Annotated in this window: 45 protein-coding genes (1 of these 45 only partly in view); 23 read left to right on the forward strand and 22 right to left on the reverse strand. The window is 35.2% G+C overall.

Features of this window, described 5'->3' with window-relative positions:
* Positions 1–116 carry the 3' end of a YifB family Mg chelatase-like AAA ATPase gene (locus TD18_RS14295; RefSeq protein ID WP_040253888.1) on the forward strand. It extends 1,423 nt beyond the left edge of the window, so 116 of the gene's 1,539 nt are visible here — the last part of the coding sequence; its start codon lies off the left edge, out of view; the stop codon is at positions 114–116.
* Here the strand turns inward: TD18_RS14295 and TD18_RS14300 are convergent.
* Complete coding sequence (locus tag TD18_RS14300) at positions 113–2,272, reverse strand: tetratricopeptide repeat protein (RefSeq protein WP_040253889.1); 2,160 nt, start codon at positions 2,270–2,272, stop codon at positions 113–115. The two genes, TD18_RS14295 and TD18_RS14300, sit on opposite strands and share 4 nt — an antisense overlap.
* Before the next feature lie 123 nt (positions 2,273–2,395).
* On the opposite strand from TD18_RS14300, the gene TD18_RS14305 reads away from it, so the two are divergent.
* The 8 genes from TD18_RS14305 to TD18_RS14340 all read left to right on the forward strand — a co-directional run bounded on the left by TD18_RS14305 (position 2,396) and on the right by TD18_RS14340 (position 9,212).
* Positions 2,396–3,517, forward strand: coding sequence for a DUF2891 domain-containing protein (locus tag TD18_RS14305; protein WP_040253892.1), 1,122 nt, complete (start codon positions 2,396–2,398; stop codon positions 3,515–3,517).
* Complete coding sequence (locus tag TD18_RS14310; protein ID WP_040253894.1) at positions 3,510–4,736, forward strand: Nramp family divalent metal transporter; 1,227 nt, start codon at positions 3,510–3,512, stop codon at positions 4,734–4,736. Before TD18_RS14305 ends, TD18_RS14310 begins: the two co-directional genes overlap by 8 nt.
* A 73-nt stretch (positions 4,737–4,809) precedes the next feature.
* Entirely contained in the window at positions 4,810–5,547 is a 738-nt protein-coding gene (gene pxpA / locus TD18_RS14315; protein ID WP_040254054.1) for a 5-oxoprolinase subunit PxpA, read from the forward strand.
* Positions 5,548–5,550: 3 nt separating this feature from the next.
* Positions 5,551–6,285, forward strand: a complete 735-nt coding sequence (pxpB, locus tag TD18_RS14320) for a 5-oxoprolinase subunit PxpB (RefSeq protein WP_040253897.1) — start codon at positions 5,551–5,553, stop codon at positions 6,283–6,285.
* The gene (locus TD18_RS14325) at positions 6,278–7,126 is read left to right on the forward strand and encodes a 5-oxoprolinase subunit C family protein (RefSeq protein WP_040253899.1); all 849 of its coding nucleotides are present in this window, start codon (positions 6,278–6,280) and stop codon (positions 7,124–7,126) included. Before pxpB ends, TD18_RS14325 begins: the two co-directional genes overlap by 8 nt.
* Before the next feature lie 90 nt (positions 7,127–7,216).
* Entirely contained in the window at positions 7,217–7,723 is a 507-nt protein-coding gene (locus TD18_RS14330; RefSeq protein ID WP_040253902.1) for a hypothetical protein, read from the forward strand.
* Positions 7,724–7,734: 11 nt separating this feature from the next.
* Positions 7,735–8,445 (forward strand): hypothetical protein, encoded by a 711-nt coding sequence (locus TD18_RS14335; RefSeq protein ID WP_040253904.1) that lies wholly within the window; start codon positions 7,735–7,737, stop codon positions 8,443–8,445.
* Between the two features lie 59 nt (positions 8,446–8,504).
* Positions 8,505–9,212, forward strand: coding sequence for a sensor histidine kinase (locus TD18_RS14340; RefSeq protein ID WP_241480683.1), 708 nt, complete (start codon positions 8,505–8,507; stop codon positions 9,210–9,212).
* Here the strand turns inward: TD18_RS14340 and TD18_RS14345 are convergent.
* The 4 genes from TD18_RS14345 to TD18_RS14360 form a co-directional block, all read right to left on the reverse strand.
* Entirely contained in the window at positions 9,209–9,904 is a 696-nt protein-coding gene (locus tag TD18_RS14345; RefSeq protein ID WP_040253909.1) for an RluA family pseudouridine synthase, read from the reverse strand. The genes TD18_RS14340 and TD18_RS14345 overlap by 4 nt on opposite strands.
* 102 nt (positions 9,905–10,006) lie before the next feature.
* Entirely contained in the window at positions 10,007–10,825 is an 819-nt protein-coding gene (panB, locus tag TD18_RS14350) for a 3-methyl-2-oxobutanoate hydroxymethyltransferase (RefSeq protein WP_040253911.1), read from the reverse strand.
* Between the two features lie 69 nt (positions 10,826–10,894).
* A complete protein-coding gene (locus TD18_RS14355) occupies positions 10,895–12,319 on the reverse strand; it encodes an L-serine ammonia-lyase (protein WP_040253912.1) in 1,425 nt (474 codons plus the stop codon).
* Between the two features lie 72 nt (positions 12,320–12,391).
* The gene (locus TD18_RS14360) at positions 12,392–12,895 is read right to left on the reverse strand and encodes a hypothetical protein (protein ID WP_040253914.1); all 504 of its coding nucleotides are present in this window, start codon (positions 12,893–12,895) and stop codon (positions 12,392–12,394) included.
* A gap of 191 nt (positions 12,896–13,086) precedes the next feature.
* On the opposite strand from TD18_RS14360, the gene dnaK reads away from it, so the two are divergent.
* From dnaK to TD18_RS17405, 5 genes are all read left to right on the forward strand, one after another.
* A complete protein-coding gene (gene dnaK / locus TD18_RS14365) occupies positions 13,087–15,003 on the forward strand; it encodes a molecular chaperone DnaK (RefSeq protein ID WP_040253917.1) in 1,917 nt (638 codons plus the stop codon).
* Positions 15,004–15,253: 250 nt separating this feature from the next.
* Positions 15,254–15,439: a CsbD family protein gene (locus tag TD18_RS14370; RefSeq protein ID WP_040253919.1), complete on the forward strand. Its 186-nt coding sequence runs from the start codon at positions 15,254–15,256 to the stop codon at positions 15,437–15,439.
* Between the two features lie 123 nt (positions 15,440–15,562).
* Positions 15,563–16,792 carry a class I SAM-dependent rRNA methyltransferase gene (locus TD18_RS14375; RefSeq protein ID WP_040253921.1) on the forward strand — a complete coding sequence of 410 codons (1,230 nt, stop codon included), beginning with the start codon at positions 15,563–15,565 and terminating at the stop codon, positions 16,790–16,792.
* A 397-nt stretch (positions 16,793–17,189) separates the two neighbouring features.
* Positions 17,190–18,194: an NADPH-dependent aldehyde reductase Ahr gene (gene ahr, locus TD18_RS14380; RefSeq protein WP_040253923.1), complete on the forward strand. Its 1,005-nt coding sequence runs from the start codon at positions 17,190–17,192 to the stop codon at positions 18,192–18,194.
* 178 nt (positions 18,195–18,372) lie between these two features.
* On the forward strand, positions 18,373–18,519 hold the full coding sequence (locus tag TD18_RS17405; RefSeq protein WP_162835796.1) for a hypothetical protein: 147 nt from the start codon (positions 18,373–18,375) through the stop codon (positions 18,517–18,519).
* A 52-nt stretch (positions 18,520–18,571) separates the two neighbouring features.
* Here the strand turns inward: TD18_RS17405 and TD18_RS14385 are convergent, their stop codons facing one another.
* The 3 genes from TD18_RS14385 to TD18_RS14395 form a co-directional block, all read right to left on the reverse strand.
* On the reverse strand, positions 18,572–19,333 hold the full coding sequence (locus tag TD18_RS14385; protein WP_040253925.1) for an NYN domain-containing protein: 762 nt from the start codon (positions 19,331–19,333) through the stop codon (positions 18,572–18,574).
* Positions 19,334–19,513: 180 nt separating this feature from the next.
* The gene (locus TD18_RS17230; protein ID WP_160289471.1) at positions 19,514–19,681 is read right to left on the reverse strand and encodes a hypothetical protein; all 168 of its coding nucleotides are present in this window, start codon (positions 19,679–19,681) and stop codon (positions 19,514–19,516) included.
* Positions 19,682–20,489: 808 nt separating this feature from the next.
* On the reverse strand, positions 20,490–21,689 hold the full coding sequence (locus TD18_RS14395) for a multidrug effflux MFS transporter (protein ID WP_040253930.1): 1,200 nt from the start codon (positions 21,687–21,689) through the stop codon (positions 20,490–20,492).
* Between the two features lie 120 nt (positions 21,690–21,809).
* On the opposite strand from TD18_RS14395, the gene TD18_RS14400 reads away from it, so the two are divergent.
* From TD18_RS14400 to TD18_RS14420, 5 genes are all read left to right on the forward strand, one after another.
* The gene (locus TD18_RS14400) at positions 21,810–23,579 is read left to right on the forward strand and encodes an ABC transporter ATP-binding protein (RefSeq protein ID WP_040253932.1); all 1,770 of its coding nucleotides are present in this window, start codon (positions 21,810–21,812) and stop codon (positions 23,577–23,579) included.
* 39 nt (positions 23,580–23,618) lie between these two features.
* Positions 23,619–24,074 (forward strand): DinB family protein, encoded by a 456-nt coding sequence (locus tag TD18_RS14405; RefSeq protein ID WP_040253934.1) that lies wholly within the window; start codon positions 23,619–23,621, stop codon positions 24,072–24,074.
* Positions 24,075–24,210: 136 nt separating this feature from the next.
* Entirely contained in the window at positions 24,211–24,744 is a 534-nt protein-coding gene (locus TD18_RS14410; RefSeq protein ID WP_040253935.1) for a GNAT family N-acetyltransferase, read from the forward strand.
* Between the two features lie 101 nt (positions 24,745–24,845).
* Positions 24,846–27,755: a PEP/pyruvate-binding domain-containing protein gene (locus TD18_RS14415; protein WP_040253938.1), complete on the forward strand. Its 2,910-nt coding sequence runs from the start codon at positions 24,846–24,848 to the stop codon at positions 27,753–27,755.
* 3 nt (positions 27,756–27,758) lie between these two features.
* Entirely contained in the window at positions 27,759–29,018 is a 1,260-nt protein-coding gene (locus tag TD18_RS14420) for a serine hydrolase (protein ID WP_040253940.1), read from the forward strand.
* 1 nt (position 29,019) lies between these two features.
* Here the strand turns inward: TD18_RS14420 and TD18_RS14425 are convergent, their stop codons facing one another.
* The 9 genes from TD18_RS14425 to TD18_RS14465 all read right to left on the reverse strand — a co-directional run bounded on the left by TD18_RS14425 (position 29,020) and on the right by TD18_RS14465 (position 40,252).
* The gene (locus tag TD18_RS14425; protein WP_040253943.1) at positions 29,020–31,848 is read right to left on the reverse strand and encodes an Npt1/Npt2 family nucleotide transporter; all 2,829 of its coding nucleotides are present in this window, start codon (positions 31,846–31,848) and stop codon (positions 29,020–29,022) included.
* Positions 31,849–31,956: 108 nt separating this feature from the next.
* Positions 31,957–32,880 carry a serine hydrolase gene (locus TD18_RS14430; protein ID WP_040253945.1) on the reverse strand — a complete coding sequence of 308 codons (924 nt, stop codon included), beginning with the start codon at positions 32,878–32,880 and terminating at the stop codon, positions 31,957–31,959.
* A 169-nt stretch (positions 32,881–33,049) separates the two neighbouring features.
* Positions 33,050–34,591: an acyl-CoA carboxylase subunit beta gene (locus TD18_RS14435; RefSeq protein ID WP_040253948.1), complete on the reverse strand. Its 1,542-nt coding sequence runs from the start codon at positions 34,589–34,591 to the stop codon at positions 33,050–33,052.
* A gap of 6 nt (positions 34,592–34,597) precedes the next feature.
* A complete protein-coding gene (accC, locus tag TD18_RS14440; RefSeq protein ID WP_040253950.1) occupies positions 34,598–36,037 on the reverse strand; it encodes an acetyl-CoA carboxylase biotin carboxylase subunit in 1,440 nt (479 codons plus the stop codon).
* A 51-nt stretch (positions 36,038–36,088) separates the two neighbouring features.
* On the reverse strand, positions 36,089–36,565 hold the full coding sequence (locus TD18_RS14445; RefSeq protein ID WP_040253952.1) for an acetyl-CoA carboxylase biotin carboxyl carrier protein subunit: 477 nt from the start codon (positions 36,563–36,565) through the stop codon (positions 36,089–36,091).
* An 85-nt stretch (positions 36,566–36,650) separates the two neighbouring features.
* Complete coding sequence (locus tag TD18_RS14450) at positions 36,651–37,328, reverse strand: PrsW family intramembrane metalloprotease (protein WP_040253954.1); 678 nt, start codon at positions 37,326–37,328, stop codon at positions 36,651–36,653.
* A 19-nt stretch (positions 37,329–37,347) separates the two neighbouring features.
* Positions 37,348–37,902 carry an NUDIX hydrolase gene (locus TD18_RS14455; RefSeq protein WP_040253957.1) on the reverse strand — a complete coding sequence of 185 codons (555 nt, stop codon included), beginning with the start codon at positions 37,900–37,902 and terminating at the stop codon, positions 37,348–37,350.
* 9 nt (positions 37,903–37,911) lie between these two features.
* Complete coding sequence (locus TD18_RS14460) at positions 37,912–39,066, reverse strand: aminotransferase class V-fold PLP-dependent enzyme (RefSeq protein WP_040253959.1); 1,155 nt, start codon at positions 39,064–39,066, stop codon at positions 37,912–37,914.
* A gap of 97 nt (positions 39,067–39,163) precedes the next feature.
* Complete coding sequence (locus TD18_RS14465) at positions 39,164–40,252, reverse strand: M42 family metallopeptidase (RefSeq protein ID WP_040253961.1); 1,089 nt, start codon at positions 40,250–40,252, stop codon at positions 39,164–39,166.
* Between the two features lie 124 nt (positions 40,253–40,376).
* Here TD18_RS14465 and TD18_RS14470 point away from each other — a divergent pair, with 124 nt between their 5' ends.
* Entirely contained in the window at positions 40,377–41,063 is a 687-nt protein-coding gene (locus TD18_RS14470) for a DUF4294 domain-containing protein (protein ID WP_040253963.1), read from the forward strand.
* Positions 41,063–41,689, forward strand: a complete 627-nt coding sequence (gene trhA, locus TD18_RS14475) for a PAQR family membrane homeostasis protein TrhA (RefSeq protein WP_040253965.1) — start codon at positions 41,063–41,065, stop codon at positions 41,687–41,689. The genes TD18_RS14470 and trhA overlap by 1 nt, the downstream gene beginning before the upstream one ends.
* Here the strand turns inward: trhA and TD18_RS14480 are convergent.
* The 4 genes from TD18_RS14480 to thrA are packed head-to-tail and all read right to left on the reverse strand — an operon-like array spanning position 41,682 to position 46,622.
* The gene (locus TD18_RS14480; RefSeq protein WP_040253967.1) at positions 41,682–41,927 is read right to left on the reverse strand and encodes a CBU_0592 family membrane protein; all 246 of its coding nucleotides are present in this window, start codon (positions 41,925–41,927) and stop codon (positions 41,682–41,684) included. The genes trhA and TD18_RS14480 overlap by 8 nt on opposite strands.
* 7 nt (positions 41,928–41,934) lie before the next feature.
* On the reverse strand, positions 41,935–43,227 hold the full coding sequence (gene thrC, locus TD18_RS14485) for a threonine synthase (protein WP_040253969.1): 1,293 nt from the start codon (positions 43,225–43,227) through the stop codon (positions 41,935–41,937).
* Between the two features lie 2 nt (positions 43,228–43,229).
* Positions 43,230–44,165 carry a homoserine kinase gene (locus TD18_RS14490; RefSeq protein ID WP_040253971.1) on the reverse strand — a complete coding sequence of 312 codons (936 nt, stop codon included), beginning with the start codon at positions 44,163–44,165 and terminating at the stop codon, positions 43,230–43,232.
* Between the two features lie 9 nt (positions 44,166–44,174).
* Entirely contained in the window at positions 44,175–46,622 is a 2,448-nt protein-coding gene (gene thrA, locus TD18_RS14495; RefSeq protein WP_040253973.1) for a bifunctional aspartate kinase/homoserine dehydrogenase I, read from the reverse strand.
* A gap of 83 nt (positions 46,623–46,705) precedes the next feature.
* Here thrA and TD18_RS14500 point away from each other — a divergent pair, with 83 nt between their 5' ends.
* On the forward strand, positions 46,706–48,256 hold the full coding sequence (locus tag TD18_RS14500) for a bifunctional ADP-dependent NAD(P)H-hydrate dehydratase/NAD(P)H-hydrate epimerase (RefSeq protein ID WP_040253975.1): 1,551 nt from the start codon (positions 46,706–46,708) through the stop codon (positions 48,254–48,256).
* 87 nt (positions 48,257–48,343) lie between these two features.
* On the opposite strand, the gene TD18_RS14505 is transcribed toward TD18_RS14500, so the two are convergent.
* Entirely contained in the window at positions 48,344–49,381 is a 1,038-nt protein-coding gene (locus TD18_RS14505; RefSeq protein WP_040253977.1) for a TlpA family protein disulfide reductase, read from the reverse strand.
* 126 nt (positions 49,382–49,507) lie between these two features.
* Here TD18_RS14505 and hutH point away from each other — a divergent pair, with 126 nt between their 5' ends.
* Positions 49,508–51,019 (forward strand): histidine ammonia-lyase, encoded by a 1,512-nt coding sequence (gene hutH, locus TD18_RS14510; RefSeq protein ID WP_040253980.1) that lies wholly within the window; start codon positions 49,508–49,510, stop codon positions 51,017–51,019.
* The last annotated feature ends 174 nt before the right edge of the window (positions 51,020–51,193 follow it).

The raw sequence follows: 51,193 nt of genomic DNA on the forward strand, positions 1-51,193 counted from the left end.
TTCTTAAAGTTTCTAGAACTATTGCCGATTTAGAAGCTTCGAAAGTTATTACAGGAGCTCATATCTCTGAAGCCATTCAATACCGAAGTATGGATCGTGAAGGTTGGTTGGGTTAGTCGTCTTTTAAAAAATAATTGACGATTTTGTCATTACTTTCATTTTTCCACTCGGTACGTAAGTCTTTGTCAATAGTAAGGCTGTATGATTTTGAAGCCATTTTTCCAGAAGGATCATTTGTAAATTCCATAATGGTGCCTAATCGGGTTAAATCCATATAGCGATTCTCAGAAATTGGGAGTAATTCAACTTTCACCAACTCACCTTTATCATCTTTACGTTTGTAATAAAATTTATTGTTTTCTGACCAAAAGTTTCGTGGACCATAAGAGCCAGTAAATTTTTCATTCTGAAGCTGTATAGAGTCAGATGCTTTACTAGCAGTGTATTCTATATGTGCCAATATGTTTTTTAAGTACTCATGTTTTGGGTTATTTTCGATAGCTATTGTGTATAACGAGTCGGCAAGATTTAAATCTTGATTTTCAAAGGCTTTATTTGCTGCCAGAATGTCTTTGTCTAACTTCCAGTAAAAATTTTCACTTGTGCCATTCCAATAAAATTGATGGTTGTATAATCCAATGGTTTTGCCATTACTGTCTTTTAAAAGCTTATTGTAGTTGGTAGTGTTTTGTATAAACCCACCTCCAATGGCGTCTTTTCCGGCAGGAATAGAAATATCTAAACCTTGATTTTTTACATATCGTACTAATCTGTCGTTTTCAATCCAATACTTTAAAATCAATTCATTTTGTTGAGACCTATAGGTGCCAATAAATGGTTTAAAATCTTCAATTTTTGGTGTATTGTTTTTTAAATACGTAAAAATAGAATCATAAGCTCTATTTCTATTCGTGTTTTTTGGATTAGATAGTTTGTATTCTTCAAAAATAGCTTTGGCTTTGTTAATGTCGCCTTTCAATATCAAAGGCTCTATTTTTAAAGCACTAACTGCTGGTTGGATAATTTCATAAGTTTTTAGAGCTTCAATGATTCTGTCTTCCTCACCGTTGACCATTGCCGCTTCAATTAGATTTAAACCAGAATAAGCATTAGGATTTTTATTGAATAAATTTTCAGCTGCTTTTATAAAGCTGTCTTTATTATTAGTTTCACCATAAATAGCAAATAATATAGAATTATAGAATTCGTTGGTAGGATCAACTTCTAATTGTAACTTGACTTGTTTTTCGGCGTCATCATATTGCTCATATGCCAAGCTTCTCTGAATATAAACTTCTAATTGCTTTTGTAGAGGTAACTTATTTTTTAATGAAAACGCTTTGTCAATAATATCCTGAGTCTCTAGTTTTCCTCTATTGAATTTTGTATTTCGTTTAGCTTGCTCTAAATAGGCCAGAGCAAAATTCTTATCAATATCGTAAGCTTTTGTATAATCATAATTGGCATAGGCTTCCAGTGCTGGTAACGAATTGCTAATAAATTCATTTACAGGAAGATCTAAATAATTAAGGTTGTTATTGTTTTCGGTAATGCCAGCTTCAGAGGTAATAAATACACTAATATCATCGATTAACGTCATAAAGTTTGGACCGCTAAAAGTTTGTTTTTTTATTGACTTTCCATTGTTTGCTTTTCTTATATGAGTTGTTATTTCGTAATTTTCATCTACTTTTTGGTAGCTTCCATCTACATAAAAGTCGTAAAATAAAGATGCTTCTCTAATTTTTGTTGTTGTGTTGGTGAGGTGCTCAAACTCAGGACTAAGGCTTTTGTTTTGTAATAAGTCTTCGTATAATAACCTTCCAATACCATATCGCATCCAGTCAGTGGCACTATCTTTAACGACCTGTTTGAAGCCATAAATTGGAATTCCTGTTCTAAATTCTTCTTTAGTAATTACAGTGGTTTTTTGTTCGCCATCTTCAGTCGTGTAATCTATAGATTTTGTTGTAGCTCCTAAATCGGTGTTGCCAAAACCAAAGTAGAGTCCTAGAGATAAAAGGATAATGTTTAGTGGAAATATAATTTTTTCACGAAGTTTCAAAATACGCTTATTGATTCGTTCCTGGTTGTGCAGATAAATCATTAGAGAAGGAATGATACCAATGAAAAACCACAGTAAAACATCTACCCAATAAGGCGAAATATCATACCGATTGAGAATCCAGTCAACAAATTGTAAAAATGTCCAAGCTGCAACTAGATAAGCAGCAAGAAATTGTAAGGTTTTAAACCATTTTTTTTTATTCATAGCAACAAATAGTGCTTTAAAACTAATTCGAAGATAACAATATTTAATCAAAACTATTGAAAACAGCTCACGAACTCTTGAGCAAATGCATTATATTTAAAGACAATTCCATAACCAATTAATATGTACAGATATAAACTTGTCTTTTGTGTTTATTTATTGTTGTTTTTTGGCTGCTCTGATGTTAAAACGAATCAAGCTGAAACTTCAGAAAGCCAGATAGTTAAAGAGGTTGATATTCCAATTTTGAATCTCCTAGATGCTAACCGATTAGCGCAATTACCAATAGATTGTATTCAAACAGAATATCCTAACAAGCTTAATCAGGTGATTGGTGGTGATGCCGATTTACAATCTCCTCAAGCTTTGCATCCAGCGTTTTACGGTTGCTTCGACTGGCATTCTGCGGTACATGGTCACTGGAGTTTGGTTAGTCTATTAAAGCAGTTTCCTGAATTGAACAATAAGAATAAAATCATGGCCATGTTGCTTGAAAATATGTCTGAAGACAACATCAAAACTGAAGTGTCTTATTTCTTCGGAAAGCATAATTCATCTTACGAGCGCACTTATGGTTGGGCTTGGTTGTTGAAACTTGCTGAAGAATTACATACTTGGGATCACCCAAACGCAAAAATTTTAGAGGCTAATCTTCAACCTTTAACCGACTTGATTGTCGATAAATATTTAGAGTTTCTACCGAAGCTCAATTATCCAATTCGAGTTGGTGAGCATCCAAATACTGCGTTCGGACTCTCATTTGCGTATGACTACGCTAAAACGGTTGGTAATGCCGAGTTATTATCGCTTATAGAACAACGTGCAAAAGATTTTTATGGCAATGATGCTGACTGTCCAATATCTTGGGAACCTAGCGGATTTGATTTTTTGTCACCTTGTTTAGAAGAAGCTGCTTTGATGAAACGTGTATTGCCTTTGGAAGAATATAAAACATGGCTTTTAGATTTTCTTCCTCAGCTTAATGATAAAAACTTTACTATTGAAACTGGAAAAGTGAGTGACAGAACCGATGGAAAATTAGTGCATCTCGATGGTGTGAATTTTTCCAGAGCATGGAGTTTAAACGAAATAGCAAAAGATTTACCAGAATATAGTCATTTAAAAAACATTGCAAATCAGCATATCAATTACTCATTACCAGGTATCGTTGGTGATAGTTATGAAGGTGGTCACTGGCTTGGGAGTTTTGCTATTTATGCTTTAAATTCTGTTGAGCGTGATTAAAAATTGGTTTAAAAATATTGGTCCAGGACCTTTGGTTGCAGCTGCATTTATCGGACCAGGAACTGTGACTGTTTGTACGCTGGCTGGTGTTAACTTTGGCTTTGCACTGCTTTGGGCAATGGTATTGTCAATTGTAGCAACGATCGTTTTACAGGAAATGGCTGCGCGTTTGGGAATTATATCACAAAAGGGTTTGTCCGAAGTGATTCGCACGCAAATTTCAAATCCATTGGTGAGAACACTTGCTGTGATCTTAATCCTGTCTGCAATAGTTATTGGTAATGCGGCTTACGAAGCGGGAAATATAAGCGGAAGTGTACTGGGTTTAGAAAATTTATTTGGAAATCAGATGCTAACTTTTGGAAATTTCAACCTCAATTTATTTAGTGTTATAATTGGTATCATGGCGTTTATATTGCTTTATATAGGTAATTATAAAATATTGGAAAAGGCATTAATTTCTCTTGTGATTTTAATGAGTCTATCGTTTTTAATCACAGCAATAATGACCAAGCCTGACTTATCTGAAGTATTTAAAGGAGTATTCATTCCAAGGTTTTCAAATGATAGTGTTTTAACAGTTATGGCTTTAATAGGAACAACTGTCGTGCCTTATAATTTGTTTTTGCATGCATCTTTAGTCAAAGAAAAATGGAAACATGAATCTGATCTTCAATATGCGAGAAAAGATACAATTATTGCTGTGGTTTTAGGTGGAATTGTGTCTATGTGCATCATAGTATCTGCAGCAGCAATTAATTCTTCTGAAGTAAATAATGCTTCCGATTTAGCAAAAGGTCTAGAGCCTTTATTTGGAAGCTATGCTTCCGTGTTTTTGTCAGTTGGCTTATTTGCTGCTGGAATAACAAGTGCTATTACAGCACCTTTAGCTGCGTCTTATGTGGCTTCAGGATGCTTGGGTTGGAGTTCAAATATGAAATCAAAATCATTTAGATTGGTTTGGATGTTTATTTTAGTTTTAGGTGTTGTGTTCTCATCTATCGGATTTAAATCTATCGAAATCATCAAATTTGCCCAAGTAGCTAATGGATTGCTATTACCTGTTATCGCTGGATTTTTATTGTGGATTATGAACAAGTCTTCTGTTCTTGGAACTTATAAAAACTCAATGCTTCAAAATGTTTTTGGTTTTATAATTCTGGCTATAGCAGTTTTTTTAGGTGTAAAAAGTATTTTGAAAGTATTTAACGTCGTATGATAGTAGATTTAATGTCATTCAGAGGGTAGCGAAGAATCTACAAATGAATTATTAATTTTTGATGAAATCAGAGATGACTAAATATATAGATATCAATTGTGATTTGGGAGAAGGTCTTGATAATGAAGATTTACTGATGCCTTTCTTGTCGTCATGCAATATCGCTTGTGGTGGACATGCAGGAGATATTGAAACCATGAAGCGTGTTTCAAAATTAGCTGAAAAGCATAAGGTTAAAATTGGAGCACATCCTTCATTTCCTGATAGAGAAAACTTCGGAAGAAGAAGTATTGAAATGTCGTCATCTGATTTGTCTAATGTCATAGATGAGCAAATTAAGGCTCTAATTGCTGTTTTAAAGTCTATGAATTTGAAGTTACATCATGTCAAACCGCATGGAGCTTTGTATAATTTAGCAACCACAGACGAAAAAACTGCGCAAATTATTATTGATGTTGTTAAAAGATTAGATGACAATGTGATTCTTTATGCGCCTTTTCAGTCTATGATGTCTAAAATAGGAATTGCAAATGGATTACAAGTAATGTTTGAAGGTTTTGCAGATAGAAATTATAATGAGGATTTGACTTTGATTTCAAGGCAAAATCGAGATGCTGTAATTCACAAAAAGGAAGCTGTTTTTGAACATGTCTTTAGGATGGTTTCTCAAGGAAATGTGAGAACAAAAAATGGAGTAGAAGTAGCGCTAAAAGTGGATACGATTTGTGTGCATGGTGATCATGAAAATGTAGTTGAAAATTTAAAATATTTAACTCAAAAATTAGAGCAAAATTCAATTAAAATTTTGTAGCTTTTGACAGATTATAAACTTACATATCATCACTATTCTGAACGTTCAATTTTAGTGCAGTGGCCACAAAAAATTGATGAAAATATCCTTGACGATGTGTTGATTTTTAAAAATCACATCATAAATTCAGAAATTAAATCAATACTTCAGGTAAATAATGCATATAACTCGATATTAATTATTTATGTATATACTATTGATAATATCAATGATGAATTTTTAGTGTTAAAATCGCTCTATTCCACAAGAGTAAGACTAATCAATTCAACTTGTAAGCTGTGGAAAATTCCGGTGTGTTACGATGATGCATTTGGTATTGATTTAGATGAAATATCTAAGGCAAAACAACTCTCAAAATCTGAAATTATTAAGCTTCATTCCGAAGTGATTTATACCGTTTTTTTTATTGGCTTTTTGCCTGGTTTTTTATACTTAGGTGGATTAGATAAAAGACTCTTTTTTCCACGTAAAGAAAGTCCGAGATTAGAGGTAAAAAAAGGGTCTGTTGCTATAGGAAATGAACAGACAGGAATCTATCCAAATTTTAGTCCTGCTGGTTGGAATATTATTGGTAATTCACCCTTGGATTTTTTTAATGCTAAAGTAAATGATCCTTGTTTTGCACAAGCAGGAGATAAAATTCAATTTATTCCTATTGATATCAATACATATTATAACATTAAAGAAGATATTCAAAGTGAAATGTTTAGTATAGAAAACAAGGTTATTGATGGTTGAAGTACTTAAAAACGGTTTATATGATAGTATTCAGGATTTAGGACGTTTTGATGTTCAAGAGTATGGTGTGCCTTTTTCTGGAGCGATGGATTTACATTCAGCTAAAGTTGCAAACCTTATATTGGATAACGCTTTGTCTAGTGCTGTATTAGAAATTACTATACATGGACCAAAGCTATTGTTTCATTGTGATACTGAAATTGCTTTGTCTGGAGCAGATTTATGTCCGATGATAAACTCCAAACGAGTAAGGATGAATTCGCGTATTCAAATTCTTAAAAATGATGTCTTGTCATTTGGAAATCGAAATTATGGTTGTAGAGCTTATGTAGCTGTTAAAGGAGGTTTTCAAACAGAATTTATTATGAACAGTTGTAGCATGTATTATCCTATCACAATGAGTTCACAACTAAAAAAAGGAGATTTAATTTCTATTTCTGAACAGCATAGTGCTATTGAAAAGCCGTTTGCTTTAATGAAAATGACTAAAAGTCATTTTGAAGTGACAAGCATTGAAGTTACAAAGGGAATAGAATATAGTAACTTGTCGGAAAGAGAGGAAGAAATGCTGTTTTCAACAGAATTTACAGTTTCAAATGATAGTAACAGAATGGCTTATCAAGTAAAAGAATCCATTAACAACACTATGGAATCAATTATAACCTCTTTAGTTTTGCCAGGAACAGTGCAGTTAACGCCTTCTGGGAAGTTGTTGTTTTTAATGAGAGATTGTCAGACTACAGGTGGATATCCTAGAATTTTGCAAGTTTCAGAGTCATCTATAAATCAATTGTCACAAAAGATTTTTGGCGATAAATTTAGGTTGAAATGCATTGATTAGTAAGAAAAAACCTAGAAAATTTGATATTTTTTGGTTTTATGTTTAGATTTTCAATACTTTAGGCAAGCAATTAATTCAAACTAACCAATTATGAAAAAATTAATATTACTTATTTTAGGATTTATCTTAGGAGCTTTAGCCATGTATTTTTACTGTCATAAACAAGAGCCTATCGAAATGTTACCCTCTCAACCAAATGGATTAATCAAACCTGACGAAATAAAAACTTTAACGCAAGCATATAATCCCAGGTATGAAGCTATTAATGATAGCTTGTTCAATGGTGTTGATGGAGGAGACAATAGGTCTTCATGGTATGCTTTAGAAGATGTAAAAAACTACTTGGTTCTAGCTAAAAATCAAGCCGATTCATTAGGATATACAATGGATGGCATAAGAATTTATCCTGGAGCACATCCTGGTGATGGAAAAAACCCTGGCTACTCAACCTATATATTCGTTCCAACAGGATATTTGAAAACATCTCAAGGTAATATGTTTATGATGCAAAAAGGAGGAGGCGATGATATCGATGGAGGTGATGGTTTAAATCATGGAGATGAAGGTCGTCCACCAAGTGCAAATTATCCACAATAATAATTTAAATTTTGAATGAATTTCTCTACGAAAATAATTCTTTTATAACGAAATTCTTCGAGATTTTAGCTGCTGTTTTTGGTTCTGTGTATTTGCATAGAACCAAAAATAAGAAGTTAAAATTATTTATTGTTTTTTTATGGATTACAGTAGTTGTTGAGGTTTTAGGCTATTACAAAACCATGTTGCAAAATAACTACGATTATGGTTGGTTTGTTTCTTGGAAGAATAGTGTGTTTTGCCAAAACACTTGGCTTTATAATATCTATTCATTTTTAACCATTGGGTTTTTAGGTGTCTTTTATACCGAATTAATTTCTAATACTGCGTCTAAGCTTTTTATCAGATTTATAGTTATTATATATAGTATTTTTGCTATTATTTATTATACAGATAAGGATAATTTTTTTGGATTTGGATTGCCTCATGATAATATTCTGGCATCAGTTATTATATCAATTTTTGTAATTCTTTATTTTGTAGAATTGATGAATAGTGATTTTATCCTTCAATATTATAAGTTGCCTTCATTTTATATTAGCGTAGCACTATTATTGTGGCACTTATGCGCTACACCACTTTTTATTTACAATAGCTATTTTCTGCCTTTTAATACAGAATTTGTAAATTTCAGATCGTTATTATTGTTGTATATTAACATTTTCACATATTCATGTATTACATTCGGTTTTTGGTACTCGCTCAAGAAGAGCACACATTAAATAAGGAGGAAATTGCTTTAATAGGCTATGTCATTTTTGCACTGTTGTTATTGTCAACTATGATTATCCTTTTTTTTGTAACCTTTCAGAAGCGCAAAAACAAGCTTTTATTAGAACAAATAGAGCAACAGAAAAGGTTTGATGAAGAAATCTCAAGAACTCAATCTGAAATCCAAGAACAAACGTTAAAACATGTCGGTTGGGAGCTTCATGATAATGTAGGTCAGTTATTAGCTTATGCCAATATGCAGCTCAAAATGGTGACATCTAAAGCTCCTGAAGATTTAAAAGCTAAACTGGAAGATGCTTCTTTAAGCGTAAAAGAAAGTCTCAAGGAAGTGCGTTCATTATCTAAATCTCTTAACAATGATGTTTTGCTAAATATGGGTTTTGAGGAGTCTATATCTAATGAATTGAGTCGATTGAAACGAATGAAGTTTTCATCTGCAGAACTTAGTGTTAAAGGGAATACGAAAACTATTGAAGATAAAAAGCATGAAATTATACTATTTAGAATTTTGCAGGAATTCTTTTCTAATTCTGTTAAGTACTCTGAAGCTGAGGTGATTAATGTAACTTTAGATTATCATGAAAATCAGTTGGTGATTACGGCATCAGACAATGGAAAAGGGTTTGATATAAATACTTCAGAAAAAGGTTCTGGATTGATTAATATGAAAAGTAGAGCTGAGTTAATTAATGCTACTTATGATTTGCAAACAGAACCAAACGACGGTGTAACTTTAACAATCAAGTATCCACTTTAATCTTTACAGGCATTCCAAATAGGGTCATCTGGTAAAGGCGCAATGACGTCAATAGGTTCGTTCGAAACAGGATGCGTAAATTGTAAGCGTCTGGCGTGCAAGCTGATACTGGCATCTTTATTACTTCTGTCAAAGCCGTACTTTAAATCGCCTTTTATAGGAGAGCCAATACTCGATAATTGTACTCTGATTTGATGGTGCCTTCCAGTTTCTAATTCTATTTCTAAAAGCGTATAATTATCTAAAATCTTCAATGTTTTGTAATGTAGAATGGCTTTTTTACTACCTTCAATTTCTTTATGGTATGCTGTAGATTTGTTGTTTTTCGGATTTTTCTTCAGCCAGTTAATTAGAGTGTCTTTGGGTATTTCAGGAGTTTGTTTTACTATGGCCCAATAGGTTTTATTCGCTTTTTTATCAGAAAACAATTTATTTAACCGAGGTAAAGCTTTGCTTGTTTTTGCAAACATGACAATCCCAGTCGTTGGCCTGTCCAAACGATGTACAACGCCTAAATACACATTGCCAGGTTTATTGTATTTGTCTTTCAAATAGTCTTTTACTACGTCGCTTAATGGTGTGTCGCCAGTTTTGTCACCTTGAACAATATCACCAGCACGCTTATTAACGATAATAATATGATTATCCTCGTAAAGCACTTGTAAATTAGATTTGTTAGAGAGTAATTTCAAATAAAAGTTGTTTAGATGTTGATAGGTTTAGTTATTCAGTTGCATAATTTTCAATTGGAAAAGTCCTTTTTTTAACAGCAAACAACTAACAACCAACAGTAATTAATACTGTTCCTTGTCATTCGGAAAGTCAACAGCCTTAACGTCTTTTACATATTGACCAATAGCAGTAGTCATGTCTTCATATAAGTTCATATAGCGACGTAAAAAACGCGGATTAAATTCATGGGTCATTCCGATCATATCATGAAGTACTAAAACTTGTCCGTCAACACCAGCACCAGCACCAATTCCAATCACAGGAATGGAAACACTTTCAGCAACTTCTTGAGCTAATTTTGCTGGAATTTTTTCTAAAACAATTCCGAAACATCCTGCTTTTTCTAGCATAAGTGCGTCTTCTTTAAGTCGATCAGCTTCTTCTTCCTCTTTAGCTCTTACTGTATACGTTCCAAATTTATAGATTGATTGTGGTGTTAAACCTAAATGTCCCATGACAGGAATTCCTGCGTTTAAAATACGTTTAATGGATTCTTTCACTTCTTTTCCGCCTTCCATTTTTACAGCATGTCCTCCTGATTCTTTCATGATTCTAATGGCTGAACGTAAAGCTTCTTTTGGATCACTTTGATAGCTTCCGAAAGGAAGATCAACAACAACTAATGCTCTCTCAATTGCTCTAACAACAGAGGACGCATGATAAATCATTTGATCTAATGTAATTGGAAGTGTTGTTTCGTGTCCTGCCATAACATTACTAGCTGAATCACCAACTAAAATCACATCAATTCCTGCTTCATCAACTATTTTTGCCATAGTATAGTCGTAGGCTGTAAGCATTGATATTTTTTCGCCTTTAGACTTCATATCGACTAAGGTCTTTACAGTAATTCGCTTGTATTCTTTTTTTGCGGTTGACATATGGTGATTTTTAATTATTCGTAAAAATACAGAGATTTCTTAAATTTAATTTATTATGAAGAGGAAAAACTAACAATCACTCAAATGAACACCAACAGCTAATCCGCCTTCAGAGGTTTCTTTATATTTGGTATTCATATCTTTTGCGGTTTCCCACATGGTTTGTACGACTTTGTCTAATGGTACTTTTACATTGTTAGGATCCGTATCTAATGCTAATTCGCAAGCGTTAATAGCTTTTATGGCTCCCATGGCATTACGTTCTATACACGGAATTTGAACCAATCCGCCTATAGGGTCGCAGGTCATACCCAAGTGATGCTCCATGGCAATTTCTGCAGCTACTAAGACTTGCTCAGGAGTTCCACCAGAGAGCTCACATAAAGCTCCAGCTGCCATTGCAGAAGATACACCTATTTCAGCTTGGCATCCTCCCATGGCTGCACTAATGGTTGCGCCTTTTTTAAAGATGCTTCCAATTTCTCCTGCTACCAACAAAAAGCGTTTGATGTCTTCAAAGTTTCCATCGTGATTTTCAATGACTAGGTAATACATTAAAACTGCAGGAATTACACCAGCACTACCATTCGTTGGAGCCGTTACAACACGACCTAGTGAGGCATTAACCTCATTAACAGCTAGTGCAAAACAGCTTACCCATTTTAAAATTTGACGGAATTTAACTTCAGTGTTTCTAATGGAATTCAGCCATTCAACGGGTGTCTCATAAGGTTTTTCACCTTTAAGACTTTGATACATATCATAGGCACGTCGCCTCACGTGTAAACCACCTGGAAGATGTCCTTCAGTATGGCAACCAACATACATGCATTCTAGCATGGTGTCCCAAATACGCTGTATTTCTGAATTGATAACGGCCTCATCTCTAATAGATCTTTCGTTTTCTAAAACCACACCAGAAATAGGGAGTTTTAAATCATTACAAAATTTCAGAAGTTCATTTCCAGTTGAAATTGGATACGGAAATGTACAATAGAAAATGATTTTATTGGCTTTAGAATTTTTACGTTCTTCCTGGACTACAAACCCACCACCAATAGAATAGTAGGTTGCACGATGACGTCTACCGTTGATATGAGCCGAAAAGACTAAGGCATTGGAATGAAATGGTAGAAACTTCTTATTAAAAATAATATCTGATTTAGCGTCAAAAGGAATGCTGCGTTCATTGTTAAAAGATAAAACGTTGGTGTTCTTAATCGAAGCTATGATAACATCAATAGATTCTACAGGAATGTACTCAGGATCAGCTCCACTTAAACCTAAGAGAATTGCGTAATCAGTGGCATGTCCTTTTCCGGTAAGGGATAAAGAACCGTAAAGATCGACCGTTATTTTTTCTACTTTATCAAATTTATTGGAATCCTTTAATTCTTTAATCCAGCGTTCAGCAGCTCTCCACGGACCTAAGGTATGGGAACTTGAAGGTCCGACACCAATTTTAAGCATATCAAAAACAGAAATACATTCCATTCACTAAATCGTTATAGTTGCAACGCAAATATACGCTTTGTTGACTAGGTGTAACACGAGGGTTAAAAGATTTTAGTCGTGTCTAATATCGAAGCTGTCTATGTTTGTCATTTGCATAACAGTGTCTAGATTGGTAACATCTAAACCATCAACATTATCAGCAGGTACAACTACAACTCTGAACACTTGATCTTGAGTCCATTCAGGTCCTAAAGCAGTAAAATCTGTTGTGCCATCTAAAAAGAAACTCACATCAGTTTGAGTAAAGTCATAATTGTAAACTAAGGTCCCGTCTTCAAAAGTAACCGTTTGAGGTAATAATCTCCAGATATCTTGTCCGTTCACTGTATCCCATAATATATAAACTAAGGTTACATCTGAAGGAAATACATCAAATCCGTAGCCTTCAATAAAAGAGTAGTCGTTGGCGTCATTAAAATCAATAACAATTTCAAAGGCTGAAGAGACTAACAAGCCTCCAGCTGGACCTTGAGGTCCTTGTGGTCCAGGATCACCTTCACAAGACATTAAAAAGAAAGAAGCAAAAGCTAAAACGAAGTAAGAGATATGTTTCATAAGTATATATTTTATTTTAAAGTATCAAATGCTGTACCAAAATTAAGCTTTTTCAAGACAACTTTGAGAAAGTATTCTGACATCATGTCATATTTATTGTAATGGCATAATGATTGTCATAATCAAACCGTAATTAAAATGAACACAACGTTTCCGTGAAAAGCGGAAATCTATAAAACAAATATAATATTATGAGTAAAATTATTGGAATCGATTTAGGAACAACAAACTCTTGCGTTTCTGTAATGGAAGGTAACGAACCCGTTGTTATCCCAAACGCTGAAGGTAAAAGAACAACGCCTTCGGTTATCGCCTTTGTAGAAGGAGGAGAAATTAAAGTTGGTGATCCAGCTAAAAGACAAGCAGTAACTAACCCAACAAAAACGGTATATTCTATTAAGCGTTTTATGGGGAATAAATATTCTGAGTCTAAAAAAGAAGCCGAACGTGTGCCATATAAAGTGGTTAAAGGTGACAACGATACGCCAAGAGTAGATATCGATGGTCGTTTATATACACCACAAGAATTATCAGCTATGATTCTTCAGAAAATGAAGAAAACTGCTGAAGATTATCTTGGACAAGACGTATCTCGTGCGGTAATTACTGTGCCAGCATATTTTAATGATTCTCAACGTCAAGCGACTAAAGAAGCAGGTGAAATTGCAGGTTTAAAAGTAGAACGTATTATCAACGAGCCTACTGCAGCAGCTTTAGCTTATGGTATGGATAAAAAAGGTACTGACCAGAAAATCGTAGTTTTCGATTTTGGAGGTGGAACCCATGATGTATCTATTCTGGAATTAGGAGATGGTGTATTCGAAGTATTATCTACAGATGGAGATACACATTTAGGTGGTGATGATGTCGATGAAAAAATCATCAATTGGTTAGCAGACGAATTCAATGCTGAAGAAGGTATTGATTTACGTAAAGATCCTATGGCGTTACAACGTTTAAAGGAAGCTTCTGAGAAAGCAAAGATTGAATTGTCATCTTCTGCTCAAACTGAAATCAACTTACCTTACGTAACAGCTACTGCTTCTGGACCAAAACACTTGGTGCGTACATTAACACGTTCAAAGTTTGAACAATTAATTGACGATTTAGTAAAACGTACGATTGAGCCTTGTCAAACAGCTCTAAAAGCTGCAGGATTAAGTAAAAGTGACATCGACGAGATCATTTTAGTTGGTGGTTCAACACGTATTCCAGCAGTTCAGGAAGCCGTTGAGAAGTTCTTCGGAAAAGCGCCAAGTAAAGGTGTGAATCCAGATGAAGTAGTATCATTAGGTGCTGCAATTCAAGGTGGAGTCTTAACAGGTGATGTAAAAGATGTTCTTTTATTAGACGTTACACCATTATCTCTCGGTATCGAAACGATGGGTAATGTGATGACCAAGTTGATTGATGCGAATACGACGATTCCAACTAAGAAATCACAGGTATTCTCAACAGCAGCAGATAATCAGCCATCAGTTGAAATCCATGTATTACAAGGAGAGCGTGCTATGGCAGCAGATAATAAAACAATTGGACGTTTTCACTTAGACGGTATTCCACCAGCAAAACGAGGAACACCTCAAATTGAAGTTACTTTTGATATTGATGCCAATGGTATTATCAAAGTTTCTGCGGAAGATAAAGCGACTGGAAAAAAACAAGATATCAGAATTGAAGCATCTTCAGGATTAACCGAAGAGGAAATTCAAAAAATGAAGCAGGATGCTGAAGCTAATGCAGAAGCAGATGCTAAAGCTAAAGAAACTGCTGATAAATTAAACCAAGCTGATGCGATGATTTTCCAAACAGAAAGTCAACTTAAAGAATTTGGTGATAAATTATCTGATGATAAAAAGAAACCAATTGAAGAAGCGCTTGAAGAGCTGAAGAAAGCTTACGAAACTAAAGATGTAGCTGTTATTGAGCCTGCTTTAGAAAAAATAAACGAAGCTTGGAAAGTCGCTTCCGAAGAAATGTACAAAGCACAAGCCGAAGCTCAAGGTGCACCTGAAGGTGGACCAACAGATGCTGGAGCAGGAGCTAAAGGACAGGCTGCAGATGAAAGCAGTGATGTAGAAGACGTAGATTTCGAAGAGGTAAAATAAGAATTTTAGGATGATGTCACCTTGAGCTCATACGAAAGGTCTCATCTCACAAGAATAATTACTTAACATTTGTAAAAAACGCGATCCGAAAGGGTTGCGTTTTTTAGTTTAAAATCATTCATAAACTTTAACCAATGAAATTCATAAATACAACGACTTGCAATAGCGTTAACAATTATAGGAATTGAAACACTGTTTCCAGAGAAATCATACGATATTAAGGTAGTATTAATCTTAAAACAGAAATATTATGAATAAAGATCAATTAGAAGGCAAATGGAAGCAAATCAAAGGCGATTTTAAAAAGAAATATGGAAAAATCACCGATGATGAATACGCTGAAGCCGAAGGAAACATAGATAAACTTGCAGGGAAAATGCAGGAAAAATATGGAAAAAGTAAAGAAGAACTAAAAGATGAAATCGATAACTGGTAAAATCAGTTAAAAATGTGAAGAGCGTTTCAAAGGCTTAGTGTTTTGAAACGCTTTTTTTATGAAATTAGCTTTAAGTTCATTTAAAGCAGTAATTTGCAAACTCAAAATACTGGAATTCATCTTATGACATTTTCAACCGCTATCGATACTAAATACCAGCCTAAACGTCTCGCCGTAAAACTCACTTCCAAAGGTGAAAACTACGTGCAGGAAGGGCATCCTTGGGTGTTTTCGGATAGTATCGTCAAGATTAATGATACTGCCAAAACAGGAGATCTGGCAATTATCTTCGGAAAGCGCGCCAATAAAATGATTGGTATTGGGTTGTACGATGCCAAATCACCAATCCGAATCAAGATGGTTTATAGTGATACAGCTTCAGTCAACATTGACAATGCCTTTTTTCATCAAAAGATTCAGAAGGCTTATAAAAAACGCCTACCATTGTTAAAAACCAAGACCAACAGTTATCGCTTACTTTTTGGGGAAAATGACGGCTTCCCTTCGCTTATTGCAGATGTATATACCAAAGTTTTAGTGGTAAAACTTTATTCGGAAATATGGTTACCTTATTTACAAACCCTTTTAGAGAGTTTAATAGACGTTTCAGGATGCAAAACGGTGGTCATTCGGTTAAGCCGAAGTTTACAAAATTCTAAATCACATCACTTAGAAGATGGTGATGTGGTGTATGGCGACTTAAAAGATGAGGTCGTGCAGTTTATTGAACATGGCGTTCAGTTTTCAGCAAACGTCATCAAAGGTCATAAAACGGGTTACTTTTTAGATCACAGAGAGAACCGACGTCAAGTCGGACTCCTAAGTAAAAATAAAACGGTTCTGGATGTGTTTTCCTATGCTGGCGGCTTTTCAGTACATGCTTTAGCGAATGGAGCAAAGGAAGTTACGAGTTTGGATATCAGTGAGCAAGCTCTGGAGATAGCAGTTCAAAACGGAAAACTTAATGCGTATTCAGGTAAGCATATGACTTTAGCTGGTGATGCCTTTCAATTGTTAGAAGAGCTCGTTTCAAAAAAACAACACTTCGATGTCGTTGTCATTGATCCACCTAGCTTTGCCAAGCAACAAACTGAAGTAACATTAGCTAAGAAAAAATATGCGCAACTCGCACAATTAGGAGTCCAACTCACTGCAAAAGGAGGTATATTGGTTTTGGCATCCTGTTCATCTCGTGTTACAGCAACGGCCTTTTACGATATCAATGCACAAACCTTACAAGCGACTAAACGACCATTTACTATTGCGCAAAAAACCGAACATGATATTGATCATCCTATCGGTTTCCCTGAAGGCGCCTACTTAAAATGTGCGTACTATCGATTTTTAGATTAACCATGCCATACACCTAAATCAATAAACTTACTTGCAATTCCGACACAGTCGGAAAGCAACGATTTCAAGAAATAATGAGCTACTATAATTATTTTAAAAACTAATCAAGGATTGAAAAGTCTACCTAACTATGAATTCTATAACACAAATGTATTAGCGAATGGTACTTTAGTAATTTCCTAGTAAATCGTTTTGATTTTTTGGTTCGTTTTGCATCAAGGCAAAATGAATAAAAATTAAAATTAATAATAGAATTACAAAACCTCAATTCAAACATAGCCCAAAATAATAACTCTACCAATAACAAAAAACCTTAACAACAATTTAAAACAAATTGTAGTTAATTCCACGTATCTTTAAACAAATCAGATAAACTTAAAAAAAAACATATACAACCATGAAAGTAAACGCATACGCAGCTAAAGAAGCAGGAGCAAAGCTTGAAAAATTTCAATACGATTTACCAGAATTAGGCAAAGAGCACGTCGATATTAAAGTGCATTATTGCGGACTCTGCCACAGTGATTTAAGCATGATCAATAACGATTGGGGAAATACCACATTTCCATTAGTTCCAGGTCACGAAATTGTGGGTGAAGTCATTGGTTTAGGATCTGAAGTTAAAGGTCTTAAGGTTGGTGATAACGTTGGTATGGGCTGGTATTCAGCATCCTGTTTACATTGTAACCAGTGTATGGATGGTAAACAACATTTGTGCGCTACAGCCGAAGGCACTATTGTAGGTCGTCATGGAGGTTTTGCCGATCATGTGCGTGGCCATTGGTCTTGGGTAACCAAATTACCACAAGGTATCGACATGTCAAAAGCAGGTCCATTGTTTTGTGGCGGCATTACCGTTTTCAATCCGATAGTCTTATCTGGTGTGCAACCAACCGATAAAGTTGGTGTAATTGGTATAGGCGGTTTAGGGCACATGGCATTAAAATTCTTAAAAGCTTGGGGTTGTGAGGTCACAGCATTCACGTCTAACAAATCAAAGACCGATGCTTTAAAAGCTATGGGAGCCCACAATGTGGTTGATTCCACAGATCCATCCGATTTAGAAGCGATCGCAGGCAGCTTAAACTTCATTTTAAACACCACCAATGTCAAACTCGATTGGAATGCATTTTTAACCACACTCGCACCACAAGGTAAGTTGCATACGGTAGGTGCTGTTTTAGAGCCTATGGAAATTCCGGCCTTTAGTATGATTGCAGGAGAGAAATCGGTAGGTGGTAGTCCGTTAGGTAGTATCGCCTTAACCCGTAAAATGCTAGAATTTTGTGTGCGTCATGATATTTATCCAACCGTTGAGCAATTTGATATGGCTAAGGTAAATGATGCCATAGAGCATTTACACGATGGAAAAGCCAGATTTAGAGTGGTGTTAAAGGCATAGGTTCTGGGCATTCCCTTTTGCTAAAAAAAAGCAAAACGTCGTGCTCGCGCCAGTCGCTATCAAAGATGAGCTCCAACAATGGCTTCATCACTAATGCAAAACAAAAAAGAGCAAGACATTTAGGTTGCTCTTTTTTGTTTAATTATCTTCGTTTCTGTAATAGCAATTAGCAGTCGTCATGCCAAAACCAAAAGGCCAGAAAAACGGAAACAATAAAGCCAAGCATTCTAAACTCATGGCTCAAAAAAAGAATAAGCTCAAGCAAGAAGCTGCGACCAGAAAAGAGCGTTTAAGAGCCATTATCAATAAGTCAAAAGAGGAATAATAGATTCATTATTAGAGATCGCGAGAGGTTATATACAATAACCATTCTTGGGTTATCGCTTTTTCTTGGTGTTCTTCACTTCTTTAATTCTTACATAAATAAGCTTCATGCGTCCTCTGGAGTCTTCACGACTTTCGATTTCAAATGCAGGAATCGATTTAATCAATGGTGTTAACTTTTGAAACCCATAATTTCTAGAATCGAAATTAGGTTGTTTCTTTTGTAGTAAACTTCCAACATCCCCTAAAAATGCCCAGCCATCATCGTCTGCAACATCGTCTATGGTAGACGCAATAAACCGAACATCTTTCGGAGTTATTTTGTCATAATCATTTTTAGTACTGCGTGTTGTTTCAGTAGATTCTAATTCATTTTCAGACACTTGATGTTTTAAAATCTCGATATAAATAAATTTATCACAAGCCACAATAAATGGGTTGGGTGTTTTCTTTTCGCCTATACCATACACTTTCATTCCAGCCTCACGCAAACGGGTAGCCAATCGTGTAAAATCACTATCACTAGACACCAAACAAAATCCGTCAACTTTTTCAGAATATAAAATATCCATAGCATCAATAATCATGGCAGAGTCTGTTGCATTTTTACCAGTCGTATAGCCATATTGTTGTATGGGCGTAATGGCATTTTCAAGCAATACATTTTTCCATTTCGATAAATGAGGCTTGGTCCAATCTCCATAAATACGCTTGATGGTTGGGTTACCATATTTGGCAATCTCTTCCATCATTTCTTTTACATACGCCGAAGGGATATTATCACCATCAATAAGCACAGCTAATTTTAAATCCATATGCTACAGGTATTACTTTCGGTTTGCTTTTTTTGCCAGTTTAGCTGCTTTTTTCTCCTTAGGCGATAGGGTTGCTTCCTTTTTTACATTTTTCTTAGCGTCTTGTGATTTTGCCATACCTCGGTATTCTTATCGATTGGTTTTTAAATAGATGTTAAATGTAGTGAAAAAAGGGCTTACTCATAAATATCGATCAACTAAACCCAAAATCACCAATACACTTGCAATTCCGACTAAGTCGGAAAACACGCCTCTAACATCTGGCATGCGAGTGTCAATACCTTGAAGAAGTCGTAAGTAAAGAAATGTTGTTTGAGCTTTAGCGAGTTCATGTCTTTGAGAATTCAAAAGCGTAATTGACCGTCGAAGATGAAAAGGCTAGACCTTTTTGGTTCTTTTATTCGCATACTTTTATTTTATGGAGCTCATGATGTGCTATGCAGTTTTTGGCAAAAAAAAAGAACATATATAAAAACAAAAAAAGTCTCCCTCAGCATAAAACTCAGGAGGAATTTCCTAAAGTTTCTCAAACCATCAATTCACTTGAAGTTCCGACTCAGTCGGAAACCGCTGTAAGCAGAAATAACGAGCTGTATGTCAATGTTAGTACATAAAAACAAGGATTAAATAAAGATGATTATTGAAAACTACTACAAGATGCATTAAAGCGAGAGGCACGCAGTGATTTCCTCTTACAGTAAAGGACTTTTTAGTTCGTTTTTGGTCCATCAAAAATGAACATATAAAAAAGAATACTACTTAAACGCTTTGACTTCATGTCTTTCAGACTTCAAAAGCGTAAATGACCACCGAAGATGCAAACGCTAGACCTTTTTGGTTCATTTTTTTGGCAATGAAAAAAAGAGCATATAGAAAAACAAAAAAAAATATCCCTCTCGGCATAAAACCAGAGAGGAATTTCCTAAAGTTCCTAAAACCATTAATGTACTTGAAATTCCGACACAGTCGGAAACCGCTGTAAGCAGAAATAACGAGCTGTATGTTAATGTTAGTACATAAAAACAAGGACTAAAGAAAGATGATTATTGAAAACTACTACAAGATGCACTAAAGCGAGAGGCACGCAGTGATTTCCTCTTACAGTAAAGGACTTTTTGGTTCGTTTTTGGTCCATCAAAAATGAATATAAAAAAAGCTAAGCAGGACTTCGCCTACGCTTCAACCACAAAAACACCCCTAACGACAACACCCCAAAAACCGAAAACCCAACAAAAAGTGGTAACACCGACGTCTTTACAAAACTCCCAATAAAATTCGCAATAGGCACTGCCATAACTGTAGATACAAACCCATTAATCGCCGAGCCAATCCCAGCAATATGCCCTAAAGGCTCCATGGCCAACGAACGTAAATTTCCAAAGAGGAAGCCAACCGCAAAAAACTGCATTAAAAAAAACACCATCAGTACCACAATACTCGGATTATGACCCGTATGAAACAACACGATATACAACAGTGATATGCTCGCAAAAGCAATGGTAGCATAAAAAGCAATGTTAAATGCCCCAAACCGAATCACGAGTCGGCTATTTGTAAACGTTGCAAAACCAACCGAAAACGCTGTACTGGCAAAGATATAAGGAAACAAATCACCCAACAGATATTGCTCTTGAAAGATTTGCTGTGACGTACTTAAATACACCATAAACGATCCTGTAATAAAGCCAGACACTAAGGTAAAGGCAACAGCCTCTTTATAGCGAATAAACTCTTTGGTACCTGTGATAAAAATAGAAGGAGAGAACTTGATTTTATGTTTGGCATCTAGAGTTTCTGGCTGACGCTTCCAAAACCATAATACGATGATTAAGCCAATAAGTAGGTTGGCATTAAAAATGGCTTGCCAGTTAAATATATCCAGGAGCCACTGCCCGAAGGTTGGAGCCACAATGGGCACTAAAATAAAAAACATCACAATAATCGATAGCATCTTTGCCATAAAATCACCACTATAGGTGTCTCTTGTCATGGCAATGGCAATCGTACGAGGTGAGGAGAGTCCAATCCCTTGAAAGATTCGCCCAATGATAATGACCTCAAAGTTGTTGGTGGTGACACAAACAATACTGGCTATGACAAATACAGCAAAACCAAAATACACCATTGGTTTTCGTCCAAAACTATCTGATAATGGTCCGAAGATCAATTGCCCAAACCCTAAGCCCAAGAAAATCATAGTAATCAGTAATTGATTATCGCTGGCATCAGTAACTCCAAGAGCAGTGCCAATGTCTGGTAAGGCAGGCAATAGTGCATCAATCGATAAAGCAACAATAGACATTAACGATGCCATGAGCGCTACAAATTCGATCTTAAATGTAGGTTTTGTTTGCATGGCGCAAAAGTACAAGAAAAGCGATAGGAAATCACCTCAAAAGATGAATTAACAAAACATTGACTTTTCTAAAAACAACCTACCAGTTTCAAGTGTATCTTTGCAATTCAAAATTAAGTCATGCAGCATTTAAAAACCACAGATAACACCAATAAATCCAAACCAAAAGTCACCTTAAAACAAGCCTTTGTGACCATTATCTGGCCACGACGAAAGCTCGTGTTCATTGGATTGTTTCTCATCGTTATTAGAAGTTTATCAGGCTTGGTTTTGCCATGGCAAAGTAAAGTCTTGTTAGATGACGTGGTGCCAAGTGGCAATACAAATGCCTTATGGACCCTCATCATTATCGTAATAAGCGCCATCACAGTGCAGGCCGTGACCTCATTCATGCTTACCAAAATTCTAAGCGTGCAGGCGCAGTACTTAATTAGTGAATTGCGCGCTCAGGTGCAAAAGAAAGTCTTATCCTTACCCATTAGCTTTTTCGATAACACCAAATCGGGAGCATTGGTGTCAAGAATTATGAGTGATGTGGAAGGCGTACGAAATCTCATTGGTACAGGATTGGTGCAGTTGGTAGGCGGAAGTTTTACAGCTATTGTCTCGTTAATCATCTTAATTAAACTGAATGCCTGGATGACCTTATTCGTATTTGTGCCTTTAACCATCTTCGGAATCATAGCCTTGAAAGCCTTTAAATATATTCGTCCCATTTTTAGAACCCGAGGAAAAATTAATGCTGAGGTCACAGGTCGTCTAACTGAAACTTTAGCAGGTGTTCGCGTAATTAAAGCTTTTAATGCTGAAGATCAGGAAAATAAGATCTTCGAAAAAGGCGTAGAACGTTTGTACCAGAACGTCAAGAAAAGTTTAACAGCAACAGCCTTGATGACGAGTTCTTCTACTTTTTTAATAGGCATTGCCACAACCGGCATTATGGGTATTGGTGGCTATTATATGATTCAAAGCGAAATGACTACTGGTGACTTCTTGTTTTTTACCTTAGTTTTAGGGTTTATGATTGCACCAATCGTGCAAATGAGTAATATCGGAAGCCAGTTAACCGAAGCTCTAGCAGGTTTAGATCGTACCGAAGAATTAATGAATATGGCTGCGGAAGAAGATGATACCAACAGAACAATTGAGCTGCAGAAGTTTAAAGGTGAACTAGAATTTAACGAGGTGTCGTTTGCTTATGAAGAAGGAAAACCTGTTCTGCACGATATTAATTTTAAAGCCGAATCGGGTTCTGTAATTGCTTTGGTTGGAAGTTCAGGCTCAGGGAAATCGACTATTGCTGGATTGTCGGCAACGTTTTTAAATCCGAAATCCGGACAAATAACCATTGATGGTGAAGATTTATCAAAGGTAAAACTACAAAGTTTCAGAAGGCATTTAGGTGTGGTCTTACAAGATGAGTTTTTATTTGAAGGTACCATTCGTGAGAATATCATGTTCCCAAGGCCTCAGGCATCCGAAGCACAGGTTCAAGCGGCTGTTAAGGCGGCTTACGTGAATGAATTTACAGACCGATTTGACGACGGATTAGACACTATGATTGGTGAGCGAGGCGTGAAGTTATCTGGTGGACAACGGCAACGTATTGCCATTGCAAGAGCCATACTGGCAGATCCTAAAATTATCATTCTCGATGAAGCGACTTCTAATTTAGATACCGAAAGCGAAGCCCTCATTCAAAAGAGTTTGGGAGAACTTACCAAAAACAGAACAACGATTGTTATTGCGCATCGCTTGAGTACCATTCGCAAAGCCGATCAAATTCTCGTCATTGAAAACGGAAGAATCGCCGAACGTGGTACGCATGATGAATTGATTGCTGCCCAAGGACGTTACTTCGATTTATACACTTATCAGGCTAAGATTTAATTTATTTTAAATAATTTTGATGGACAATAATTCAAACATATGCTCACAGAAACATTAATAAAATTATTTACCAGAGATTTAAATGCTTTAATAGTTGAAATAGATTCTTATACGACTGAAAACACCTTATGGTTAGCTCCAGAAGGCATTTCAAATTCTGCAGGTAATTTATGTTTACATCTTATTGGAAACCTGAATCATTTTATTGGTGCAGCATTAGGGAATTCTGGATATGTACGACAACGAGAACTTGAGTTTTCATTGAAAGATGTTCCGAAAGCAGAATTGATTCAACAACTGGAAGCCAGCAAAACGGTTGTAATTTCTGTATTGAAAACTTTAACCGAAGCCGACTTACAAAACGAATATCCGCATCGCGTATTTAAAGAGCCTTTGACTACTGAGTTTTTTCTGATGCATTTAAGCACGCATTTGACCTATCATCTCGGACAAATAAATTATCACAGACGATTGTTAGATACGTTTGTTGATTAAAAATCATTGAAGTTGTTATTAAGACAGAATAAAGTATGAATGATGAGAAATCTTTAATAAATATAATACGTTTCTTCGACTGCGCTCAGAATGACAAAATGATGATTGAAATGACAAACTAGTATATTTACAACTCATGACTTTTGACCACTATACTATCCGTCTTCTGCAAGACACCGAAAGTGAAGCCTTTTTCAATTTGATTGATAATAACAGACCTCGTTTAGAAGATTTCTTTGCAGGTACAGTATCTAAAACCTTAACCCTTGATGCTACAAAACAGTACTGTGTAGAGATTCAGAAACGTATAAAAGACATAAGTTATTTACCATATATGATTACAGATACCGAAACCAATACGTTTGTAGGATTGGTTGATGTAAAAAACATAGATCTTAATGTTCCTAAAGCTGAATTAGGTTTTTTTATCGATGACCACTACGAAGGAAAAGGTATCGTGACCAAAGCCACCAGCTTAGTCATCAATCACATAATTCAGAAACATAAGTTTATTAAGTTACTATGCAGAGCAGGAAACCGAAACAAAGGTAGTATTGCCGTCATTCTAAAAAACGGATTTGAACTTGAAGGTACTATTCGCAAAGATTACAGAACTACAAAAGGCGAAATCGTTGATTTAAATTATTATGGTCGTGTGTTTTTCTATTAATTAGGAATCTCTTTATTTGTCAATAACTTCTTCGTAAATTAAAGGTTTGAAATCAAATCGGCATTACATTTGATTAATAATTCGTAAAGCATTTACCTTAAATGAAAGCATATATTCTAGTCTTCCTCTTGGTGTTTATGATGCCTGGAGAAATAACATCTCAAAGCTTACGTAGTGATGAGATTAAAGATTTAATTCAGCTCTATAAAACAGATGTTCGTGGTCCTTACAAGGATATTCGTTGGTTTTGTACCGACGGAAGTGTTCGTCAGCCAAAAGATCCTTGTCCTGATAATATTGGTATAGGTGTTCAACATGCGCGATACAAAGATGCTGTAATAAATTTAGGGAAAACCAACCATATTTATTTAGGTCAAATTCTAACAGCGACACCAAAGGAAGTGTTTTGGGATGAAGCTCACAATCAGTCACGCTTAAAGCAATATCAAATCGATAAATATTTAAGAACCGTTGATGATGGTTGGATCAATCGCAAAGGTCAGTATTACCGAGGTTCTGTACAATCTGAAGATGAAGAGGCCTGGGGAATTGACTTTTACAAATGGTTGCTTTCTAACGATAGTATGGTTAAAAAACACTATTTCTTAATTCGTCAGTCGCTAAAAGATATTCCTCATAGTGGTGATGATAATGTCGCACAACTCATGCGTAGTCAATCGAAAGTAATTTCTGATCTGATTCCGGAGTTTATGGACTTGCGAGTAAAGATTCATAGTTTGCCTGAAGTTTCAGATATTCAAAAAGTGAAAGCGTTCAAGCAAGAAAAAGCGTTTAAAATTTCTGAAGCCAACAGCAAGAAAATTGATGAGCTACTAGGTACGATGGCAACCTTTTTTAAGCCGGTTGATATTGAAGCTCTTAAAAAATTCACGACTAAAATTAGCACAACAGCTATTGGTAAAAACATCAATGCGTATATCGCTTCTAATACAAATTCATCTGATGCTGCGCAACTTATTACAGAAACCTCGCAATTGTTATATGATGTTCGTTTGGCTATTCTGAATGAAAACAGCGGACAAGCAAGATTACAGTTATTTGATTTATCACTGAAGCTGGAAGACATTGTCTTTAAAAATGCACAATTTTGGAATACACCTACAGTTGACGATTTACTGAATAAGATTTGCTATCTAGGTTTGGCTACAGCAGGTGCAGGTTATATTGAACTCAACGAATGGGAACAACTTAATCTGACGCGTACGCCTTCAACAGAAAACACGATGACGCTCGAAGACCTGACGTCAGTTTTAGAAAGTGCTAGGCGAGAAGTAGAGTGGAGTTCTTCTATGGTTAAAGCTATTTACCAAGATATAGTCGATGAATACGCAGCTTTTGAACCTTTATCACATGGCTTTATTGATGATAAAATTAGAGGTTCTGTCGCACTTCATTTAGGCAAAGCGGTAAGCGATTTAGGCGATTTTATTGCTGAAGAATCGGCATTAACCAATAAGGTTTTAGATCTTCCGAATCAAAGTGGTTTTAGAGGATTAAATCCAGGTTATGCTTTTGGTGAACTGGTTGTGGTTACAGGTTCGCCTGATGCCATCGAAGTGTCTTCAAATAAGATTTACGTTTTTCAGCGTTCTCCAGCCGATTTAAAACCTGTAGCTGGTATTGCAACAGTTTCAGAAGGCAATATGGTCTCTCATGTGCAATTACTAGCTCGTAATTTAGGAATTCCAAATGCAGCTTTGTCTGACGATAACTTACAAAGTCTGGTGAAATATCACGGAAAGCAGGTATTTTATGCCGTATCAAATAAAGGTAATGTCATCATCAAAGAAGCTAAAGACATGACCGAAACCGAACGCTTATTGTTTGCTAAAAAAGAGCGTAATGCTGAAAAGATTGCTGTGCCAATTGAAAACCTTCGTATTGCTGAGACCAGTATTCTAAACCTGAGAGATGTTGATGCGACTGATTCAGGACGACTTTGCGGTCCAAAAGCTGCGAATTTAGGACAATTGAAAACGATGTTTCCAGACAAGGTTGTTGAAGGACTTGTGATTCCTTTTGGCATATTTAAAAGCCATATGGATCAGCAAATGCCAAATAAAAATCAAACCTATTGGGAGTTTTTAAATGCCATGTTTGCAAAAGCCGAACAGATGGCTCAAGATAATACGGATGAGGTTATTGAAGCCTATCAGTTAGAACAATTGAAAATCTTACGTGAGGCGATTAAAGACATGCCAATGCAGGATTCGTTTATCAGCGAATTAGAAGCAGATTTTAAATCTATTCTAGGACAAGAAATCGGTGAAATTCCAGTGTTTTTACGTAGTGATACCAACATGGAAGATTTGAAAGATTTTACAGGTGCAGGTCTCAATCTGACCTTGTTTAATGTTGCCGATAAAACCAAAATTATTGATGGTATAAAAGCAGTTTGGGCATCACCTTACACTGAACGCAGTTTTAAATGGCGCCAGAAATATCTATTAAATCCTGAGAATGTATTTCCTTCAATTTTGGTAATTCCTAGTGTAGATGTTGATTATTCGGGTGTGTTAATTACAAAAGGCATCAGTAACGGAAACGAAAATGATTTGACCGTTGCTTTTAGTCGAGGTGCAGGAGGTGCTGTCGATGGTCAATCGGCTGAAACGTATTTAATCAAGAATAATGGTGGTTTTCAGTTTTTAGCGCCTGCCAGAGAGCACTTGTATACTAGTTTACCGCAATCAGGAGGAACTTTAAAAAAGTCCGCAACCTTCAACGAGTTTGTTTTAAGCACACAAAATATTAATGAGATCAGAGCTTTGGCACATACCATTCGAGAAACGCTTCCAAAGGAAACCAACTCCGATTATGAAGGCGCATATGATGTAGAATTAGGCTTTCAGAATGATAAACTCTGGCTATTTCAAATTAGACCTTTTGTTGAAAATAAAAAAGCTTTAAGTTCAACCTATCTCGAATCCATTACACCAACCATTGATAACAACAAAGCGATTTCACTATCGAAAGCTATAAAAAACTAAGTTATGAAAAGAATTGTAACCCTTGTCGTATTGCTGCTTGTATCTTCAACATTCATTTCCTTTAAGTATTATCCAATTGATGGTTATGAGCATACAGGAATTAAACGATTAAAGCGATTGGAACTCATTAAAAGTGGTGCGTTGAAAGATGCTACTAAACTTCCGGAAGGTGCTATGAAATCTTATATGGATATTGAACTCAATCTAACCTCAAGATCTGGTGATAGTGCCTCCAGTTTATTAACTGTTGATGCGACCTTTCAAAAAGACATTAATGCACTGTTTAGAGGATTGGATAGAAGCTATTCGTTAGCAGTTTTGGATATTTCTGATGATACCGATTTAAAGTACGCTCAGCGAAATGAAACCGCAGGTTATCAGCCTGGAAGTGTTGGGAAAATAGCCGTTTTATTAGGCTTATTTGATCAGTTGGCAAAACTTTATCCAGATGATTTTGAAAAACGACTGGACTTACTGCGAACGAAATCGGTTAAAGCAGGTGTTTGGGGATTAACCGATGAGCATACCATTCCTATTTATAATATGGAAACGCAGAAGTTAGTGAAACGTCAGGTCATAGCCAGTGATGTGTTTACCTTATTTGAATGGGCAGACCACATGCTTTCTGTGAGCAATAATGGGGCAGCAAGTATTCTGTGGCGAGAAGTGTTATTGATGCAAATTTTTGGTGACAAATATCCAGAGCTTACTCAGGAGGAAGCTGATGCTTTTTTTAAAACCTCGAATAAAAAGGAACTCACAGATATTAGCAATGACGTGGTAAATTTACCACTAAGAGATTTAGGAATTTCGCATGATGAATGGCGCTTGGGAAGTTTTTTCACGAGAGGCGCAAATACCTATGTTGGTGATAAAGGTGGCAGTATAGGAACCACGTTAGGTGTGATGAAATTTTTGGTGCAATTAGAACAAGGCAATGTGATAGATCAGGCATCTAGTTTAGAAATGAAGCGATTAATGTACATGACCGACCGACGAATTCGTTATGCACAATCACCAGTTCTTAAGGATGCAGCCGCGTATTTTAAATCTGGAAGTTTGTATAAATGTGATAGAAGTAAAGGTGAAGCCTGTGGAAAATATATGGGCAATGTCACTAATTTTATGAATTCGGTAGCCATTGTAGAACATCCTGATAATTGCAGATACATCGTAGTATTAATGACGAATGTTCTCAGGAAAAATTCGGCAACTGATCACATGAATTTAGCGTCAAGTATCGATAAGGTCATACGACAATAACTTATGAATTTTGGTTCAGAATGTCAGCAGCCTTAGTTCTGATTTTTTCATTAGAATCAATTAAACTTAATTCTAAAAGCGGTTTAAATTTAGGATTGTAACTTTTTTCGATTAGGAAGAGTACAGCCAGTTTTAGTTTTTGATCTTTCCGATTTAAAAGCTCGTTAAAACATTCGGTTTCACTTAAGACCTTCAGATTAAACTTTTTTATTTTTTCTTCAGATATACTATCAATCAAAATAGATTCAGCTACTGGAATGAGTTCCTTTTTTAGTTGATTATCAAGAATGTTATCTAAGAATTCAATGGCATGAATCCGTTGTTCTTCAATACCATGTAAAATGGTGTTGAGGATGGGATCTACGTCATCTGGCTGGTATTTGATGCCTAGAAATCTAAATATACGTTGTATTTGTCTGTCGAGTCGTTGCTCTAATAACTGAATCAAATTATGACGTGCTTCATGCTCCTCTTGAGCTTCAATACGTTGTGATTTTTTCTTATACTGAATTACGATTTGAGAATGAATAATGGATAAGGTGTTTTGGTATAAATGGCATTCATCTAATATTTTATCTACAACCAATCGGTCTTTAATTAGGAGATTGGGATATTTCCATCGCAAACGACGTAAGGCTTCAATAGCCTCAATTTTTAAGCTATGCTCTTGGTCGTCGGTTAGTTTCATTAAAATATTGACTGCTTTTTGAGAGGTGAATTTTTCAATCACAGCTATAGCATACCTTGCTTCATCCAAGTCCATTTGATTGGATTTTATATTTTTATAGATGACATCAATAATGGGTTCTCCATAAAAGAACAAAGCATCAATAGCTGTTTGTCGAGTATCTTTAAGTGTTAATTGTCTTATTATAGGATTAACAAATTGTAACTCCAGACTTTTAGATGCACTTGTAATTGCAATTTTTCGTGTTTCAATCGCTTCGGCAATCAGGTTTGAATGCAAAACGTCATAAAAGTTGTTTAGTTTGGCATAACCGATGGTTTCTAAAACAGTATGCAATTTATGCGTTTGTTCTTCCTGACTTTTAAGTGTTTTGTATTGTAAAAGTGTCGTTCGGATTTTATCCTCTAAATTAAATTTATGTTGGAGTTGTGTGCTATTTCTAAGCTCTTGAGATAAGCCTATCAATGCTGCATTTGCAATGGTATGATCTTCACTATTGATGTATTTATTGAACAACTCAAAGGTGTCTTTTGTATAATTCTTTACTAAATATCGAAATGCTGATGTAGTTACCGACTGATCCGAATCTTGAATTAATAATTCCATAGTCGCATTTAAGTTTTCAGAATTTAAATAATACAGATTCTCAATAGCAAGAGCCTTTACCTTGGCTGAAGGATGATTTAATACGTTTTTTATGCCATAAAAGAAACGTTCATCTTTAACATCTAATGTTTTTTGCAACATATGTAAAATTTGATTCTCGTTGCCATTTTCAAAAATATCCAGAACTGTTTTAACTATAGAAGTTACTTTGATTTCGGCTTTATTGGTTTTTGCTTTTTTGTCTTGAGTTGTTTCAAATAGGCCTTTAAATGCAACGATGTATTCTTTTCTTAAATGATATATAAAGTAGAGCCAAACGACAATAGAAATGATAATTATTAAACTGATGTACGTTGATGAAATCTCAAGACCGTTAATAAAAAAGATGAGTATTAATCCGGCAAGACCAGTAGCAATACTATCGATGACGACATCTGTAAATGTCTTTGTTTTCTTTTTAATTTCAATGGGAATTGGAATCGACAGCAACTCTGTAGCAGCCTTGTTAACCGATTGCTTTAAACTGCCATCTACAATTTTAATAAAAACAATAACCCACAATTGTGGCACAATAAGCAGTAAAATGGAACCGATTAAAATTCCGGAAGGCAGCCATAAAAGCGATTTACCAACACCAAAAGTACCTACAATTCTTTTCGTTAAAAACAACTGAATGATTAAAGACATCACACTTAATGTAGAGAACCAAAATCCGAAAAAGGAGGTGAGTTCATTTGGATCTTCAATAAGTCTGGACGCATAATCGCTGTATTGATAATCTACAAGTTTGGCGATAAGAACACTGATTCCGATAACAACAGCTATGAGACTTAGTAATTTGGATTGTTTAATAAGTTTTAAAGGCGAATCGCTTTTCGGACTTTTTCTAATGGACCTCTGAAAGGGGTTGAGCACAGCGACTTCAGTTTTCCAAATGAATCTTGTAATAGGAATGCAAAAGGATAAAAGGACGGCCGCAAAAAACAACAAATCCTGAATGTTCATAAAGGCCGTAAGTAACGATGTTAAGTAGCCTCCGAAAATACCTCCAGCTATGGCGCCAGCTCCGATAAATCCGAAAACACGTTTGGCTTCTCTGACATTGTAAACGAGATTGGCTAAAATCCAGAATTGTGATGCCGTTAATAAGCCAAATATAGCAACCCAGACATATGGAATGTATAATATCAAGCCTTGTACAAGGTCGAAATTGATTCCGATAGCAAAAAGAATTAACGATAAAATGGAGCCGATGAGTGTTCTGTCAATAATGATATTTAAGGCATACTTTTCTAGAGCTTTGTTGTAAAAGAAAGAGCCAATAATTGCCATAAATGCAGTTAATACATAGCCTAGAGGTAAAGCATCAGAAGATAATTCAGATAAAAACAAAGAATTAATTGTAGGCTTTACAATTAATAAAGTTGAAATAATAATGAAAATATTGACCTGTAATAATACAGTCTTCTTAAGTTCTTCTGGTTTTAAATCAAAAACTTTTAATATGTAGAATTTAAGTGTTTTACTAACAGACATACAGTTTAAAGAATCGCTTTTGAGTCGTTTTATTAAAGTGAAAAGCTAAAATACAAGTTATAAAACTTATAGTTTAGCTTTCTAAGTATTTTAAATAAGATTTAAATCTTAATTCATTGATATTGTTGTCAGTTTACTTTTTTTTAAAGCCTTTTCAATTGGTTTTACTAGATTTCTGATGATTTGTTCGCCATTGGGATCATCAACTAAAGCAACGAGAATATAGCGTCTGTTTGGATCATTTCCCCAAACTAAAATTGAATCGGAGTGATAGGTTTTCCATGAACCAGATTTTCGGTATAAATCGGCCTCAGGCGCAATCTTTTCTACGGTATTCACAAATTTATGATGCAATTCAGGATTGCCCATTATTTTAAGCATTTGCTTAGAGCGATTTCTATTTACTAATTTGCCATTAGCCAATAAGTAAAAATAGCGACACACTTGGTTAACAGTAGCAGCATGACTTAAATTTTTAAGAGGTTCTCTGTTCGTATCTCCACCACCTCCATAGCGTTTGCCTACCCAAAGGCCACCACCATAATCCTCATCATAAAACATGTATTTAGGGTCTGTCATAACCGATTCAATTTTGTTATAACCTAGTCGGTCAATCATTCTAGTTGAAGCCGCATTATCAGATTTACTAATCATCAAACGCATATCTTTTTTTACAGCGTCGGTTTCTTTTAATTCACCTTTTTCCAAGGCATCCATTGCCGATAACAGAATTGCAATTTTTGGTAAACTTGCAGCATACATCATGTGGTTACCATTGACATTTGCAAACTTTACATTTTGAGGATCGCTTAAATCCACAATACCAACAGCCATTTTTTTCTGAGAAACCAATAATCTCCACTCGGAATTATTATTAATCTCGAATTCTAATTTTGATTGTAAATCTTGATTAGCAAATTGTCTTAAGGGTTTAATTTTTGAATCAGGAGTTTTTATAGGAAGTCCGTTCTGAGCATTCAAAATAGAGGTGCAACCTATTAGTAATAAGAAATATAAGAGTCTTGTTTTCATCAAAAAATAGTTACATATTAAACTAATCAAAATTATTCAATAAATAAATTGCTAGACTGTTAAATTTTATACGAAGCTGAAAATAAATTCCTGAGCAAAAACGCATAGTTTTTAGCAAATGGTCGCAAAAAATGTTAAAATTTTATGATGTGTATTTTTTAAGAACCGCTTAAAGTGGAATATTTCCGTGTTTGCGTTTTGGTTTATTCACTTCCTTATTCTTTAACATGGAGAACGCTTTAATTAATTTTCGTCTCGTATCTTTTGGAAGGATTACTTCATCAATAAAACCGCGTTCTGCAGCACTGTATGGGTTTGCGAAAAGTTCAGCGTATTCGGCTTCTTTTTCTTTCCATTTGGCTTCAGGGTCTTCTGCGGAAACAATTTCACGTTTAAAAATAATTTCGGCTGCACCTTTGGCTCCCATAACAGCAATTTCGGCATTTGGCCAGGCAAAATTCATATCTGCTCCTATATGTTTTGAATTCATAACATCATAAGCACCTCCATACGCTTTTCTTGTAATGACTGTTACTCTCGGAACAGTTGCTTCACTAAATGCATACAATAATTTCGCACCATGAACAATAATACCATTCCATTCTTGATCGGTTCCTGGTAAAAATCCTGGTACATCTTCTAAAACCAGTAACGGAATATTAAAACAATCACAGAAGCGAACAAATCGCGCAGCCTTTTTAGAACTCTTTACGCCTAAAACTCCAGCCAAAAACATTGGTTGATTAGCTACGATACCAATAGATTTTCCTCCCAAACGTGCAAAACCAACTATAATATTTTCGGCATAGTCTTTATGAATTTCATAAAAAGAATCGTCGTCGATAATGCCTTCAATAACCTGATGCATATCGTAAGGTTTATTTGGGCTTTCAGGAACAATATCAGATAAACTCTCTCTAATTTCGTCTTGTAATTTGTATTCTAGATCTTTAGGAGTTTCCTTATTGCTTTGAGGTAAATAACTCAATAATTTTTTAATATCTTCTAAGCATTCTACATCGTTGGCAGAGGTTTTATGGGCCACGCCAGATTTGGTAGAATGCACGCTTGCACCACCAAGTTCTTCACTGGTTACTTCTTCATTAGTTACCGTTTTAACGACATTCGGACCCGTTACAAACATATAACTCGTGTCTTGAACCATAATAGTAAAATCGGTCATAGCTGGTGAGTACACAGCACCTCCAGCACAAGGTCCCATAATCGCTGATATTTGAGGAATCACTCCAGAAGATTGAACATTTCGGTAAAAAATATCGGCATAACCTCCGAGAGAACGAACACCTTCCTGAATACGAGCACCTCCAGAATCGTTTAAACCAATGACTGGTGCACCAACATTAACTGCCATATCCATGATTTTACAGATCTTTTCGGCATGTGTTTCAGATAATGAGCCACCAAATACAGTAAAATCTTGAGCAAACACATAAACCAATCTTCCGTTGATTGTACCATATCCTGTAACTACACCATCACCATAAAACTTTTGGTCTTCCATACCAAAGTCTTTAGTACGATGGGTTACCAGAGCACCTATTTCTTCAAAGGAACCTTCATCTAAGAGGTATAAAACACGTTCTCTTGCTGTTAGTTTTTTCTTTTTGTGTTGTTTATCAATACGTGCTTGTCCACCTCCTAATTTGGAAAGTTCAAGTTTTTCGTCAAGGGTTTTTATCTTAGAGTCCATAGTGTCTTAGTTTGGTAATCGTAATAATTTTTGATCTTCTAAATAGCATTTTAATGCAGTTTTTGCTGCGATTTTAGCTTCCTTATGGTGTTGCGCTTCCAAAAGGCTAGGCGAGTAGTATTTTTTTACAAAATGTGTGTCAAAATTTCCACTTTTAAAAGCTTCATGTTCACAAACAAAGCGACCGAACGGTAATGTCGTTTGTACACCTTTAATGTGATAATTATCAATAGCTTTAATCATTAATTGAATCGCTTCTGAACGAGTCTTACCATACGTAATTAACTTAGAAAGCATTGGGTCATAATAAATAGGAATATCCATCCCTTCCTCAAAACCATTGTCGACACGAATATTCTCGCCAACTGGTAATTGATAGATTTCCAGATGTCCTACACTAGGTAAAAAGTCGTTCATTGGATCTTCAGCATATACGCGAAGTTCTAAGGCATGACCGTTAATTTTTAAATCCTCTTGCTTGATGTCTAAAGCTTCACCACGAGCCACTTTGATTTGAAGTTCCACTAAATCTACACCAGAAATCCATTCTGAAACAGGATGTTCGACTTGTAATCTTGTATTCATTTCCAGGAAATAGAAATTATGATCAGCATCTAATAAAAACTCAACAGTTCCAGCACCCAAATAATCACAGGAACGAGCCACATTAATAGCTGCTTGCCCCATTTTTTCTCGCAATTCAGGAGTTAAAACTACAGAAGGTGCTTCTTCAACCACTTTTTGATGACGACGTTGTATAGAACATTCACGTTCAAAGAAGTGAAGGATATTTCCATGACTATCAGCCATCACCTGAATTTCGATATGTCGAGGAGAGGTGACATACTTTTCAACAAACACAGAGCCATCGCCAAAAGCTGAAGTCGCTTCACTAATGGCACGTTTCATTTGTTCTTCAACATCTTTTTCTTTTTCAACAATACGCATGCCTTTACCACCACCACCTGCAGCCGCTTTGATGAGAATTGGAAATCCGATTTCCTTCGCAATTTGAATAGCCTCTTTAGGATCAGTAATAGCATGATCGACACCAGGAACCATTGGGATGTCGTAATCTTTAACAGCATCTTTAGCCGCTAATTTATCTCCCATCATATGGATGGCTTTGGAACGCGGACCAATAAAAATGATGTTATTTTTTTCAGCAAGTTCAGCAAAGTCAGCATTTTCACTTAGGAATCCATAACCAGGATGAATACCATCAACCTCTAAGGATTTTGCTACTTCTATGATTTTATCACCTTTTAAATATGATTGGTTTGAAGGTGCTGGACCAATGCAAACGGCCTCGTCTGCATATTTTACATGCGGTGCATTTCGATCGGCTTCAGAATATACAGCTACTGTTTTAATTCCCATTTTTTTTGCAGTTCGCATTACGCGAATAGCGATTTCGCCACGATTGGCAACTAATATTTTTTTCATAAATATCTTTTTAAAAGATTATGTATGTGCTTAGATTTATAAATGCATTACTTATTCAAACTCAATTAGAAGCGAGTTTTTGTCTACAGTTTGACCTTGTTTCACCTTAATAGATTTGATAATTCCTTCTCTAGGAGACGTAATTACATTTTCCATCTTCATGGCTTCAAGAATTAAAAGGGCATCATCTTCTTGTACATTTTGACCTTCTGAAACATTAATCTCAAGGATTAGTCCTGGCATTGGTGCTTTAATATTGTTGACCTGCTTAGTCGCACCAACTTCAAACCCTAAGGCGACAATCAATTGATCTAAATCATCATTAATATCTACCTCGTAAGTATTGTTATTGACTTTTACTGTATAGCATTTTTTGTTGAAATCAGACTTTAAAACTGAGGCTTTTACAGAGTTGTTATTTAGTAAAATATGAAATTGATTTTTGGAAGTTTCAATGATATCTAGTTTATCTAAATCCGTTGTGGAAATGTCAAAACTGTGTGAATTATTGACTTTTATTTTATACATAAAATTGAAGTTTATAAGGTCTTGTAAAGTTAAGGAAATAGCCACTCCTAAAATATGAAAAATATCATATTCTGTAAACTATTCTTTACAAAGATTTAAATTGTGAACGCTCTTGATGTTTCTGAATTGCTTTCCTCGATAATAGAATTCCTATAATCAACGATACAAAAGCACCTAACCAAATACCAGGAATGAATTTAATGAACAAAAAGAAGTCATATGCACCATGAAACAATATCGCTAATCCTAATCCAGCAAGATTTAATCTAATTCGGTTAGATGAAAATTTAGCTTTTCCCATGAAGTAACCCATCAATATCCCAAAAGTAGCATGAGCAGGAACTGCTGTAAATGCTCTTAAAACAGCAACTTCTGTTCCACCTTGTATGACGTAAAATACATTTTCAGTAGCGGCGAAACCCATCGATACCATAACAGCATAGACAATACCATCAAAGGGTTCATTAAACGCAAGTCTTGGTTGAGCAAAATAGCGAACTATGACATATTTGCTAAACTCTTCAACCAAACCAACTACAAAAAATGCTTTCACAAATTGTTGCAAAACACTAAAATCATCTTTTAACGGTAAAATAATATCAAAACCTAAATAGAGAAATGTCGTAATGATAATACTGACGATAGCACCTAAAACAAAACTCAAAAGCAGTAATCCAGCAGGTTCTTTTTCATATTTATCTTTACAATAGATATAAACAATTATAATGAGAACTGGTGCAACAGCAAGTAAAACCGTATTCATACCGGAAAAGTAGTAAAAATTATAACGTCAATCTCGTTTTTATGGCATCAACTACGATTTCGTAATATTTGCGATTACTGGAAACGAAATGATTGTTAGTAGTGCTCATGTTTAAAAGTGAATCGAATTCTTCCAGAGTAACAAATTTTAAGGCTTCAACTTCATCCTCTTGCGGAGTTAATTCATTGATGTTAATCTGAATTTCAGCAATGAAAGTATTATGAAATTCGTTATCCACGATGCCGTTGGGATAAGACTGAAAGCATTTAAAAATACCGATTTTTATAAGTTGTCCTTCTGAAAGATTAATACCAATTTCTTCTTTAGCTTCTCTTAACGCAGCTTGTTCTGGAGTTTCACCTGCATCAATGTGTCCTGCAACTGAAACATCCCAGAGTAACGGACAAATGACTTTTGACGCTGCACGTTGCTGAAGTAATATTTCACCTTTAGAATTAAAACACCAAAGATGAGCAGTATTGTGTAAATGACCTTTAGCATGTATTTCAGATTTTGGCACTGAAACTCCAGTAGGTTTTCCATTTATATCTACAATGTCAATGTATTCTTCCAAAGCAAGCGTTTAAAGTACAGATGTTATACAACGAACTAGTCGGTCAAAATCTGTTTTTGTATTGTATAAATGACAAGAAATTCGGATGTATTCACCACGAAACGATACATGAATTTGTTGTGCCTGTAAAGTTGATTTTAGTTGTGTAATATTTATGTCAATCGGAAGTTTAACACCAAAAAGGTGATGAGTTCTGAACGCTTCATCTTCAATTATACAGCCTAAATTAGAAAGCTCTTTAGTCGCTTCATGAGAAATCGATCTGCAATAGTCTTGAATAGCTTTAGGTGTCCATTCTAAAAGCTGAGTCAGAGCCGCAATTTGCATTTTTATAGAAATGAAATTTGCATGTTGTCCAGCTGCATAACGATTAGCAAAGGGTTTGTATTCTGATTCGTAATTGGTTAAGCCAGCAAAATTTTCGCTATGTCGTCTGTTAGACCAATTGTCTTCAATAGGATTGCCGTTATCAAAATAGCTTCCAAAATAGGCATAAGCACAACCATAAGGTCCGAATAGCCATTTATAACCAGCACAAATTAAAGCGTCAGGTTGCACGTCATCTACTGAAAAAGGCAAAGCACCAATAGTCTGACTTCCATCAACGATGAGTAAAGCATTGTGTATATTCGTTTTGCTTCTGATGGCTTTTAAATCGAAAATCGTTCCATTAGACCAATGAATATTTCCTAAAGCAACAACAGCAGTATTAGAAGTAATAGCTGCTAAGATATCAGCATTCCACTGCTTACCATTAGAGTCATTACTTTTCGGATTTTTTACAGTGACAATCTTGGCATTATAGGTTTCAGCTAAACGTTGCCAAACATATATATTACTTGGGAATTGCTCTTCAATCACTAAGATTTCATCATTAGGATTGAGTTTGATATTGTTCGCAACAGAAGCCATTCCGTAGGAAACAGATGGAATAGTTACAATACGTTCAGGCTCCTTGCAATCTGTAAGTTTTGCAAACAAAGCTTTGAGTTCTGAGACTGGATCAAAAAAATCGGAAACAGGAATGGTGTAAGGTTTGCTTTTTTGAAGTACAGCATCAATTCCAGCTTGCTCTACAGCTTTAAAAGAAGGCGAGAGGCTAGCTATATTTAAATAGGTCACGTCTTCTGGAATGCTGAACAAATGTTTTTGATGCTGTATCATTAATCGTATAGCTGAATCTTTAGTTTGATGCTCTGCGGTATGAGGTAGAACCTTTTTTTTCGGTGTATCCTAAATCACATTTAAAACAATTAATGTGTTATTCAAAATATGAAAACGTTTCACCTTCCTTTATCTTCAATAAGGTTTCATAAATCATCTTAATCACATTTTCAACGTCTTCACGATGCACCATTTCCACCGTTGTATGCATATAGCGCAAAGGCAATGAAATTAAAGCGGAAGCAACTCCACCATTACTATACGCAAAAGCATCTGTGTCTGTTCCAGTAGCTCTCGATAACGCTGAACGCTGGAATGGGATTTTTTTAGCTTCAGCAGTATCTGTAATTAAATCACGAAGTTTTTGTTGTACAGCTGGTGCATAAGCGACAACAGGGCCTTTGCCCATTTCTAAATGACCTTCTTTCTTCTTATCGATCATTGGTGTTGTTGTATCATGAGTCACATCTGTTACGATGGCTACATTAGGTTTGATACGATCAGTTATCATTTGTGCACCACGTAAACCAATTTCTTCCTGAACCGAATTCGTTACATACAATCCGAAAGGTAATTTCTTTTTATTTTCTTTAAGTAAACGAGCCACTTCAGCAATCATAAATCCGCCCATTCTATTATCTAAGGCACGACATACAAATTTATCTTTATTAAGAATGTGAAATTCATCAGGATAAGTAATCACACAACCAACATGTACACCAAGCTTTTCAACCTCTTCTTTTGTTGCACAACCACAATCGATAAAAATATTATCTGGTTTTGGAGGTTCTTCTTTAGACTTATTTCTGGTATGAATGGCAGGCCAGCCAAAAACACCTTTGACAATGCCTTTTTTGGTGTGAATGTTTACAATTTTACTTGGAGCAATCTGGTGATCACTACCACCATTTCTGATGACGTATATTAATCCGTTGTCTGAAATGTAATTCACATACCACGAAATTTCATCGGCATGACCTTCAATAACAACTTTGTATTTAGCTTTCGGATTTATGACACCAACAGCAGTACCATAAGTATCTGTAATAAATTCATCTACATACGGTTTTAAATAGTCCATCCAAATGTTTTGTCCGTCCCATTCATATCCTGTAGGAGAAGCGTTGTTTAAATATTTTTCTAAGAAATCTAGTGATTTTTTGTTGAGTATACCTTTTGTAGCCATTTATAAAAATTTTGTACTAAATTAATAATATTAATAGGATTTTAAGGTTTTACACATTGTAAATATTTAATTTTGACGAAAGTTTAAAATTGAGTTTGGAATGGTTTTAGCTCAATCAGAGATAATGAAGTTAATCACATTTTTATTTATTGCGTTTCCAGTCTTTGTATTTGCTCAAATGGACCCAATACAACAAGACTCAACTGCTGTTGAATATATTTTAGTAGAAGGCGATTCCATCCCTAAAACGGCTATTAGTCTTAATGAAGTTTTATTATTGCAACAATTGAAATTTGATTCTAAAGACGAACGAATTAAATATTTGATATTAAAACGAAAAACTATCAAGGTTTATCCATATGCCAAGTTAGCGGCAGAACGCTTAACAACTTTAAACGCGCGATTGGCGACTCTTGAGACAAAACGAGCAAAACGTCGATATGCGAAACTTATTCAGAAATATATTGAAGAAGAATTTTCTGCTGAACTCAAGAAATTAACCAGAACAGAGGGTCAGATTTTAATCAAACTCATACACAGACAAACGGGTAAAACAACGTTTGATCTCATCAAGCAGTTGCGAAGTGGTTGGCGAGCCTTTTGGTTTAATACGACAGCGAGTATGTTTGATATATCATTAAAACGAGAATTTGATCCACTTCATGTTAAGGAAGATTTTTTAATTGAGGATATTCTTGAACGTGCTTTTCAGGATGGCATATTGAAACGTCAAGAACCAGCATTAGATTTTGATTACTATGATTTATCTGATAAATGGCTTAAAAATAAAACTCCAGAGACAAAACAGTAATGCGAATACAATCGGCTTTTGAAGAACGACTAAATGCTTGGAGCCATGGACTAGGAGCTGCTTTAGGAATAGCAGGACTTGTACTACTAGTTGTTTTTCTGAAGCAAGAAACACCTTATGCCTTGTTTAGTGTGATTGTTTATGGCATTTCAATTATTGTTCTTTTTTTGGCATCAACATTTTATCATGCCGTAAATGATGAACGTCGTAAACATTATTTTAGAATAGTAGATCATATTAGTATCTACTTGCTTATTGCTGGTACATATACGCCTGTCTTACTAATTATGTTACCTGACAGTTTGGGTTGGGAATTGTTCTGGACGGTTTGGGGAATTGCGGCTTTTGGAGTCATTTTGAAACTCTTTTTTACTGGAAGATTTGAAACTTTTTCTACCTTGTTGTATCTGGTAATGGGATGGCTGATTGTATTTGATTTCTCAACGCTTGCAGATCGGATGGATACTAACGGACTTCTATTACTGTTTGCTGGAGGACTATTTTACACTGTCGGAATTGTATTCTATGCCATTGAAAAGATTCCTTATAATCATGTGATTTGGCACTTTTTTGTCCTAGGAGGTGCAATTTGCCATTTTTTTATGGTCTACTTTTATATCATTTGAGCTTACTTTTTTTTAAAGTCAAAAGCGCATAAAGTGATACCAAAACCCATGCACCTTCTAAAATAATAAAAGGCACGTAATCTAAAAGCACTGAAGCGATACAAGCTAATGTGGCTCCAATCAAATTCAATTTAATAAACGCGATATCTTTGTGATTTAATGTTCCAATAACATTAAGAAAATAGGCGAGTAGGATAAGAAATACACCAATAGAACCAATCCAGTCTGTATATGTCATGGTATAATTATTTGAGTAGAAATTCTTTCAAATCTGTGTAGTTTGAAATAGAAGTTGCTACTTTCTCTTTATGCATTATCGCTTTAATTTGAGGAGGAAGGTCAACAGTCGTTTTAATAACGTCTTCAACGACATCCAAAAACTTTGTTGGATGCGCAGTTTCCAGAAAGACACAGTGTGCATCTGGATGGTTTTTTAAATACGATTTACAACCTAAATACCCAACTGCGCCGTGAGGATCTGCAATATAGTTATATGTTTCATAAATTTCTTTTAAAGCCAATCGGGTGGCATCGTCTGTAAAACTGAAGGACGATAAATTTTCTTTTAACTTGCTGAAATCATTTTTATAAATTTCCTGAATACGAATAAAATTACTCGGATTTCCAACATCCATAGCATTGCTGATGGTTTGAACTGAAGGTTTTGGTTTGTAAGTTTCCGTGTTTAAATAGGTTGTTACGACATTATTGGCATTATTTGATGCTACAAAATGTTTGATAGGTAAGCCTAATTGTTGTGCCATCATGCCTGCACAAATATTTCCGAAGTTTCCACTTGGAATCGAAAACACAATATCATCATAAGAATTATGCAGTTGCTTGTAGGCAAACATAAAATAAAATAGCTGAGGCAACCAGCGTGCAACATTGATTGAGTTGGCCGAGGTAAGTTGCATTTTATTGGTCAATTCTTCGTCTAAAAATGCACGTTTAACCATGTCCTGACAATCATCAAAAACACCATCAACTTCTAAGGCAGTAATATTTTGACCAAGTGTTGTGAGTTGTTTTTCTTGAATATCACTTACTTTTCCGGAAGGATATAAAATCACAACATTTACGCCTTTTACACCTAAAAATCCGTTGGCAACTGCACCTCCTGTATCTCCTGACGTAGCCACTAAAACCGTCACTTCATTCGTGTTGTTGGCATTGAAATAGCCTAAGCATCTCGCCATAAAACGTGCGCCAACATCTTTAAACGCCATTGTTGGTCCGTGAAATAACTCAAGTGTAGAGATGTTTTTATCTAATTCAACAACTGGAAAATTAAAATTTAGGGTGTCCTGAATGATATCTTTTAATATGGCTTCAGGAATATCAGGACTTACAAATTGCCTAATAGCTTCAAAAGCAATTTCAGTGTATGATAAATCATCAATATTTTCAAAAAAAGACTTCGGTAAAGCCGTAATATGTTTGGGAAAATACAAGCCTTTATCTGGAGCCAGGCCTTTAATAACAGCATCTTTAAATGTGGTGTCTGGAGCCTGTTTATTTAAACTGAAATACGTCATGGTTATTCTAATATTTTAATGCCTTCCGTATTAATTTTTGAAAGATGAATTTCAAAATCAATACTTGTTTGAGAATATACCTTTTGGATGGCATCTCTTACTTTCATTGCCTGTTCCTCTCCTTTGCATAAACTAAAAATTGAAGGTCCAGAACCCGAAATGCCACAACCCAAAGCACCATGTTTTAATGAGGTTTCTTTTACAGCATCGAAATGTGGAATCAGCTGACTTCGATATGGCTCCACGATAACATCTACAAGACTTTCACTTAACAAGTTGTAATCTTCAGTATGTAAAGCATGAACTAAGCTGCCAACATTAGACCATTGCTCAATAGCATCTTTCATATCAACTTTTTGTGGTAGAATAGCTCTCGCTTCGGAAGTCTTAATTTCTATTTGCGGATGAATAACCACAGCAAATAAATCTTTTGGTGTTGGCAATTCTATAATTTTTAAAGGCTTCAAGCTTTTTACCAAAGTAAATCCTCCAAAGAGCGCAGGAGCGAGGTTATCTGCATGCTCACAGTTACTTGCTAACGCTTCGCCTTTCATGGCAAAGTTTGTTAATTGCGTTTTATTATAAGGTTTTCCAAGTAATTCATTCATTGCGAAAACACTTCCTGCGGCACTAGCTGCACTACTTCCAATGCCGCTTCCAGGTTTGATATTTTTATAGATTTCCAATTCAAATCCGAAGTCCGGATTAGCATCTTTATATAGTGCAAGCGCGGAAACACCAGCCACATTGTTTTCGGCTTCAAAAGGTAAATCGTAGCCTACAATTTTTGAGATGGTGATGCCTTTTTGAGTTGTTTTTCTAATAATCATTTCATCGCCAACGGTGTCTAAGCAAAACCCAAGCACATCAAATCCACAGGATACATTTGCTACGGTTGCAGGTGAGAAAATTTTTATTTGATTCGAAGTTTTTTCCACAATGAAGCCTTATTTATTTCCTATTTTAATAATATCTGCAAACAATCCGGAAGCTGTGACATCAGCTCCAGCACCAGCGCCTTTAACAATTAGTGGTTGTTCTGGATAACGTTCGGTGTAAAACATGACAATATTATCTTTACCTTCTAAATTGTAAAACGGATGGCCTTCAGGAATTTCTCTTAAACCCACTTTAGCTTTTCCATTTTTATATTCTGCAACATATTTCAACTGACAATTTTTGGTTTTCGCAGAAGCGTATAATTTTTGAAAATGTGCTTCATCAGCTTTAAGCGTTTTGTAGAAATCATCAACTGTTTTGCTGTTGAGATTAGCTTCCGTCAGGAACGACTTATTATCGATATCTTCAATTTCCATCACTCCGCCATTCTCTCTGGCAAGGATTAATATTTTTCTAGCCACATCAATACCACTTAAATCTATACGAGGATCAGGTTCGGTATAGCCTTCAAACTGTGCACGCTTAACAGTATCGTGGAAGTTTGTACGATCGCTAAAGTTGTTAAATACAAAATTTAAACTTCCAGATAAAATAGCTTGGATACTTGTGACTTTATCGCCAGAGGCTACTAAATTGTTCAGGGTGTTAATAATTGGCAATCCTGCACCAACGTTGGTTTCATACAGAAAAGCAGTGTTGTAACTCAAGGATAAGTCTTGAAGCTTTTTATAATTGTCGTAAGTTCCAGAACAAGCAATTTTATTACAAGCAACAACGGCAATACTTTGTTTTAAATAATTATCGTACCATTTGGAGACACCTTCATCTGCAGTAATGTCAACAAAAATACTATTTCGTAAATTCAGGTCCACTACTTTGTTAAAAAAGCCTTGTAAACTAGATTTTTCAGCGTAATGAAACTGAGATGCCCAATCGTTAAGGTTGATACCATCTTCATTAAAGATCATTTTTCTGGAGTTCGCCATACCAGCAATACGCACATCAATTTTGAGTTTTTTCTTAAGGAAATTATGCTGCTGTGTAATTTGATCTATAAGTTTTTCACCCACATTTCCAATGCCTACAATAAACACATTGAGTTGTTTTGTTTTAACTTCAAAAAAACGTTCGTGCAAGACATTCAGTGCTTTTTTAACATCATTATTATTAATAACTGCTGAAATATTTCGTTCAGAAGCACCTTGTGCGATGGCTCTAATATTAATATTATTTTTGCCTAGCGTACTGAACATTTTTCCACTAATCCCTTGGAAATTTTTCATGTTATCACCAATAAGAGCAATGATCGATAAGCCATCTTCAATAAGTATTGGATCAATTTTGTGAAGCGAAATTTCATTTTCAAACGCTGTATCAATCGCAACTTTTGCTTTATCAGCATCACTGATGTCAATTCCGAAGCAAATAGAGTGTTCTGAAGATGCCTGAGTAATGAATATGATATTGATCTTTTCTTGAGCAAGCGTTTCAAATAAACGTTTTGAAAACCCAGGAATACCAACCATGCCACTACCTTGTAAGGTCAATAAGGCAATATTATTGATGTTTGTAATCCCTTTTACAGGTGATTTGGTTAGTAGTTCTATTTCGGAAGAAATTGTAGTGCCAGTTTCTTCAGGTTTTAGAGTATTCTTTATCTGTATAGGTATGTTTAAATCTAAAGCAGGCTGAACTGTTGGAGGATACAATACTTTTGCTCCAAAATGTGAAAGTTCCATAGCCTCCTGATACGATAATTGCTTTATAGGATAAGCGTGTTTTACCAGTTTCGGATTTGCAGTAAACATACCACTAACGTCAGTCCATATTTCTAACTGTATAACTTTTAAGGCAGCAGCAATGATAGCAGCAGTAAAATCTGATCCACCACGACCTAACGTTGTAATTTCTCCTAGTTGCGATCTTGAAACGAATCCAGGAATAATAGTGATATCTTGATTGGCCGATTTGAAATATGTTTTGATATTTTCGTTTGTATCTTTAAAAATCACATTAGCCTTGGTGAAATTTGAATCGGTCACTATCAATTCCTGAGCATTTTTTCTTTCAGCGTAAATGCTTCTGGATTTCATGGTTTCGGTAATGATATATGAAGATAACAATTCGCCAAAACTCAATAATTTATCGGTCGTTTTTGGAGATAATTCATTAATTAAAAACAAGCCATCTAAAAGATCCTTTAATTCTTTAAGTGTGTCTTCAACATATTTTACGACTTCTTTATTTTTTTTCGGAATAAGAGTGTCAATAAGTTTTAAATGACTTCGCTGAATAGCTAAAAACGCCTCTTTGTAATCTTTGTTTTTTGATTGAGCCAGACGACCAGCATTTAGTAATTTATCAGTGATTCCGCCTACGGCTGAAACGACACAAATCACTTTTTCGTTATCAGATTTCTTTTCTAATATAGAGATTACCTGATTGATGGTATGTGCCGAACCAACAGATGTGCCTCCGAATTTTAAAACTTTCATTAGTATTGATTTACAACTTAAATGGAGTTGTTTTATATTAAGTTCCAAAAGTATTACTTTTACTTTTAAATAAAACTTAAGACGTGAAAATTTTCTCGAAAGAACAAATATATGAAGGTGATAAATTGACTGCTGAAAAACAGAATATTACCTCTACAGAATTAATGGAACGCGCAGGCATTCAAATCTTCAACTGGTTGCACGTTAGAATGCAAGGTGCTCAAGTGCCTATTCATGTCTTTTGCGGCATAGGTAATAATGGAGGCGACGGTTTAGTTGTAGCCAGACACTTAATTATTCATGGCTATAATGTAAAAACCTATATTGTTAATTGTAGTGATAAACGTTCAAAAGATTTTTTGATTAATTATGAGCGTATTAAGGAAACGACAAAAGATTGGCCAGCGATGTTAACCTGTAAAGGAGACTTTCCTCAAATTCACAAAGATGATATTATTCTTGATGCCGTATTTGGAATAGGTTTAAATCGTCCTGTAGATGAATGGGTCGCTCAATTATTTATGCATTTCAGAGCTAGCAATGCCTTTACACTTTCGGTAGATATTCCATCTGGTGCTTTTACCGACAAGGTTGTTGAAAATGAAGACAGTGTTGTATGGGCAAACCATACTTTAAGTTTTCAATCACCAAAATTAATTTTTTTCCTACCTGATACAGCTAAATATTCATTGCAATGGGAAGTTTTAGATATCGGTATTGACAGAGAGTTTTTGTTTAAAACAGAAACAGAAGTTGTCCTTATCGGAAAACATGAAGTGTTACCCATGTATCAACCTCGTGAGAAGTTTGTACATAAAGGCACTTACGGACATGCTTTAATTCTAGGCGGAAGCTATGGAAAAATAGGAGCAACAGTTTTGGCTAGTAGGGCTGTATTAGCTTCTGGAGCAGGACTGGTAACCACTTTTATACCGAAATGTGGTTATTCGATATTGCAAACTGCTTTACCCGAAGCCATGGTGATCACAGATTCAAGTGAGTCCATTATTACTGATATTAATTTTGAAATAAAACCACAAGTTATTGGTTTGGGAATTGGTATGGGAACTGATCCAGAAACTATAGCTGCTTTAGAGAAATTTCTAAAATCTAATAAAGTTCCATTGGTTGTTGATGCTGATGGATTAAACATTATTTCAAAGAAGAAGACCTTAATTAAATTGTTACCCAAACGCTCGGTACTAACCCCTCATCCAAAAGAATTAGAACGTTTAATTGGAAATTGGAAAGATGATTTTGATAAACTTAAAAAAGTCAAAGCGTTTTCAAAGAAATATGATGTAATTGTAGTCATTAAAGGCGCAAATACCATTACAGTTTACAAGGATAGATATTATGTCAATACCACTGGAAATCCGGGTCTTGCGACCGCTGGGACTGGAGATGTATTAACTGGGATTATCACAGGAATGATAGCTCAAGGTTATAATGCATTACAAGGAACATTGTTCGGAGTTTATCTTCATGGTCGTTCTGCAGATATAGCTATAGAAGATTTAGGCTATCAAAGTTTAATTGCGAGTCATGTCATTGATGCATTGGGAGAAGCCTACATTGACTTGTTTAAACAGCCAGAACAACCACAAGCTGAACAACCAAAAGATGAAAATTAGGTAATAGCTTAATTCATATTTACTAAAAAGTCACTCCATTCAGAGTGACTTTTTCATAATATTATAGTCGGTATGAGTTATCCCATATTAGCTTTTGAGTTTTTCTTCTAAAAGTTCAACTAATTGTGGATTTGAAGGTCTAGGAGCATCAGGACTTACGATATTTCCATTAGGATCGATAAGAATAAAACGAGGAATACCATTCACCTTATAATTTTTTACAAAATCAGATTGCCAGGCATTATCAGAAAACAACTGAATACCACCTAAGTCTTTATCTTTAACCATTTTTTTCCAAGCTTCAAATGCTTTTTCTTTTGTTCCACTTCGTCGTTCATCATCAACTGAAATACTAACAAACTCAATGTTTTGTCCATGAAATTGCTCTTCTACTTTTTTAAGCGAAGGAATTTCGCGTTTACAAGGACCACACCAAGTTGCCCAAATATCAACATATACATATTTACCTTTTAAGTCAGAAAGCGATGTTGTTCCACCTGCATGGTTAATGTAATTTTCAAAAGTAGGAGAAGGAGATCCTTCAGGAAGCGCATCTCTTAAAGCTATTTTTCCAGATAAATATTTCTTTAAAGACGTAATAGTGCCTTCCATGGTTTTCACCCCATTTGCTTTATGTAAAGAGTCTAACCCTTTATAATTTGATTCTAGTTTCTGAAACCCTTCCTTGTAAGCCGAAACGGCCTTCTCTAAACGTTCAGAATTTGGGTTCGCAAATAAATCATCAGTAAAATAATTATCTGCTAATAAATAAGATTGAATGACATAATTATTAATGTCTGAGCCATCACCTTTGTAGACTAAAGTTTTATCAAAATCTGTATAATCCGTTTCAAAAGAGGTTACAAAACCATTCTTTAAATAAATAGATCCTAACTCATCACCATGTCTAAGTGTATAATCCCCTTCAGCAACTTTTAAAGTGTCACTAAAAGTACCATCTTCATTTACCGTAATAACTTTTTCAAAATCTTTATCTTTATATACTTTCAAAGTTTTACTCTCGTGAGGATTTAAAATTTTTCCACTAATAGTAACATAGTCTTTTGGTTCTTCTTTACACGCTAAAATAGACAGAGCGCACATTAGGACTAAAATTTTTTTCATTTGATCAGATTTAAGTTTTATCAAAAATAATGGATTATAAGTATTTTAGTCACATTTTATTAATTATTAACATTTGTTGCATACTATACATCTATTGTTGATTTTTGAAAAAACAATTTAGCGATAATGAATACAGTACATAAAATTTCTTCTGAAACATTAGATCTTCCTACAATACATAATATAATTTTTTTACAGAAAAAATTAGAATTATCAACTGATGCAGAGCATAAAATCTCTAAGTGCAGAGCATATCTAGATGCAAAAATGAAAAATGAAGGAGCTCCAATTTATGGTATTAATACGGGTTTTGGGTCTTTATGTAACGTAAAGATCTCAAAAGATAAACTCACACAATTACAAGAGAATCTCGTCATGTCTCATGCCTGCGGAATAGGTGATTTGGTGCCTAAAGCGGTTGTTAAGTTGATGTTGTTTTTGAAAATACAGTCTCTGAGTTATGGACATAGTGGTGTTCAACTAGAAACAGTAAAGCGACTCATATATTTTTATAATCATGATATTTTACCTTTGGTCTATACGCAAGGTTCATTGGGAGCGTCTGGAGATCTGGCTCCACTGGCACATTTAGCATTGCCTTTAATTGGTAAAGGAGAGGTTCATTTTAACAATGCCGTTTGTAGTTCAGAATCCGTTTTAAAAGCACTTAATTTAAATCCAATTAAATTGCAATCTAAAGAAGGTTTAGCATTGCTTAATGGTACTCAGTTTATGAGCGCTTATGGAATTCACTTACTTATCAAATCGTATAAGTTGTCCTATATGGCAGATTTAATATCTAGTGTTTCATTAGATGCTTTTGATGGAAGAATTGAACCATTTAATGAGTTAGTGCATTTAGTTAGACCTCATAACGGACAACTAAAAACGGCAAAACGTATTAGAGAATTTCTTCAAGGAAGTGAATTGATTAGCCAAGAAAAAATCGATGTTCAGGATCCTTATTCGTTCAGATGTATTCCTCAGGTTCATGGAGCAACAAAAGACACATTAGCATTTGTTAAAAAGACATTTATTACTGAAATCAATTCGGTAACAGATAATCCAAATGTGTTTGTTGATGAAGATGAAATTATTTCAGGTGGAAATTTTCACGGACAGCCATTAGCATTAGCATTGGATTATTTAAAGATTGCAATGGCAGAACTTGGAAATATTTCAGAGCGAAGAATTTATCAACTGGTTTCAGGATTAAGAGGTTTGCCAACTTTTTTAGTAGACAATCCAGGTTTAAACTCAGGGTTTATGATTCCGCAATACACAGCAGCTAGTATTGTTAGTGCCAATAAGCAATTAGCAACTCCTGCTAGTATTGACAGCATTGTCTCAAGTAATGGTCAAGAAGACCATGTGAGTATGGGAGCTAATGCAGCAACGCAAGCTTACACATTAATATATAATGTAGAACGGATTTTATCAATAGAATTGCTTAATGCTTCTCAAGCACTGCATTTTAGAAGTCCTAAATTGTCTTCTCCTTTAATTAATTCTTTATTAATAAGTTATAGAGAACAGATTCCGTTTCTACGAGAAGATGGTATTTTTCATAAAAAAATAAAAACTTCTATACGTTTTATCGAAGAATTTAGCATCGAAAATGAATTACTTTTCGACTAAATGCAGATAAAAATGCTTAACGGTTCATTAAATAAAAAAATAGAGAATTTATTTGGCATTCAACATTTTATCCTCTACTTTTGAAAGTAAGCCAAGGTGTATTTTTCACAAATGGCTTTCACTAGAAGTATATAATAGCAAATATTTTTAGTGGTCTTACCAAAAAATTGTTTG

This window comes from Psychroserpens mesophilus (assembly GCF_000826645.1).
Taxonomy (GTDB): Bacteria; Bacteroidota; Bacteroidia; order Flavobacteriales; family Flavobacteriaceae; genus Psychroserpens; species Psychroserpens mesophilus.

Excerpts from the sequence above, each read along its gene's own strand:
- TD18_RS17405 (WP_162835796.1), top strand. The coding sequence starts at position 18,373 with ATGCCAAAACCAAAAGGCCAGAAAAACGGAAACAATAAAGCCAAGCAT.
- TD18_RS14360 (WP_040253914.1), bottom strand. The coding sequence starts at position 12,895 with ATGAAACATATCTCTTACTTCGTTTTAGCTTTTGCTTCTTTCTTTTTA.
- TD18_RS14330 (WP_040253902.1), top strand. The coding sequence starts at position 7,217 with ATGAAAAAATTAATATTACTTATTTTAGGATTTATCTTAGGAGCTTTA.
- trhA (WP_040253965.1), top strand. The coding sequence starts at position 41,063 with ATGCGAATACAATCGGCTTTTGAAGAACGACTAAATGCTTGGAGCCAT.
- TD18_RS14370 (WP_040253919.1), top strand. The coding sequence starts at position 15,254 with ATGAATAAAGATCAATTAGAAGGCAAATGGAAGCAAATCAAAGGCGAT.
- TD18_RS14445 (WP_040253952.1), bottom strand. The coding sequence starts at position 36,565 with ATGTATAAAATAAAAGTCAATAATTCACACAGTTTTGACATTTCCACA.
- TD18_RS14470 (WP_040253963.1), top strand. The coding sequence starts at position 40,377 with ATGAAGTTAATCACATTTTTATTTATTGCGTTTCCAGTCTTTGTATTT.
- dnaK (WP_040253917.1), top strand. The coding sequence starts at position 13,087 with ATGAGTAAAATTATTGGAATCGATTTAGGAACAACAAACTCTTGCGTT.
- TD18_RS14395 (WP_040253930.1), bottom strand. The coding sequence starts at position 21,689 with ATGCAAACAAAACCTACATTTAAGATCGAATTTGTAGCGCTCATGGCA.
- TD18_RS14385 (WP_040253925.1), bottom strand. The coding sequence starts at position 19,333 with ATGGATTTAAAATTAGCTGTGCTTATTGATGGTGATAATATCCCTTCG.
- TD18_RS14400 (WP_040253932.1), top strand. The coding sequence starts at position 21,810 with ATGCAGCATTTAAAAACCACAGATAACACCAATAAATCCAAACCAAAA.
- TD18_RS14505 (WP_040253977.1), bottom strand. The coding sequence starts at position 49,381 with ATGAAAAAAATTTTAGTCCTAATGTGCGCTCTGTCTATTTTAGCGTGT.
- TD18_RS14305 (WP_040253892.1), top strand. The coding sequence starts at position 2,396 with ATGTACAGATATAAACTTGTCTTTTGTGTTTATTTATTGTTGTTTTTT.
- TD18_RS14420 (WP_040253940.1), top strand. The coding sequence starts at position 27,759 with ATGAAAAGAATTGTAACCCTTGTCGTATTGCTGCTTGTATCTTCAACA.
- TD18_RS14430 (WP_040253945.1), bottom strand. The coding sequence starts at position 32,880 with ATGAAAACAAGACTCTTATATTTCTTATTACTAATAGGTTGCACCTCT.
- pxpA (WP_040254054.1), top strand. The coding sequence starts at position 4,810 with ATGACTAAATATATAGATATCAATTGTGATTTGGGAGAAGGTCTTGAT.
- accC (WP_040253950.1), bottom strand. The coding sequence starts at position 36,037 with ATGAAAAAAATATTAGTTGCCAATCGTGGCGAAATCGCTATTCGCGTA.
- TD18_RS14460 (WP_040253959.1), bottom strand. The coding sequence starts at position 39,066 with ATGATACAGCATCAAAAACATTTGTTCAGCATTCCAGAAGACGTGACC.
- TD18_RS14415 (WP_040253938.1), top strand. The coding sequence starts at position 24,846 with ATGAAAGCATATATTCTAGTCTTCCTCTTGGTGTTTATGATGCCTGGA.
- hutH (WP_040253980.1), top strand. The coding sequence starts at position 49,508 with ATGAATACAGTACATAAAATTTCTTCTGAAACATTAGATCTTCCTACA.
- TD18_RS14375 (WP_040253921.1), top strand. The coding sequence starts at position 15,563 with ATGACATTTTCAACCGCTATCGATACTAAATACCAGCCTAAACGTCTC.
- TD18_RS14450 (WP_040253954.1), bottom strand. The coding sequence starts at position 37,328 with ATGAATACGGTTTTACTTGCTGTTGCACCAGTTCTCATTATAATTGTT.
- thrA (WP_040253973.1), bottom strand. The coding sequence starts at position 46,622 with ATGAAAGTTTTAAAATTCGGAGGCACATCTGTTGGTTCGGCACATACC.
- ahr (WP_040253923.1), top strand. The coding sequence starts at position 17,190 with ATGAAAGTAAACGCATACGCAGCTAAAGAAGCAGGAGCAAAGCTTGAA.
- TD18_RS14340 (WP_241480683.1), top strand. The coding sequence starts at position 8,505 with ATGATTATCCTTTTTTTTGTAACCTTTCAGAAGCGCAAAAACAAGCTT.
- TD18_RS14465 (WP_040253961.1), bottom strand. The coding sequence starts at position 40,252 with ATGGCTACAAAAGGTATACTCAACAAAAAATCACTAGATTTCTTAGAA.
- panB (WP_040253911.1), bottom strand. The coding sequence starts at position 10,825 with ATGTCAACCGCAAAAAAAGAATACAAGCGAATTACTGTAAAGACCTTA.
- TD18_RS14355 (WP_040253912.1), bottom strand. The coding sequence starts at position 12,319 with ATGGAATGTATTTCTGTTTTTGATATGCTTAAAATTGGTGTCGGACCT.
- TD18_RS14325 (WP_040253899.1), top strand. The coding sequence starts at position 6,278 with ATGGTTGAAGTACTTAAAAACGGTTTATATGATAGTATTCAGGATTTA.
- TD18_RS14300 (WP_040253889.1), bottom strand. The coding sequence starts at position 2,272 with ATGAATAAAAAAAAATGGTTTAAAACCTTACAATTTCTTGCTGCTTAT.
- TD18_RS14480 (WP_040253967.1), bottom strand. The coding sequence starts at position 41,927 with ATGACATATACAGACTGGATTGGTTCTATTGGTGTATTTCTTATCCTA.
- TD18_RS14410 (WP_040253935.1), top strand. The coding sequence starts at position 24,211 with ATGACTTTTGACCACTATACTATCCGTCTTCTGCAAGACACCGAAAGT.
- TD18_RS14405 (WP_040253934.1), top strand. The coding sequence starts at position 23,619 with ATGCTCACAGAAACATTAATAAAATTATTTACCAGAGATTTAAATGCT.
- TD18_RS14425 (WP_040253943.1), bottom strand. The coding sequence starts at position 31,848 with ATGTCTGTTAGTAAAACACTTAAATTCTACATATTAAAAGTTTTTGAT.
- TD18_RS14435 (WP_040253948.1), bottom strand. The coding sequence starts at position 34,591 with ATGGACTCTAAGATAAAAACCCTTGACGAAAAACTTGAACTTTCCAAA.
- thrC (WP_040253969.1), bottom strand. The coding sequence starts at position 43,227 with ATGACGTATTTCAGTTTAAATAAACAGGCTCCAGACACCACATTTAAA.